Below are 56,415 nucleotides of genomic sequence, written 5' to 3'. Positions count from 1 at the left end.
GTCGTGGAGCGCCGGGCTGCCGCGGAGGAGGAGATCCGCGCCGTCGACGGCCCCGGGGCCACCGCCGACGGCCACGCCCTGCCGCTGCTCGCGAACGTCGGCACGCCCGCCGACGCCCGCGACGCCGCGCCCCGCAGCGAGGGCGTCGGCCTGTTCCGCACCGAGGTGCTGTTCCTCGACGCGCGCACCGAGCCGACCGTCGCCGCGCAGCAGTCCGCGTACGCGGAGGTCGTCGAGGCCTACGCCGGCCGCAAGGTCGTCATCCGCACCCTCGACGCGGGCGCCGACAAGCCGCTGGCCTTCGCCACCCAGCCCGACGAGGAGAACCCCGCGCTCGGCGTGCGCGGCTACCGCCTGGTGCGCAGCGTGCCGGGCGTCGTCGAGCGGCAGCTCGAGGCCCTGGGAGCGGTCGTCCGGTCCCTGCCCGCCGAGCGGCGCGCGGACGTCTGGGTGATGGCGCCGATGATCGCCACCCCCGCGGAGGCCCGCGCGTTCGCGACCGCCGCCCGCGCCGCCGGCGTCGAGAAGGTCGGCGTCATGGTCGAGGTCCCGGCCGCCGCCCTGCGCGCCGAGGCGATCCTCGCGGAGGTCGACTTCGTGTCCCTCGGCACCAACGACCTCGCGCAGTACACGATGGCGGCGGACCGGCTGCGCGGCGAGCTCGCCGACCTGCTGGACCCGTGGCAGCCCGCGGTGCTCGACCTCGTGGCGGCGACCGCCCGCGCGGGCTCGGCGCTCGGCAAGCCGGTCGGCGTGTGCGGCGAGTCGGCCTCCGACCCGCTCATGGCCCTCGTGCTCGCGGGGCTCGGCATCACGTCGCTGTCGATGGCCGCCGGCCGGGTGCCCGCCGCGCGGTACGCGCTGCGCGCCCACACCCTCGACCGGTGCCGGGCGATGGCGGACGCCGCGCTGGCCGCCCCGGACGCCGCCGCGGGCCGGGCGGCCGTGCGGGAGCTGCTCGACGCCGACGCGGCGCGGGTGCTGCTCGGGGAGTGACGGACCGCCGGGTCGGGCGCCGACGTGCGCCCGGCCCGGCGTGCCCGGGCCGGGCGTACGCTCGCCCCGGGGTCGCGGCCCGTGCGCGCCCACGAAGGAGCCGCCATGGGACACCCCGTCCCGAAGTGCCCGATCCGGCCGGGTGACGCCTGCACCCTGTGCTTCCCCGGGGCGGACGGCCCGCAGAACTGCGGGCTCGTCTGGCTGGTGATGGACGACGAGGAGCAGCGCGAGGAGCTGCACGAGCGGACCGTCGCCCGGCGCGCCGCGCCGCACTGACCCCGGACGGGCTGGGTTGGTCTGGGCCGGGCTCCGCCCCCAGGATTCGAACCCGGACCGCAAGGCTCCAAAGGCCTGCGTGCTGCCGTTACACCAGGGCGGACCGCGGGCGGCCCGGCGGGCACCCGCGTCGGCCGCCAGTCTGCCAGGCGCCGACGTCGCGCGACGCAGCACCCGCGGGCGGGCGCCGGGCCTGACAGGATGGCCGGATGACCGCCGAGCCACGCCGCAGCCCGAAGGCGACGCGCGCCCGCATGACCGCGACGCAGCGGCGCGAGCAGCTGCTGGCCGTCAGCCGCCGCCTGTTCGCCGAGAAGGGGTTCGAGGGGACCTCGATCGAGGAGATCGCCGCGCGCGCCGAGGTGTCGAAGCCGGTGGTGTACGAGCACTTCGGCGGCAAGGAGGGGATCTACGCGGTCGTCGTCGACCGGGAGATCCAGGCGCTGACCAGCGCGCTGTCCGGGGCGCTGGACGAGGGCGGGCACCCGAAGGTCATGGTCGAGCGCTCGGCGCTGGCGCTGCTGGGCTACATCGAGGACTCCGAGGACGGGTTCCGGATCCTCGTGCGGGACTCGCCGGTCGCGCAGGCCACGGGGACGTTCTCCAGCCTGATCGGGGACGTCGCGACGCAGGTCGAGCACCTGCTGGCGGACCAGTTCCGCAAGCAGCACCTGGACCCGCGCACGGCACCGATCTACGCGCAGATGCTGGTCGGCATGGTCGCGCTGACCGGGCAGCACTGGCTCGACGCGCGCAGCCCCAAGAAGGCGGACGTCGCGGCGGCGCTCGTGAACCTGGCGTGGAACGGCCTGTCCGGCATGGAGCGGCGCCCGACGCTGACGAGCGAGGCGGCGAAGCGCCCCGCGACGAAGCGGACCCGCGCTGCTGAGACGCCCGCGGACTGACCGCTGGGCCCAGCGTGGCGGCGTGCCCTGCGCGGGTCCGTCCGCGCGCAGCGGGTAGCCTCGCCCGCATGTCGGCTGCCGCCCCTCCCTCCCCGCGCGGGGACGACCCGGCGGACGAGGTCGACCGGATCGTCGCGGCGTGGGCGCGCGAGCGGCCGGACCTGGACGTCGCGCCGCTGACGGTGCTGTCCCGGGTGACCCGGCTGTCGCGGCACCTGGACCTGGCGCGGCGGCAGGCGTTCGCCCGGCACGGCCTGGAGCCGTGGGAGTTCGACGTGCTGTCCGCCCTGCGCCGCGCGGGGGCGCCGTACCGGATGTCGCCGGGCGCCCTGCTGACGCAGACGCTGGTGACGAGCGGCACGATGACGAACCGCATCGACCGGCTGGCGTCACGGGCGCTGGTGGAGCGGCTGCCGTCGCCCGACGACCGCCGGGGCGTCCTGGTGAGCCTCACGGCCGAGGGACGCTCCCGGGTGGACGCGGCGATGTCGACGCTGCTGGAGGTCGAGGCGGGGCTGCTCGCCGGCCTGCCGGACGCGGACCGGGAGCGGCTCGCGGACCTGCTGCGCACGCTCGTCGCGCCGTTCGACACACCCTGATCCCGCAGCCCCGGGTCCGGGGACGCAGACGCAGACGCGCGCGGCACCCCCCTCCCGGGTGCCGCGCGCGCCGGTACGGGTCGGTCAGGCCGCCTTGGCGAGCGCCTCCGACAGCTTCACGCGCCGCCCGGTGCGCAGCACGGACCGCTCGTAGATGCGGGCACCGATCGCCGTGACGACGGCCGCGGACACCACGAGCACCGCCAGCGACAGCAGCGGCTCCCACCACGCCGCCTGTCCGAGGAACAGCCGGACGGGCATCCCCACGGCCGCGCTGAAGGGCACGTACGACATGACGGTCAGCACGGTGTCGTTGTCGTTGAAGAAGATGACGCCGAAGTACGGGATCATCACCAGCATGATCACCGGGGTCAGCACGGAGCCGGTGTCCTCGATGCGCGACACGAGCGAGGCCGCGGACGCGAACATCGCCGCGAGCAGCACGAACCCGACGAGGAAGAACAGCACGAACCAGGCGACGGGCGCCCCGACGAGGCTCAGCACGTCGTCCTGACCGGTGACGACCAGGCCGACGACGGCCACGGCGGCGATCGCCGCGATCTGCCCGACGGCCAGCACGGTGTTGCCGAGGATCTTGCCGGCGAGCAGCGCGCGGGGCGGGACCGTCGACAGCAGGATCTCGACGATGCGGGACTGCTTCTCCTGCACGGTGTTCTGCGCGATGGTGCCGCCGAACGACGACGCGGCCATGAGGAACACCAGGCCGAACAGCAGCGACACGAGGTACCGCAGCCCGGCGGGCGTCGCGGAGTCGTCCAGCAGCTCCACGGGCGGGGTCACCGCCAGCGCGCCCACCACGTCGTCCGGGGCGGAGTCCAGGCCGACGACGACGATGCCGAGCGGGTTGCCGGCGTCCTCGTCGGGGAGGATCGCGGCCGAGACCTCCTCGGACTCGACGAGCGCGCGGGCCTCGTCGGCGTCGGCGGCGTCGACCGGTTCCAGCCCGTCCACGTCGGCGATCACCGACGCCGTCGCGGGCACGACCGCGACCTTGGTGTCGCCGCCGCCGAGCTTGTCGCCCAGCAGCGAGGTCAGCACGATGCCGCCGAGCACGAGCAGCAGCAGGATGCCCGTCGAGATGAGGAACGACTTGGTGCGGACCTGCGTGACGATCTCCCGCTCGGCGACCATGAGGGTGCTCTGCACGGCGCTCGGCGTCGCGGGGCGGGGGCGCGGGGTGGTGGGGGAAGTCATCGGACCGTCTCCTTCACCCGCGCACCGGCGGGCTGCTCGTCGTGGCGCTGCTCGTCGGTGACGATGTCGCGGAAGATCTCCGCGAGCCGCGGGCGCACCGGGGCGAACTGGCTGACCGGGGCGGCGTCGAGCGCGGTGCGCAGCACCCGCTGGGCCGTCGCGTCGTCGGCGTCGAACAGCGCGTAGCCGCCGTCGAACTCGACGACGCGCACCCCGGGCTCCGAGCGCAGCCAGCCCATGTCGCCCCCGGAGGTGATCTCGTAGCGCGGCTCGGAGTACCGGGCGCGCAGCGCCTCCTTCTCCCCCGCCGCGCGGATCCTGCCGCCGGCGATGACCACGACGTCGTCGCAGAGCCGCTCGACCACGTCGAGCTGGTGCGAGGAGAACAGCACCGGCACGCCCCGGGCCGCGTGCTCGGACAGCACGCCGAGCACGACGTCGACCGCCATCGGGTCGAGGCCCGAGAACGGCTCGTCGAGGATGAGGACCTCGGGCTCGTGGACCAGCGCGGCGGCGATCTGCGCGCGCTGCTGGTTGCCCAGCGACAGGTCGTCGACCGGGTCGTCCAGCCGCTCGGCCAGGCCGAGCTTCTCGAGCAGCCCGCGCGCCCGCTCGGTGGCGTCCCGGCGGTCGTACCCGTGCAGCCGCGCCAGGTAGGCGATCTGCTCGAGCACCTTCATCTTCGGGTACAGCCCGCGCTCCTCCGGCATGTAGCCGAAGCCGCGGCGCTGGTCGTCCCCGAGGGGCGCGCCGTCGAGCGTCACCGTGCCCGAGTCGGCCGACAGCACGCCGAGCACGATCCGCATGGTCGTGGTCTTGCCCGCGCCGTTGCCGCCGACGAAGCCCGTGAGCTTGCCGCGCTGCACCTCGAAGCCCACGTCGTCCAGCACCAGGCGGTCCCCGAAGGACCGGTGGATGCCGTCGAGTCGCAACATGTCCGTCTCCCGTTCTCCTGCGTCGTCCGGGGTCAACGCTAGGGAGCGGGTGGCCCGGGCGCCTCAGCCCGGCGGCGGAACCTGCGCCCTCCGCCCCGCGGGGGAGAGCGCGGGGCGCGTCAGTCCGTGAACCCGTTCTGGTACGCGAACACGACGGCCTGCACGCGGTCGCGCAGGCCCAGCTTCATCAGCAGGTTCGAGACGTGGGTCTTGACCGTCGCGCGGCCCAGCACGAGCTCCGCGGCGATCTCGTCGTTGCTCATCCCCCGGGCGACGAGCCGCAGCACCTCGGTCTCGCGCTCGGTCAGCCCCGCGGCCGAGGGGCACCCGCCCTCCTGCGCGCCCCCGGGCACGCTCCGTCCCGGGGCGGAGGCGGTGCCCGCCCCGACCGCCCGGGCGATGACCGCCCGCGTGACCTCCGGCGACAGCAGGGCGTCCCCGGCGGCGACGGCACGCACCGCGTCGGCGAGCTGCTCGGGGCGGGAGTTCTTCAGCAGGAACCCCGCGGCGCCGGCCTGGAGCGACTCGAGCAGGTAGTCGTCGCGGTTGAACGTGGTGAGCACGAGCACGGCCGCGGCGACGTCCGGGTCCGCCACGATCCGGCGGGTGGCCTCGAGGCCGTCCATCTCCGGCATCTGCACGTCCATGCAGACCACGTCGGGGCGCAGCGCACGGGCCAGCTCGACGGCCTCCCGGCCGGTGCCCGCCTCGCCGACGACCTCCAGGTCCGGCGCGGCGCCGAGGATCGTCGCGAGGCCGGCGCGCAGCAGGGCCTGGTCGTCGGCGAGCAGCACCCGCACGGGCCCCGCCGGGCCGGGTGTCCCCGCGACCACCTGCTCGGTCATCGTGCTCCTCCCGTCCGCGGCGCGAGCGGCACCCGCGCCCGCACCAGGTACCCGCCGCGGCCCCGCGCGCCGGTCTCCAGCGTGCCGCCGTCCGCGGCGACCCGCTCCCGCATCCCGACCAGCCCGAGCCCGCCGGACGTCCCGCGGCCGACCCGCCGGCCCCCGGTGCCGTCGTCCGCCACCTCGAGCTCCACGGCGGCGCCGTCGTAGCGCAGCCGGACGTCCACGCGCGCACCGGACCCGGCGTGCTTGCGGACGTTCGTGAGCGCCTCCTGGCAGATCCGGTACAGGTTGAGCGACGTCAGCGGCGGTACGCGCACCGGCTCGCCGACCACCTGGTACTGCGCCTCGAGGCCGTTGTCGGTGGCCTGGCGGACCAGCTCGGGCAGCCGGTCGACGCCGAGGGAGCCCACCGCCGTCTCGCCGGTGTCCGGGGTGTCGCGCAGGGTCGTCAGCAGCCCGTGCAGCTCGTCCACCGCCTCCCGGGCGGAGTCCTCGACCTGCTCGAGGGCCTCCGCGGCGCGCCCCGGGTCCACGCCGAGCAGGGTGCGGGCGGCGGCCGCCTGCACGCCCATCATCGACACGTGGTGCGCGACGGCGTCGTGCAGCTCGCGGGCCAGCCGCAGCCGCTCGATCGCGACCGCCTGCTCCTCGACGCGGCGCTGCTCGCCCACCAGCAGGCGCCCCCGCCAGTCCGTGCGGGCGCGTTCGCGCGCGGCGTTCCACGCGTGGTCGCCGAACCACCACGCGCCGGCGAAGTACAGCACGTTGGTGAGCAGCTGGATCAGCAGGAACGCGACGAGCGGCGAGAACGCGCCGGCGTTGGAGAAGCCCTCGATGCCCTCGGGGTCGGTGACCGCCTGGAACATCGCGATGAGCAGCCAGACGAACATCGCGACGACCACGACGCCGCGCACGACGACGGCCCGGGTCCGCCGCGGGTCCCACGCGCCGACCGTGTACAGGGCCATGAACAGCGCGATGTTCGCGAACAGGGTCTCGGGGACGCGCAGCTCGCCGACCACCACGAACGCCGCGGCGACCACCCCGGCGACGGCGGCGGGCCACCGGCGGCGCACCGCGAGCGGGGCCGTCACCGCGAGCACGCACAGCACCGCGACCCAGCCCTCCGCCGGGTCGTCGTACATCCCGGCGGTGCCGCCGAGCGCGAGGCTCAGCACCCCGCCCACCAGCAGCCCGACGGCGAGCAGCGCGTCGTAGCGGCGCTGGTCGGCGGTCAGCGGCGGCCGGCGCCAGCCGGGGGCGTCGGGGTCGGCGTCGAGGTCGGCGTCGAGGTCGGGGCGCGGCACGCACCCACGGTAGCCGCAGCCCGCGGCGGGCCGCGGTCGCGCGGCCCTACGCTTGGCGGAATGGCCCACCTGCTCGGCGGCGAAGCGCTGCACCTGTCCTTCCCGACCAAGCGCGTCTTCGACGGCGTCACGGTCGGGCTGAACGAGGGCGACCGCGTCGGGGTCGTCGGGCGCAACGGGGACGGCAAGTCCTCGCTGCTGGCGCTCCTGGCGGGCCGCCTGTCCCCGGACGGCGGCCGCGTCACCGTGCGCGGCGGGGTGCGCGTGGGGGTGCTCGACCAGACCGACACGCTCGACCCGGAGCTGACCGTCGGGACGGCCGTCGTCGGGGACCGCGTCGAGCACGAGTGGGCCGGCGACGCGCGCGTCCGCGACGTCGTGCAGGGGCTCGTCGGCGACCTGCCCTGGGACAAGCGCGTCGGCGACCTGTCCGGCGGCCAGCGGCGGCGCGTCGCCCTCGCGGCGCTGCTCGCCGGCGACGACGACGTCCTCATGCTGGACGAGCCGACGAACCACCTGGACGTCGAGGCCGTCACGTGGCTCGCCCGGCACCTGAACCGCCGCTGGTCCGCGAACGCCGGCGGCCTGCTGGTCGTCACCCACGACCGCTGGTTCCTCGACGAGGTGTGCACCGCGACGTGGGAGGTGCACGACGGCGTCGTCGAGCCGTTCGAGGGCGGCTACGCGGCCTACGTGCTGCAGCGCGTCGAGCGCGACCGCATGGCGGCGGCCACCGAGGCCAAGCGGCAGAACCTCATGCGCAAGGAGCTCGCGTGGCTGCGCCGCGGCGCGCCCGCCCGCACGTCCAAGCCGCGCTTCCGGATCGAGGCCGCGAACGCGCTCATCGCCGACGTGCCGCCGCCCCGCGACACCGTCGCGCTGTCCCGCATGGCCACCGCACGGCTCGGCAAGGACGTCGTCGACATCGAGGACGTGTCGGTCTCCTACGGCGACCACGAGGTGCTGCGGCACGTGACCTGGCGGATCGCGCCCGGTGAGCGCACCGGCGTGCTCGGGGTCAACGGTGCCGGCAAGTCGACGCTGCTCGGGCTCGTCACCGGCGCCGTCGCGCCGAGCGCCGGCCGGGTCAAGCGCGGCAAGACGGTGCAGGTCGCGACGCTCACGCAGGAGCTCGCGGAGCTCGCCGACGTGGCCGACGACCGGGTCAGCGACGTCATCGGCCGGTACCGCACCACCTACGTCGCCGGCGGCAAGGAGATGACCCCGGGGCAGCTCCTGGAGCGGCTCGGGTTCACCAGCGCCCAGCTGTCGACCCCGGTCAGGGACCTGTCCGGCGGCCAGCGGCGGCGGCTCCAGCTGCTGCTGATCCTGCTGGACGAGCCGAACGTGCTGGTGCTGGACGAGCCGTCGAACGACCTCGACACCGACATGCTCGCCGCGATGGAGGACCTGCTGGACACCTGGCCCGGCACGCTGCTGGTCGTCTCCCACGACCGGTACCTGCTGGAGCGCGTCACCGACCAGCAGTACGCGGTGCTCGACGGGCGGTTCCGGCACGTGCCCGGCGGCGTGGACGAGTACCTGCGGCTGCTCGAGCACCACCGCGGCGGGAACCCGGTGCAGACGGGCGCCCCGACCGAGGCGACCGGGGGCGCCCCGGCGGCGGGCGGCACCGGACTGGACGGGGCGGAGCTGCGCGCCGCGAAGAAGGAGCTCGGGGCGCTGGAGCGGCGGATCTCGAAGCTGACCGGCCAGATCGAGGCGCTCGACCGGACGATGGCGGAGCACGACCCCGCGGACTACGTCGGCCTCACCGCGCTCGGGACGGACAAGGCGGCGCTCGAGGCCGAGGTGGCCGACGTCGAGGAGCGGTGGATGGCGCTCGCGGAGGCCGTCGAGGGCTGAGCCCGCGCCGGGCGCCGGGAGGGCCACGCGGCTCACTAGGATCGACGGCATGTCCCGCATCCTCAGCGCTGTCGCCTGGCCCTACGCCAACGGCCCGCGCCACATCGGCCACGTCGCCGGCTTCGGCGTCCCCTCCGACGTGTTCAGCCGCTACATGCGCATGGCGGGCCACGACGTCCTCATGGTCTCCGGCACCGACGAGCACGGCACCCCGATCCTCGTGCAGGCCGAGCAGGAGGGCGTCACACCCCAGGAGCTCGCCGACCGGTACAACCGCGTCATCGTCGAGGACCTCACCCAGCTCGGCCTGTCGTACGACCTGTTCACCCGGACCACCACGCGCAACCACTACGCCGTCGTGCAGGAGATGTTCCGCACGGTCCACAAGAACGGGTACATGGTCGAGCAGACCACCATGGGCGCCATCAGCCCGTCGACGGGCCGCACCCTGCCCGACCGCTACATCGAGGGCACCTGCCCGATCTGCGGCTACGACGGCGCGCGCGGCGACCAGTGCGACAACTGCGGCAACCAGCTCGACGCGATCGACCTCAAGAACCCGCGCTCGCGCATCAACGGCGAGACGCCGAAGTTCGTCGAGTCGAACCACTTCTTCCTCGACCTGCCGGCGTTCGTCGACGCGCTCGGGGACTGGCTGCGCACCCGCACCGAGTGGCGGCCGAACGTCCTGAAGTTCTCGCTCAACCTGCTCGACGACGTCCGGCCCCGCGCCATGACGCGCGACATCGACTGGGGCATCCCCATCCCGCTCGAGGGATGGGAGGACAACCCGTCCAAGCGGCTGTACGTGTGGTTCGACGCCGTCATCGGCTACCTGTCCGCGTCGATCGAGTGGGCGCGCCGGTCCGGCGACCCGGAGGCGTGGCGGCAGTTCTGGAGCGATCCCGAGTCCCTGTCGTACTACTTCATGGGCAAGGACAACATCACCTTCCACTCGCAGATCTGGCCGGCCGAGCTGCTCGGCTACGCCGGCGGCGGGTCCAAGGGCGGCGAGCCGGGCGCGTACGGCCGGCTGAACCTGCCGACCGAGGTCGTGTCGAGCGAGTTCCTCACCATGGAGGGCAAGCAGTTCTCGTCCTCGCGCGGCGTCGTCATCTACGTCCGTGACATGCTGAGCCGGTACCAGCCGGACGCGCTGCGGTACTACATCTCGACCGCCGGCCCGGAGAGCCAGGACGCCGACTTCACGTGGGCGGACTTCAAGCGCCGCACCAACGACGAGCTCGTCGCCGGCTGGGGCAACCTGGTCAACCGCACCGCCAGCATGATCCACAAGAACGTCGGAGCCATCCCGCAGCCCGGGCCGCGCACGACGGTCGACGAGGACCTGCTCGCGACGACGACCACCGCGTTCGGCCGCGTCGGCGAGCTCATCGGCACGCACCGCCACCGCGCCGCCATCGGCGAGGCCATGCGGGTGGTCCAGGAGGCCAACCGGTACATCTCCGAGACCGAGCCGTGGAAGCTGAAGAACGACCCGGAGCGCCTCGGCACCGTGCTGCACACCGCCGCGCAGGCCGTGAGCGACTGCAACACCCTGCTGTCGCCGTTCCTGCCGCACTCGGCCCAGAAGGTGCACGAGGCCCTCGGCGGCACCGGGGCGTTCTCGCCGCTGCCCCGCATCGACGAGGTGACCGACCTCGACGACCCGTCCCGGCAGTACCCGGTCATCACCGGCGACTACCGCCGCGGCGTCACGCTGCCCGCGTGGCAGCCGGCCGCGGTCGTGCCGGGGACGCCCGTCGGCAAGCCGGAGCCGGTGTTCACCAAGCTCGACGACGCGATCGTCGAGGAGGAGCTCGACCGGCTGCGGCAGGGCTGAGTGGGCCGCTCGCGCGCCGGGCGGGACCGCGGCTGGCCGGCGCTGCCGGACGCGCTCCCGGCCCCGGTCGTCGACGACCACACCCACCTGGAGTCGGTGCACGGCTTCGAGGCGCCCCCGGGGGCCGAGCCGGCACCCGCCGGGCTCGACGACCACCTCGACCGGGCCGCCGCCGTCGGGGTCACCCGCATGGTGCAGGTGGGCTGCGACCTGGACGCCGTCGCGTGGACCGACGCGGTGCTGGCCGTGGACGCCGGGGCGGCGGCCTCCGGGCCCGTGCCGCAGCGGGCCGGCCGGCGGGCGCTGCTCGGTGCGGTCGCGATCCACCCCAACGAGGCGGTGCTGCACGCCGGCGTCCACGAGGTCGCACCCGACGGCCTCGAGCCCGACCCGCAGCCCCGCCACGACGTCGGCCTCGACGACGCCCTCGCCCGCGTGGCGGACGTCGCGCGCGGCAACGACCGGGTGCGCGCCGTCGGCGAGACCGGCCTCGACTACTTCCGCGCCGGATCGCGGGGGCGGGAGGTGCAGCGCGAGGCGTTCCGCGCGCACGTCGCGCTGGCCAAGGAGCTCGACCTCGCCCTGCAGATCCACGACCGCGACGCGCACGACGACGTCGTCGACGTCCTGCTGCGCGACGGGGCCCCCGAGCGCACCGTCTTCCACTGCTTCTCCGGGGGGCCGGCGCTCGCCGAGGTCTGCGCGCGCGAAGGCTGGTACTGCTCGTTCGCCGGCCCGCTGACCTACCCCGCGAACGAGGACCTGCGCGCCGCCCTGCGCCTGCTGCCGCTGGACCTGGTGCTCGTCGAGACCGACGCGCCCTACCTCACGCCGCACCCCCTGCGCGGCCGCCCCAACGCGCCGTACGTGATCCCGCACACCGTCCGCCGCCTCGCCGAGGAGCGCGACCTCGACCTGGCGACCACCTGCGCCACCCTCGCCACCACGGCCACCCGCGTCTACGGCACCTGGTGAGCTGACCGCCCCCTCTCTCGCCCTCCCCTCGGAGGCTCCGAACGGCATCGGAGGGGTCCGCGCACCATCGGAGGGCTCCGCGGACACCTCCAACCCCGCGCCCGACCCTCCGAGCCCGCGCCCACACCATCCGGCACCCTCGGAGGCTCCCAACGGCATCGGAGGCAGGCGCGCGGCATCGGAGGGCTCCGCGGGCACCTCCGAGCCCGCGCCCACACCACCCGGCACCCTCGGAGGCTCCCAACGGCATCGGAGAGACGCACGCGCCATCGGAGGGCTCCGCGGGCACCTCCGAGCCCGCGCGGACGCCTCCGAGCACTGTGGGAGCCTCCGAACGCGCGGGAGGCGGTGCGGGTGCCGGGGCGGCCGTGACGGGGCCGTCGACGCAGGCGGGGCCGCCGAGCGGGCGGGGCGGCCGGGTGGGTGGTGGCGGGGCGGCCGGGTGGGTGGTGGCGCGGCGGGTGGCTTCCGCTGCGGGTCACGAATCGGTTACGGTCGGGGTTGCTGTACCCGGCGTGAGTCCCTCCCTCCCGCCGTCCCGACCTGCTGGAGCCGTCCGCGTGCTTGCGCCCGACCCGTCCGTGCCCTCCCGGCCGCTGCCGGCGGGGCGCACCGAGCCCTCCGCCGACGCCGTCGCGACCGGGTCCGCCGCGACGGGACCGACCCCGCACCCCGCACCGCGCGACGCGCACCCGCACCGCGCACACGCCCACCGCGCGCACCGCTCCCGGAGGGGCCGGCTGCTGCGGATCGGGGCGCAGGGAGCCGCCCTGCTGCTGGTCGCGGGCGCGACGACGGCGTTCGCCGGGCTGCACAAGACGATCACGGTCGAGGTCGACGGCACGCCGGTCGAGGTGAGCGCGTTCGGCCGGACCGTCGCGCAGGTGCTCGCGGCGGGCGACATCGAGGTCGGCGAGCGCGACATGGTCGCCCCGGCGCTCGGCGAGCCCGTGCGCGACGGGTCCCAGGTGGTCGTCCGCCACGGCCGGCAGCTCGACGTCGAGGTGGACGGCGAGCAGCGCACCGTGTGGACCACCGCGCTGACGGTCGGCGAGGCCGTCGAGGGACTGGGCCTGCGGGAGAACGAGACCCTGCTGTCCGCGTCGCGGTCGTCGTCGCTGAGCCGCGGCGACGTGCTGCGGGTCTCGACGCAGAAGACGATCCACCTCGCGGTGGACGGCCAGGTGATCGACGGGGTGACCAGCGCCGGGACGGTGCGCGACGCCCTGCGGGAGATCGGCCTGGTGCTGAACGAGGGCGACCGCGTGTCGGTGCCGCTGGACGCCACCGCGACCGACGGCCTGGTGGTGCTGGTGACCCGCGCGGCGACCGGCGGCGAGCGCGTCGAGGAGGCCGTCCCGTTCGAGGAGCAGGAGGTCGAGGACCCGACGCTCGTGAAGGGCACCCGGGTCGTCGAGACCAAGGGCCGCGCGGGCGTGCGGACCACCACGTACTCGACGTCCACGGTCGGCGGCGCGGTCGTGGACCGGCAGGTCGTGGCGTCGGCGGTGACCGTCGAGCCCGTGACCCAGGTCGTCAAGGTCGGCACGATGGAGCTCGCGTCCGGGGTGGACATCACCGTCACGCCGGGCAGCGCGCAGGAGGTCGGCAAGCAGCTGGCCGCGGAGCGCGGGTGGGGCGACGACCAGTTCGCCTGCCTGCTGGAGCTGTGGAACAAGGAGAGCGGCTGGCGGGTCGACGCCGAGAACCGCTCGTCGGGCGCGTACGGGATCCCGCAGGCGCTGCCCGGCTCGAAGATGGCCAGCATCGCCGCCGACTGGCGCACCAACCCGTCCACGCAGATCACGTGGGGTCTGAACTACATCGCCGGCCGGTACTCGACGCCGTGCGGCGCCTGGTCGTCGTTCCAGGCCAAGGGCTGGTACTGACCCCCGCGCCCTGTCCCCCACTTGGCAGCAGATCACGAATGGGTTACGGTCGCGTGTCGCCCGTGACAGCCCGCAACCCTGGGCTCCCGGGCAGCACCGCCCCTCCGGGTCTCGGAGGGCCGACCGCCGGATCGAGGATCCGGGACCGTCGGGTGCGGCTCCTCCCTCCAGGTGCCGCCGTCGCCGCGGGCTCCTGAGCCCGGGGCACCGCCGGGCGTCGCGGACCGCGACGCACCCCGCCCCTCGTGCCCGGGACCGCCGTCGTCTGGACACACGTGACCTCCCTCCTCCGTCGCGCCCGCACGCGCCTCGCAGCCACGCCCGCCACCCTCCGCACCCGCGTCGTGTCCAACACGACGGACCCCGGGACCACGGACCAGGAGCCGACCGCCGAGCGCCGGACGCGCCGGGGTCGTGTGCGCCTCATCGGTGCCGCGACCGCCGTGGTCGTGCTGGCCACCGGCGGCATCGCCGTCGCCGACGCCCACAAGACCGTCACCCTCGACGTGGACGGCGTGAGCACCACCGTCTCCACGTTCGCGGGCAGCGTCGACGGCCTCCTCGCCGAGCAGGACCTCGAGCTCGGCGCCCGTGACACCGTCAGCCCTGCCGGGGCCCTGAGCGACGGCGTCGACGTCGTCGTCCGGCACGCCCGCCAGGTGACCGTGCAGGCGGACGGCGAGCAGGCGACGGTCTGGACGACCGCGCTGACCGCCGACGAGGCGCTCGAGATGCTCGCCACCCGCGGCGACGACGTGCGCCTCGTGGCGTCGCGCTCCACCGCGGGCGGCCGCCCCGACCTGTCGCTGGACCTCACGCTGGACGGCCCGGCCGACGTGGTCGTGGACGGCACGACCCTCACGGTCCCCGACGGCAGCACCACGGTCGCCGACGCGCTCGACCGCCTGGACGTCGAGCTCCAGCCGCTCGACCGCGTGAGCGTGCGCCACCGGGACGACCGCGTGACGGTCGTCGTGAACCGCGTGGTCGTCGAGGACGTCACCACCACGAGCGAGGTGCCGTTCGACGCCGTCGAGCAGGACGACCCGGCGCTGTACGTCGGCCAGTCGAAGGTCACCACCGCGGGCGTGCCCGGCGTGCGGACCGTCATCGAGCGGGTCACGACCGTGGACGGCAAGGAGACGGGGCGCGACCTGCTCTCCGACGAGGTCACGCAGGCGCCCGTCGCGCAGGTGACGAACGTCGGGACCACGAAGCGCCCGGTCGTCGCGGCGCCGAGCACCCCGAGCACCCCCGCTGTCGGCGGCGGCGACGCGGCCGGCCTGAACTGGGGCGCCCTCGCGGCGTGCGAGTCGGGCGGCAACCCCACCGCGGTCTCCGCGAGCGGGACGTACCACGGCCTGTACCAGTTCTCGGTCGCCACCTGGCAGGCCGTCGGTGGCGCGGGCCTGCCCTCGGAGGCCTCGGCCGACGAGCAGACCGCGCGGGCGCAGATGCTGTACAACCGCTCCGGCGCCGGCCAGTGGCCGCACTGCGGGCCGCGGCTGTTCTCCTGACGCCGCGGCGGACGGCCGCACGCCGGCCGCACGCGCGCGGCCGGTAGGCTCGCTCGCATGTCCTCCAGCAACGGCCCCGTCGCTCCTGCGGCGGGGCCGTTGCTCGGTCCCGCGGAGATCCGCGCCCTCGCCGAGCGGGCGGGGATCCGGCCGACGAAGACGCTCGGGCAGAACTTCGTGCTCGACGGCGGCACGGTGCGCAAGATCGTGCGGCAGGCCGACGTGGTCGCGGGCGAGCGGGTCGTCGAGGTCGGCCCGGGGCTCGGCTCGCTGACGCTGGGCCTGCTGGAGGCCGGCGCGGACGTCGTCGCCGTGGAGATCGACCCGGTGCTCGCGGGCCTGCTGCCGGAGACGGTCCGGCGGCACGTCCCCGGCGCGGACGTGGACGTCGTGGACCTCTCGGACATCGGCCCGGACGTCACCCCGGACGCCGGCGCGGACGTCCGCCCCGACGAGCACCCGGCGCCCCCCGCCGGTCCCGCCCCCGCCCCCGCCCCCTCGCTGACGGTCGTCCGCGGTGACGCCCTCGACGTCCGGGCGCTGCCGGGCCGCCCGCCCACCGCGCTGGTCGCCAACCTGCCGTACAACGTGTCCGTGCCGGTGCTGCTGACGTTCCTCGAGCGGTTCCCGACCCTGGAGCGCGTCCTGGTGATGGTGCAGGCCGAGGTCGCGGACCGGCTCGCCGCCCCGCCGGGCAGCCGCACCTACGGGGTGCCGTCGGCCAAGGCCGCCTGGTACGCCTCCGCGCGCCGCACCGCGACCGTGGGGCGCACGGTGTTCTGGCCGGTGCCCAACGTCGACTCCGCGCTGGTGCGCCTGGACCGGCGCGAGCCCCCGCCGACGTCCGCCACCCGCGAGCAGGTCTTCGCCGTCGTGGACGCGGCGTTCGCGCAGCGGCGCAAGATGCTGCGTTCCGCGCTCGCACCGCTCGCCGGGGGGTCGGGGCCCGCGGTCGCGGCCCTCGCGGCGGCGGGGGTCGACCCGCAGGCGCGCGGCGAGGCCCTGGACGTGGCCGCCCTCGCGCGCGTCGCCGAGCACCTGCCCGGCGTCTGAGCGCGACGGAGGGCGCCCGGCCCGGGTCCGACGACCCCGCGCCACCAGCGCCCGGACCTGGCACAGTGGTCCCGTGACCGACCTGCGCCTCGCCCCCCGCACCGGCCGTGAGGTCCGCGTGCGGGCGCCGGGCAAGGTCAACCTCTCGCTCCGAGTCGGCCCGCGCCGGCCTGACGGGTACCACCCGCTGTCGACCGTGTTCCAGGCCGTCTCGGTCTACGAGGACGTGGTCGCGAGCGCCGCCGACGAGCTGCGCGTCACGGTCTCCGGGCCGCAGTCGGAGCTGGTGCCCACGGACGGCAGCAACCTGGCGCTGCGGGCCGCGCGTGCCCTGGCCGACCGCACCGGCGTCTCCGACGGGGTGCACCTGCACCTGCACAAGGGCGTCCCGGTCGCCGGCGGCATGGCCGGGGGTTCCGCCGACGCGGCTGCCGCGCTGCTGGCGTGCGACGCGTTCTGGGGCACGGGCCTCGGACGGGAGGAGCTGCACGAGATCGCCGCCGACCTCGGCTCCGACGTGCCGTTCCTGCTCATGGGCCAGACCGCCGTCGGGGCGGGCCGGGGCGACCTGCTGACCGCCGCCCTCAGCCGCGGGGAGTACCACTGGGCGTTCGGCGTCCGGGACGAGGGGCTCGCGACGCCGCGCGTGTTCGAGGAGTTCGACGCGCTCGGCGGCGGCCACCCGGGGCCGGAGCCCGACGCCGACGTCGCGCTGCTGCAGGCGCTGCGGGCGGGGGACGCGCCGGCGGTCGGCGCCCTGCTGCACAACGACCTGCAGGACGCGGCCGTGGAGCTCGCGCCCGGCCTCGTGGAGACGCTCGCCGTCGCCGAGGACGCCGGGGCGCTCGGCGTGGTCGTCTCCGGGTCCGGCCCGACGGTCGCGGCGCTGGCCCGCAGCCGGCAGCACGCGCTCGTGATCGCCGCGGCGATGACCGCCGCAGGGGTCGCCGACTCGGTGCTCACCGCCTCCGGCCCCGTGCCCGGGGCGCGGGTGGTCGCCGGGTCCGACGTGCTCTGACCGGCCGTCAGCCGCGCTCGACCGAGCCGGACCCCGAGACGTCCTGCTCGACCCGCGGGTCGCCGGTGTAGCTCACGGTCCCGGAGCCGCTGATCGACACGGCGAGCCGGTCCCGCACGCTGACCTCGACGTCGCCGGAGCCCTCGACCGACACGTTCGCCTCCTCCAGCCGGAGGTCCTCCAGGTCCAGGTCGCCGGAGCCCTCGATGCTCAGGTTGGCCGCACCCGCCCGGCCGGACAGCTCGACACCGCCGGAGCCCTCGATCGTCACGTCCACCCGGTCGGCGTCCACGCCGGACGCGGACACGCTGCCCGAGCCCTCGACCAGCACCCGGAGCCGCTCACCCGTGACGTCGACCAGCTCGACGTCGCCCGAGCCGGACACCGCCACCTCGTCGACCCGGGGCAGGACGAGCTCGTACTCGACGTCCCCGAGGCCGCCGAACGGCCGGCTGTCCGCCTCCAGGAGCAGCACGCCGTCGCGCTCGCGGACGACCAGCCGGTCCTGCGTGCGCGCGCCGGCCGTGATGGTGAGGCCGGCCCGGTCGCCGCGCCGCACGGTCAGCTCGCCGCCCGTGCCGAGGTCCACGGCGTGGACGTCCCCGACCTCGACCTCCCGGGTCTCGCTCGGTCCGGCGGACGCCACGCACCCGCCGAGCGCGACCGCGGCGACCGCCCCGAGCGCCACCGCGCCGGCCGTCCGGCGCCGCACCGCGGTGCGCCCTGCCGCCGTACGCCCTGCCGCCGTGCGCCCTGCTGCGCTGCGCCGTGCCGTCGTGCGCGGTGCCATCGTGCGTCTCCTCGTCCCGGGCGCGGGCCGTCCCCGCGTCGTGCTCCCGAGCCTCCCAGCCGGCCGGCCCGCCCCGCATCGGGGACCACCCGGAGCGCACCCTGAGCCGACCCCGGACGGTGAGCGCCCGCGGGTCCGGGCGGCCGTGCGTCAGAGCCGGGTGAGCCCCCGGCGCAGCCCGCGCACCGCCTGGGCGATCCGCTGCTCGTTCTCGATGAGCGCGAACCGCACGTGCCCGTCGCCGCCCGGGCCGAACCCGACGCCCGGCGAGACGGCGACGTCGCACTCGCGCACGAGCAGCTCGGCGAACTCGATCGACCCGAGGTCCCGGTACGGCTCGGGGATCCGCGCCCAGGCGAACATGGTCCCGCGCGGCCGCAGGATGTCCCACCCGATCCGCGACAGGCCGTCGACGAGGGCGTTGCGGCGGCTCTCGTAGACGGCGGACAGCTCCGCCGGGTACTCCGTCGCCTCGTTGAGCGTGACGGTCGCGGCGATCTGGATGGGCTGGAACGTGCCGTAGTCCAGGTACGACTTGAGCTTCGCGAGCGCGCCCACCACGTCGCGCCGCCCGACGAGGAACGCCACCCGCCACCCGGCCATGGAGTAGGACTTGGTCATCGAGTACAGCTCGACCGCGACCTCCGTGGCGCCGACGCACTGCATGATCGACGGCGGCGTCCAGCCGTCGAAGCTCATGTCGGCGTACGCGAGGTCGTGCACGAGGACGACGTCCCGCTCCCGCGCCCAGTCGACGAGCCGCTGCAGGTCGTGCAGCTCGACGGTGGTGGTGGTCGGGTTGTGCGGGAAGGACAGCACGACGACGCGCGGCTTCGGCCAGCCGAGGTCCCACGCCTCCATCACGCGGTCCACGTAGCCGGCGCCGTCCGTGCCGTCACCGATCGGCACCTGGCGGGCGTCGGCGCCGGCGAAGTACGGGCCCCAGATGTGGATGGGGTACGACGGGGTCGGCACCAGCGCCGCGTCGCCGGGCTGCAGCAGCACCCACATGAGGTGGCTGAACCCCTCCTTGGCCCCGATGGTCGAGATCACCTCGGTCTCCGGGTCGAGGGTCACGCCGAACCGGCGCAGGTAGTGGTCGGCGACCGCCTGGCGGAGCTTGGGGATGCCGCGGGACGCGGAGTACCGGTGGTTGCGGGTGTTCTGCGCCGCCTCGGCGAGCTTGTCGACCGCGAGCTGCGGGCTCGGCAGGTCGGGGTTGCCGAAGCCCAGGTCCACCACGTCCCGGTCGGCGCGCCGCGCCTCGACCTTGAGCGTGTCGATGATCGTGAACACGTACGGCGGCAGGCCCGGGATGCGTCGGAACTCCATGGCCCGACGCTAGCCCCCGACCGCCGCGGCGCTAGTGACGCTCGCCGGAGTGCGGGCCGTGCTTGGCGTGCCCGGCGTGCTCGGCGCGCTCCCGGGCGGCGACGCGCAGCCGGCGCTCGATCTCCTTGGCGACCTCGGCGGCCGTCATGCCGTCGGTGAGCGTGCGGAGGGTCGAGACGGACTCGTAGACCTCCCGGCGCTCGCGCATGATGTCGATCCACCGCTGCCGGGGGTTGCCCATCAGCAGCGGCCGGGAGTCGTCGAGCCCGACGCGGGGCGCCGCGTACTCGATGCTGACGTCGAGGAACACCACGATGCCGCCGCCCGCGACGTACGCGGCTAGCTCCTCCTGGGTGTCCTGGCGCAGCGGTGCGCCGCCGCCGAGGGCGAGGACGCCCCGGTGCTCGGCGAGGGCGGCCTCGACGGCCTCGTGCTCGCGCTGGCGGAACGCGTCCTCGCCCTCGGCGAGGAAGATGTCGGCGATGGTGACGCCGGCCCGCTGCTCGACGTCGTCGTCGGTGTCGCGCAGCTCGACCGACCAGCGCCGGGCGAGCGCCTGCCCGACGGAGGTCTTGCCGGACCCCATCGGGCCGCAGAGCACCAGGAGCGGGCCGTGCTCGGGCAGCGGGGGCTGTGCGGCGGCGTGCGGGGCGGGGCGGGGCTGCATGACGCGGTCCTCCAGGGGTACGGCGACGCGGCGGTCGGTGCCGCGGTGCGTCGCGGATCGTACCAAGTGGTTCATACTGCACCTCGCGGCTCTCCGACCTGCGGACGGCCGCGCGTGCTCGCAGGGGGCACGCGGGACGACGACCGGAGATCCGCCATGCCCGAGACGACCGCGACCACCGCGCCCACCGACGGCCCCGACGGCCACGGCGGCGCCCGCCGCGGCACGGCGCGCACCGCCGTGGCACGCCGCGACCCCGAGGGCACCCGTCGCGAGATCCTCGAGGCGGCCATCGAGGAGTTCTCGACGCACGGCCTGATGGGCGGGCGGGTGGACGCCATCGCGGAGCGCACCCGCTCCACGAAGCGGATGATCTACTACTACTTCCGCAGCAAGGAGCAGCTCTACGCCGAGGCGCTCCTCGAGTCCTACCGGCGCATCCGGGCCACGGAGGTCGGGCTGCACCTCGACGAGCGGGACCCGGCCGAGGCGCTGCGGCTGCTGGTCCGGTCGAACGTGCAGCACCACGAGCAGAACCCGGCGTTCGTGCGGCTGGTGGTGTTCGAGAACCTGCTCGAGGCCGGGGCGATCCACCTGATGTCCGACGAGGTGCGTGCCGCGAACCGCTCGGCGGTGACGATCATCGAGGACATCCTGCGGCGCGGGCGCGAGCAGGGCGTGTTCCGGGCGGGACCGGACGCCCCGACGGCGCTCGACGTGCAGGAGGTCATCTCGGGCCTGGCGTTCCAGCGCGTGTCGAACCGCTCGACGTTCCGGGAGCTGTTCGGCCGGGACATGCTGGGCGAGCAGGAGTCGGCGCACGTCCGGGCGATGATCGAGGACGTGGTGCTGCGCTTCGTGCTGGCGGACCCGGCGGACGCCGCCTGACCCGGGGACGGCCCGGGCCCGGTCCGCGACGACCGGGCCCGGACCGCGCTCAGGCCGCGGCCGGCTGCCGGACCGCGAACGCCGCGACCGCGGCGGAGACGAGCGACCCGACGAGCAGGTAGGTCGCCACCGGCCACCACCGCCCGTGCGCCGCCTCGAGCATGGCCGTGGCCAGGAACGGCGTGAAGCCGCCGGCGATGGCCGAGGCCACCTGGTACCCGACCCCGGCCCCGGTGTTCTGGTGCGCGGCGCCGAACATCTGGGTGATGAGCGGCTGCTGCACCGAGACCGCCATGTCGTGGGCGACGTTGATGAGCAGGATCGCCACGATCGCGATCGCGACGATCGACCGGGACTCCAGGGCGAAGAAGAACGGGAACGCGCACACCGCGGCGACCAGCGAGCCGACCACGTAGTTGCGCCGCCAGCCGCCCCGGTCGGACAGGTACGCGAACGCCGGGATCGACACGATGCCGAGCGCGCCCACCAGCGCCGCGACGTTGACGAGCTGCTCGCGCGGCATCCCCAGGTGCGTGTCGGCGTACGCCACCGCGAACGTCGTGACGATGTACATCGTGAGCAGCTCGACGAGCCGCAGGCCGATGATCTCGAGGAACGCCCGGGGGTTCTGCCGGATCGCCGCCCGCACGCCGCCCGCCGCCGCGGAGCTCGCAGCCTGCGGCTCCTTGGGGCGCTCGACGACGCCCGACCGGATCCACAGCCCGACCGCGATCAGCACGATCGAGGACCAGAACGGCACCCGCCAGCCCCACACCTCGAACTGGTCGCCGGTGAGGTAGCTCATCCCGGAGACGGCGGTCGAGGCCGTCACCAGGCCGACGGCGTAGCCGATCTGCACGCCCGAGGAGTAGAACGCCCGCCGGCCCGCGGGGGCGTGCCGGACGGCGAGCAGGGCGGCCCCGCCCCACTCGCCGCCGACCGCGAACCCCTGCACGGACCGCAGCAGGGTGAGCAGCACCGGCGACCACCAGCCGATCTGGTCGAACGTCGGCAGGAACCCGACGAGCCCGGTGCACGCGCCCATGACGGTCATCGTCACGATCAGCACGCGCTTCTGGCCGACCCGGTCGCCCATGCGCCCGAAGAACAGCCCGCCCAGCGGCCGGAACAGGAACCCGATGCCGAGCGTCGCGAACGACGCCAGCAGGTTCATGGTCGGGCTGTCGAAGGCGTAGAAGTGCTTGTTGAAGACCGTGGCGGCGACCAGCCCGAAGATCAGGAAGTCGTACCACTCGATGACGGCTCCGACGAACGCGCTGACGGCGGCGCGACGGGCCTGGCGGGGGGTGACGTCGGCCGGCAGGCCCGTCGTTCCGAGCGCGGTCATGGTGGGGATCTCCTGGTCGGGTGCGGCCGCCCTCAGGCGGCGACGACCGCGGGACGGGACTCGGCGGCCACGGACCGGGGGAACACCCGGCGGTGCCGCATCAGCACCAGGACGCCGAGCAGGACCGAGGCTACCGAGACGACGAGGCCGACCCACACGACGTTCGTGTAGCCGGACGCCTTGGTGGCGGCGCCGTCGACGAGCCAGCCGGACAGGTACGGCAGCACGAAGGCGGCGAGGCCGGACGCGAGGCCGATCATCGAGGTGACGACGCCCTTGCGGACCGGGAAGAACTCGGCCAGCACGACGACGGTCAGCTGGAACAGGCCGCCGGCGGCGAAGTAGCCGATGGCGAACGCGAGGAACGGGTACAGCGTGGCGTTCTGCACCGTGACCATCAGCAGGTACGCGAGCGCCGCCGCCACCGGGTTGACGATGAGGAACGTCACCGGGCGGAACTTCTTGGCGACCAGGCTCGCGGTGATGAACACGCCCGCGAACGACCCGATGGCGTACCAGGAGATGAGGCCGCGGGCGGAGCCCTCGCTCATGCCGGCCATGTACTGCCCGGCGGACGGCAGCGAGTTCTGCGCGAGCCAGAACATCGACGTCGCGGTGAAGCCGAACAGGACGAGCGCGATGCCCTCGACGCCGAGCTTGGCCCCGGTGTCGCCGGCGCTCTCGGCGTTGGCCTCGATGCGGGCCTTCTGCTCGGCGGCCAGCGCCTTGTAGTCCGGGAACGGCACGCGCAGCATGACGACGAACACCACGACGAGCACGACGGCCGCCCCGATGAACGGCAGGCCCCAGAAGTGCCCGGAGGCGGCGAGCCACGTGATGATGAGCGGCAGCACGAGCTGACCGGCGGCGATGGCGGCCTTGACGAGCATGTTCGCGGAGCCGGCCTTGTCCGGGTAGGACTCCATGAGCGTCGGGTAGGTGCCGACGTCCATGATCGCGTTGGCGAGGCCGAACCAGACGGCGAGCGCGAAGCCGACCTGCCACGTCGGGCTGACGAGCATGCCCACCATGAACAGCGTGTACATGCCGAGCGACGTCAGCACCATGAAGCGGCGGCCGACGCGGTCGGACAGGAACCCGGCGAACGACGGGCCGATGATCTTGCCGATGCCGATGCCGGAGATGGCCATCAGCACGTTGCCCTCGGTCGAGCCCCACTGCTCCTGCAGGTGCGCGGAGTTCTGGGACATGATGATGACGGCCATGCCGTAGAGGAAGAAGTACAGGTACACGGACCCCGCGGTGGGGGCGTAGCGGTTCTTCATGTCGAGCCTTTCGAGCGACGCTGCTGCAGAAGGGCACGCGCCGGGGGGGTCGGCGCCCCGAGGGGGCGGTCGGCTGAGGAGCTCAGTCGTAGGTACTCACTCGGTAGTACATAATCGGTCCTCCCCCGGCCCGCGGCAGGGCCCTAGGTCCCGAGTTTGAGCGCGGCGTCACAAAGTCACCCGCGACGGGTGTCAACCCCATCCGCAGCGCCCTGACCTGCGACATCGCCCATCGGGCACGCGTGCGGGGACGTTGGTCCCTGGCACCTCACGGCCAGGGTGCGAGGCTGTCCACGAGTTTGTACGAACTAGTGAGTACGACGACGCCGTCGTTCCGCGCCGTCGGCCCACGCCATCGAGGAGGATGCCCGTGCTCGACCACAAGCCCGCCACCGACGAGGAGTTCCAGCAGTACCTGCGCGAGATCCGCGAGCTGGCCGAGGGCCCGTTCGACGAGATGCAGAAGGAGATCGAGCACACCAACGTCTTCCCGGACGAGTTCTTCGAGCTCGGCAAGAAGCACAACCTCTACCGGTTCTACCTGCCGGAGCAGTACGGCGGCTGGGGCCTGACGACCAAGCAGATCTTCCAGGTCCAGGAGGAGTTCTCCCGCGGGCCCGGCGGCATGCGGATGCACCTGCACCACGCGGCCGGCCTCAACTGGCGGATCATGGACGACTTCGGCCAGGAGGAGCTCAAGACCTGGGCGATGCCGCGGTTCGCGGACAAGACGCTGTACATCAACTTCGCGCTCACCGAGGCCGAGGCCGGCTCCGGCGCCGACATCAAGACCTCCGCGGTGCGCGACGGCGACGACTGGGTCATCAACGGCGAGAAGACCCTCATCTCCCACACCGACTGCTCCGACGGCACCTACCTCATCACGCTCACGAACCCCGAGGCCGACAAGGACCACCGCCTCACCGCGTTCTTCGTCCCGACCGACACCCCCGGGTACGAGATCGTCGAGATGGAGCACATGATGGGCTGCCGCGGCGCCGGTCACGCCGGCCTGCGGTTCACCGACTGCCGCGTGCCCGACAGGTACCGCCTCGGCGAGGTCGGCGAGGGCTACCACGTCGCGATGTTCTCGCTCGGCCTGTCCCGCGCCCACATCGCCGACTCCAACCTCGGCATGGCCCAGCGGATGCTCGAGATCTCCGTCGCCCGCGCCAAGGACCGCGTCACGTTCGGCAAGGTGCTGGCCAGCCGCCAGGAGATCCAGCACATGATCGCCGAGTCCGGCACGCACATCTACGCGCTGCGCCAGATGGTCCACGACACCGCCGACCGCTACGACCGCGGCGAGGAGGCCGACACCCACGCGGCCATGTGCAAGCTGTTCTCGATCCGCACCGTCAAGCTCGTCTCGGACAACATGCTCGAGATCCTCGGCGGCATCGGCTACTTCGAGAACTGCGAGTACGGCCCCGTCGAGCGCCTGTACCGCGACTGCCGCGCCATGTGGCTCGAGGAGGGCCCTCCCACGGTCCAGCGCATCACCGCGGCGCGCGGGCTGATCGCCACCGGCGGCGACACCTTCTGACGGGCGGGGGGGAACCGGACGATGAAGCCGCTCGCAGGTCTGCGCGTCGTCGACATGACGGCGTTCCTGGCCGCCCCCACCACCCAGCGCGTGCTGGGCGAGTGGGGGGCGGACGTGATCAAGGTCGAGCCGCCGCGGGGCGACCCCGGCCGCACCCAGGGCACCGTCTTCGGCACGCCGTGCACGGACGACGAGAACCCCGGGTTCGACATGGCGAACATGAACAAGCGGTTCGTCACGGTCGACCTGCGCACGCCCGGCGGGCGCGAGGTCATGGACCGGCTGCTGGCGGACGCCGACGTGTTCGTCACCAGCACGCGGGTCCGCTCCCTGGCGAAGCTGGGGTACGACTTCGACACGCTGCACGCCCGGTTCCCCCGCCTCGTCATGGCCCAGGTGCTCGGCTTCGGCGCCGAGGGGCCGCTCAAGGACGCCGCCGGCTTCGACATGACCACCTACATGTCGCGCGGCGGGGTCCTCGCCACCACCCGGGACCGCGAGGGCACCGCGATGCTGCCGCCGTCGGGGTACGGGGACTTCCAGGTCTCGTTCGTGCTCGCCGCCGGCATCCTGGCCGCGCTGCTGCAGCGGGACCGCACCGGCCAGGGCGACTACGTCACGGCCAGCCTGCTGCACTCCGGGGTGTTCATGCTCAACCAGGCGATGATCGCGGCGCAGTACGGCGCCGAGTACCCCAAGGCGCGGCGGGCCGTCACCAACCCGTTCAACAACACCTACCTCGGCTCGGACGGCGGCCTCATGGCCCTGTGCGTCGCGGAGTACGACCGGGATTACGACGCCGTCATGCGCGTGGTCGGCCGCGAGGACCTGGTCGGCGACCCGGTGCTCGGGGTGTGCGCGGACATGAACGCCGCCGGGCGCAACGCCGAGGTCGTCGACGCGCTCGACGCCGCGTTCGCCCGCCGGCCCGCGGCCGACTGGCTGGCCGCCTTCGGCGCGCTGGACCTCCCGATCGCCCCCTGCCAGCTGCCCCGGGACGTCTACGACGACCCGCAGGCGCAGGCCAACGACGTGCTGCGGACCGTGACCTACCCCAACGGCGCGCAGCGGATGCTGCCGACCAACCCGGTGCGGTTCGCCAGCCAGGGCCACCCCGAGCTCACGCTGTCGCGGCCGCAGGGCGCGGACACGCAGGCCGTGCTCGCCGAGCTCGGCTACACCCCCGCGCAGGTCGCCGACCTGCTGGCCGCCGGCGCCGTGCACGGTCCGGCCGTGCCGTCCGCACCCGCGGCACCGGTGGCGCCCGCGGCACCCGCCGCGCCGGCGTCCGCCGCCCCCTGACCGTCCCCGTCCCCCGCGCCCCTGCGTCCCCTCGTCCCCCACCCCGCCGTGCCGGCGGGCAGCAAAGGAGCACACCCGTGGCCCTCATCCTCACCGAGGAGCAGTCCGAGCTCGTCGCGATGGTCCGTGAGTTCGTCCAGAAGGAGGTCGCGCCGCACATCGGCGCCGCCGACAAGGCCGGCGAGCTGCCGCCCGGGTTCTTCGGGCCCGCCTTCGAGATGGGCCTGCACATGCTCGAGATCCCCGAGGAGTTCGGGGGCGGCGGCCTGGACTTCGCGACCACCGCGATGGTGTTCGAGGAGCTCGGCAAGGTCGACGCCGGCTACGCGATCACCCTGGTGTCGACGTTCGTCGCGCTGCGCAACGTCATCCTCGCCGGCACGCCGGAGCAGGCCCAGCTCTTCGCCGACCTGGTGGCCCCGGGCGGCCTCGGCGCGTTCGTGCTGTCCGAGCCCGGCGCCGGGTCGGACGCCGCCGCGATCCGCACCACCGCGGTGCGGGACGGCGACGAGTACGTGCTCAACGGCACCAAGACCTGGATCACCAACGGCGGCATCGCGAAGGTCTACGCCGTGCTCGCCAAGACGGACCCGGCCGCCGGCCACCGCGGCATCTCGTGCTTCATCGTCGAGACCGACCGGCCCGGCGTCTCCTGGGGCACCCACGAGGACAAGTGCGGCCTGCGCACGTCCAACACCTGCGACGTCGTCTTCGACGAGGTGCGCGTCCCGGCCGACCACCGCGTCGGCGCCGAGGGCGAGGGCTTCCGGATCGCCATGCGCGGCCTGGACTTCTCGCGCGCGTTCATGGCGACGATCTGCGTCGGCATGATGCAGCGCGCCCTGGACGAGGCCGTCGCCTACGCGAGGCAGCGCGAGCAGTTCGGGCAGCCGATCATCGAGTTCCAGCTCGTCCAGAAGCTGCTCGCCGACATGGCCGCGCAGACCGAGGCTGCCCGCTGCCTCGTGCACAACACGATGCGCCTCATGGACGCCGGCCTCCCCGTCACCAAGGAGGGGGCCATCACCAAGATGCTCGTCTCCGACATGCTGCAGGACGTCGTCAGCAAGGCGATCCAGGTGCTCGGCGGCAACGGGTACACCAAGGAGTACCCGGTCGAGAAGATCTTCCGGGACGCCAAGGTCTTCCAGATCATGGAGGGCACCAACGAGATCCAGGCCCTGGTCATCGGCCGGGCGCTGGCGCGCGAGTCGGCCTGATGGACGAGGAGGTCTTCGACGCGATCGTCGTCGGCGGGGGCTTCGCGGGCCTCGCCGCGACCTACCGGCTGGCGCAGGCCGGCCGCTCCGTCCTGCTGGTCGAGCGCGGCGCCACGTGCGGCTCCAAGAACCTCACCGGCGGCCGCCTCTACACCTACGCACTGCAGGCGCTGCTCGGCGACGACTGGCGCGAGGCCCCCCTCCAGCGCCGGGTCACCCGCGAGATCATCTCGCTGCTGACCGAGCAGGACGCGGTGAACATCGACACCACGCTCGGCTCCGCGCCCGAGGAGTCGTACACCGTCCTCGCCACGCCGCTGCTGGAGTGGCTGGCCGCCCGGTGCGAGGAGGCCGGCGCGATGGTCGTCACCGCCACCACCGTCGAGGGCCTGCTGGTCCGCGACGGCGTGGTCCGGGGCGTGAAGGCCGGCGAGGACGAGCTCGAGGCGCGCGTCGTCATCGACTGCGAGGGCATCAACCCGCTGCTGCTGGAGCGCGCCGGCCTGATCCGGCCGCTCGACCCGCACGCCGTGGCGGTCGGCGCCAAGTACGTCTACCGGTACGGCTCCGGCGAGGAGGTCGACCGCATCTTCGGCGTCCGGCCCGGCGAGGGCGCCGCGGTGCTCGGCATGGGCGCGGTCACCCGCGGGGTGTTCGGCGGCGTGTTCTGCTACTCCAACGCCGACTCGGTGTCGCTGGGCCTGGTGCTCGACTCCGTCGCGTGGAAGGAGTCCGGGCACTCGCTGCTCGACACCGCCGAGGCGCTGCACGAGCACCCGGCGATCGGCCGCTACGTCGCCGGCGGGGAGCTCGTCGAGTACGGCGCCCACCTGGTCTACGAGGGCGGGTACGACACGCTGCCCGAGCTGTCCGGCGCCGGCTGGCTGGTCTGCGGCGACGCGGCGGGGCTGTGCCTCAACCGCGGCTTCACGATCCGCGGCATGGACTACGCCGTCATGAGCGGGATCGCGGCCGCGGACGCCGTGACCGGGGCGCTGGACGCCGCGGCCGGCACCGCGCCGCTGGGCGCCGCCGCGCTGTCCGGGTACCGCGAGCGCCTGGAGGCCGGGCTGCTGCGCGACTTCCGGGCCACGCGGGGCGCGCACGACTGGATGGCCGCGACGACCGACCTGTTCACCGTCTACCCGCAGCTCGCCGTCGACGCGATGACCGGGCTGTACCACGTGGGCCCCGAGCCGCTGACGCCCGTCGCGTCGACGCTGTGGCGCGCCGCCCGCCAGATCAAGAAGCCGGTGCGGACCGCCCGCACCCTGCTGAAGGGAGTGCGGACGCTGTGACCCGCCCCGTCGACGTGCTGCTCGCGGCCACCCGGTTCGAGACCGACGAGCACCACCCGCACATCGTCATCGACCCCGTCGCGTGCCGCACCTGCCCCTCGGACCGCGCCTGCGCGACGTCCTGCCCGGCGCAGCGCTACGTCTGGGACGACGCGGCCGACGTCATGTCGTTCGACCACGTCGGCTGCCTGGAGTGCGGCAGCTGCCGCCTGGTGTGCGACCGGCTGCGCACCGGGGCGCCGGGCTACTCCTGGGACTACCCGGCCGCCGGCGCCGGCGTCTCCTACCGGCAGGGCTGAGGCGGTGGGGCACCAGGGCGCACCGGGGCGGGCGGTCCCGCGCGGCGTGCGCGGGACGGCCGTCGTGAGCCCCGCCCGGCGGGCGGAGCTGCGGCGCGCGGGGCTGTGGGGCGACGCGTCGCTCGACGACTACTGGCGGCTGTCCGTGCTCGCCGGGCCCGAGCAGGAGGCCGTCGTCGACTCGCGCGGCGCCCGGCTCACCTACGCCGAGGTGGACGACCGCGCCGCCCGCATCGCCACCTGGCTGAGCGGGCACGGCGTCGGCCGGGGCGACGTGGTCTCGGTCCAGCTGCCGAGCTGGGCCGAGATGGTCTGCGTGAACGTGGCCTGCCTGCGCATCGGCGCGGTCGTCAACCCCGTGCTCACCGCGTACCGCGAGACCGAGCTGCGCGAGGTGCTCACCCGCAGCCGGTCGCGCGCGCTGCTCGTCCCGACCCGGTTCCGGGGGGCCGACCTCGAGCCCGTCGCGGCGCGGCTCGCCGCCGAGCTGGACCACCTGGTCGCCGTCGCCGCCGTCCCGCACAACGGCCGGCCCGCGACAGCGGTGCCCGACCTGGCCGACGTCGTCGCGACCCACGAGCCGCTGCCCGAGGACCTGCGGCGACCGGGGCGCGGCGAGGACGTGGCCGCCGTGCTGTTCACCTCGGGGTCGGAGGCCCGGCCCAAGGGCGTGCTGCTGTCCCACGACAACGTGCTGTCCGGGGAGCGGGGGTTCGCGCGCATGCTCGGCGTCGGCCACGGCGACCGGGTGCTCATGCCCGCGCCGCTCGGCCACGCGACCGGGTACCTGCACGGCCTCACGCTGCCGTACCTGGTGGGCGGCACCGCGCTGCTGCTCGACGTGCCGACCGGGCCGTCCGCGGTCGCGATGGCCCGCGCCGAGGGCGCCACGTGCGGCATGGCCGCGGCCAGCGTCGTGCGGTGCATGCTCGACTCGTGCGACCCGGGCGAGCGCGTCGCGGAGCACCTGCGCTTCCTCTGCTGCGGCGGCTCCCCCGTGCCGCGGTCGCTGGCCCGGGAGGCGCTGGATCACGGCGTGCGGCTGCTCAGCGTCTACGGGTCCACCGAGAGCGCCCCGCACACCCTCACCACCCCCGCCGACGACCTCGAGCGGGTGCTCACCACCGACGGCCGCCCCGTGCCCGGCGTCGAGGTGCGCGTCGTCGACCCGGTGACCCGCGAGCCGCTGCCGGTCGGCGAGGTCGGCGAGGCGGCGTCCCGCGGCCCGCAGGTGTTCTGCGGCTACCTGGACGACCCCGCGCTCACCGCCGCGGTGCTCGACGCCGACGGCTGGTACTACTCCGGCGACCTCGCCCGGCTCGACGCCGACGGCTACCTCCGCATCGTCGGCCGGGCCAAGGACGTCATCATCCGCGGCGGCGAGAACATCTCCGCCGCGGAGGTCGAGCAGGTGCTCCGGGAGTGCCCCGGGGTGCGCGACGCCGCGGCCGTGGCGATGCCCGACCGCCGGCTCGGCGAGTGCGTGTGCGCGTACCTCGTGCTCGAGCCCGGGGTGCCCGCCCCGGACGTCCCGGCGCTGCGCGAGCAGTTCCTGGCGCGCGGCCTGGCCAAGTACAAGATCCCCGCGCACGTCCAGGTGGTCGACGCCCTGCCGCTGTCCCCCGCCGGGAAGGTGCGCAAGGACGTGCTGCGCGAGCGCGCCGCGGCCCTCGTCCCCGCCGGCTGACACCGCCTCCGCGAACGGCAGTACCCGAGAGAAGGAAGAAGAGATGCAGATCGCAGTCCTGGTCAAGCAGGTGCCCGACGACCTCGCCGGCGCGCGCCTGACCGCGGCCGGCGTGCTCGACCGGGCCGCCGGTCCCGCGACCACCGACCCCGTGGACCGCAACGCCCTCGAGGCCGCCGTCGCGCTGGCCGAGGCCGCCGGGGACAGCACCGTGACGGTCGTCGCGATGGGTCCGGCGTCCGCCAAGGCGGTGCTCAAGGAGTGCGTGAGCGTCGGCGCGACCGCCGGCGTCCACGTCAGCGACAAGGGCCTGGCCGGCTCCGACGCGCTCGCGACCGCGCGGGTGCTCGCCGCCGCCGTGCGCCGACTCGGCCCGGTCGACCTGGTCCTCGCCGGCGCGCGGTCGTTCGACGGCGCCACCGCCGCGGTGCCCGCCATGGTCGCCGAGCTGCTGGACCTGCCGCAGGTCACGACCGTCACCGCGATCGAGGCCGAGCCCGGCGCGCTGGTCTGCACCCAGGTGCTCGAGGACGGGCACGCCCGCGTGCGGCTGCCGCTGCCCGGTGTCGTGTCGGTCGACGAGTACGTGAACACCCCGCGGTACCCGTCCGTGCGCTCCAAGCTCGCCGCCAACAAGGCGGTGTTCGAGGTGCTGACCGCCGCGGACCTCGGCGTCACCGAGGTCGGCCCCGACGCCGCCCGCGCGGTCGTCGTCGCCACCGCGGAGCCGCCCGCCCGGGAGCCCGGGCAGCGCATCCAGGGCACCGACGCCCGGGACACCGCCGAGAAGCTGGTCGCCGCGCTCGCCGGCGCCGGCGCCCTGTGAGGAGGACGAGATGAGCTGCACCCTGTGGGTCCTGGTCGAGTCGGAGCGCGGCGTCGCCGCCGACGCGAGCCTGGCCGTCGTGACCGAGGCGCGCCGCCTGGCGGACGCGTGCGGCGGCACCGTGACCGCGGTGGCCGTCGGCGAGGACCTGGACGACGTCGTCGCCCGGGCCGGTGCCGCGGGCGCGCACACCGTCCGCCGCGTCTCCGGCGGCTACGCCGACTACGCCACCGAGCCGTGGACGGCGGCGCTGCACACGCTGCTGACCACGCACGCCCCGACCGCGCTGCTGGTCGCCGCGACCACCCGCGGGGCCGACGTCGCCCCCCGGCTCGCCGCGCGCCTCGGCACCGGCCTGGTCACGGACTGCGTGGCGCTCGAGTGCGCCGGTGACGGACTGCTGGGCGTCAAGACCGTGCTCGGCGGCGCGGCCGTCACCCGCAGCCGGGTGCGGGACGCCGTCGCCGTGCTCACCGTCCGCCCGGGCGTCCTGCCGCCCGCCGCCACCGACGGGACCGCTGCCGAGGTCGTCGTCGAGGACCTCCCGGCCGCCCCGTCGCGCACCACGCTCGTGGAGCGCGTGCCCGCGGAGGACACCGGCGAGGTCGCGCTCGAGGACGCCCGCATCATCGTCTCCGGCGGCCGCGCGATGGGCGGGGCCGACGGGTTCGGCGTGCTGCGCGAGCTCGCGACGGCACTCGGCCCCACCGCCGCCGTCGGCGCCTCCCGGCCCGCAGCGGACTCCGGCTGGGTGCCCGTCTCCCTCGAGATCGGGGTCTCCGGCAAGAAGGTCGCCCCCGACCTGTACCTGGCCTGCGGGATCTCCGGCGCCAGCCAGCACCTCGCCGGCATGTCCGGCTCCCGCACCGTCGTCGCGATCAACAAGGACCCGGAGGCGCCGATCTTCGGCGTCGCGGACTTCGGCGTCGTCGGCGACCTGTTCGACATCGTGCCCGCGCTGACCGAGGCGGTGCGCGCGCACCGGGGATGACGCGTCCCGCACGCAGGACGGCCCGTCACCCGGCTGGGTGACGGGCCGTCCTGCGTCCCCCGGGCGCGGGGCGGGCGCAGGTCTCCTGCGGTCAGCGGGGCGCGAGGACGCCGCGGGCCTCGAGCGTCAGGAGCACGTCGCGGCCGCCCGCCGTGGCGTCGATGATCTTCGCGCCGCCCGACGAGTCGCCGACGTCGAGCACGTCCACGTCCGTCCCGCTGAACGCGCCGGCCAGCTCGCCGTAGCTCGTGCGGTCGCCGCGCATGCCCAGGCACACGTAGGTCGCCGCACCCTCGAGCCGGCGCCGGGACCCGTCGGGGTCCTCCACCTCGACCCAGCCGTCGCCGACCTCCGTCAGCGACGTGCGCGTCAGCACCGTCACGTCGTGCCGGTCGAGCATCTCCCGCATCTGCATCGCGGTGATGAGGTCGAGGTCGCCGGCGACCCGGTCGAGCCGCTCGACGAGCGTGACCTCGGCGCCCGCGGCGACGCAGGCCTCCACGACGTCCAGGCCCACCGCACCGGCACCGACCACGACGACCGGCTTCCCGGCGAGCGCGGGCAGGTCGTCGACGCCGGCCGTGGCGCCGAGGATCGAGAAGACCTGCGTCCCCGGGACGTCCACGCGGTCGAGCAGGCCGGGGACGGGCGGCAGCAGCGGCTGCGAGCCGGTCGCGTTCACCACGACGTCGGGCGCCAGCTCGCGCACCAGGTCGACGGTCGCCGGCGTCGCGGTGCGGATCTCCACGCCGGCGCGCGCGGCCCGCCGCACGAGGTGGTCGAGGAATGTGGCGATGCGGCGCTTCGCGGGCAGCCGGACGGCCTCCCCGACCACGCCGCCGACGACGTCCCGGGCCTCGAGCAGCACCACGTCGCACCCGACCTCCGCGGCCGTGCACGCCGCCTCGAGCCCGCCGACGCCGCCGCCGACCACGACCACGCGCGTCGGGGCGGTCACCCGGCGACGCAGGTAGTCCTCGTGCCCGACGATGTCCGGGTTCACGGTGCAGCGGATCGGGCGGTCCAGCCGGATGCGGTGGTCGGCGCAGCCGATGTTGCAGGAGATGCAGTCGAGGATGCGGTCCGCGCACCCGGTCGCGACCTTGCGCACCCACCACGGCTCGGCGATGAGCCCCCGGCCGATCGCCACCAGGTCGGTGTCGCCCTCCGCGACGACGCGCTCGGCGACCGCGGGGTCGCGGTAGTTGCCGCTGGAGATCGTCGGCCGGCCGAACTCCTCGCGGAACACGCGTGCCATGCCGGCGCGCCAGCCGTCCGGGAGGTCCATGCGGTCGATCTGGTACTGCAGGTTGCCGGCGAGCGCCGCGGACACGTCGATGACGTCGACCTCGTCGACCAGGTGGCGCATCAGCTCGACCGAGTCGGCCACGGTGTTGCCGCCCGCGACCAGCTCGTCGGCGCTGATCCGCAGCATCACGGGATACGCGGGGCCGACGGCGGCGCGGACCGCCGCGAGGGTCTCCCGGACGAGCCGGGCGCGGTTCTCGGGGGTGCCGCCGTAGGCGTCGGTGCGGTGGTTGTACAGCGGCGACAGGAACTGGCAGAGCAGGTACGAGTGCCCGGCGTGCAGCTCGACCGCGTCGAACCCGGCGCGCTTGGCCCGCAGCGCCGCGGCGGCGTACTGCGCGGGCACCTCGGCGATCTGCTCGGGCGTCATCGGCACGGGGACCGGTCCGCCGGGCTTGGACGGGACGTCGGAGGCCGACAGCGCGGGCACCCCGGTCCGTGCGGGGTTCGCGGAGGCGCCCGCGTGGTTGAGCTGGATCGCGGCCTTCGCGCCGTGCCGGTGCAGGCGCTCGGTCAGCTCCCACAGGCGCGGGACGTAGCGGTCGTGGTCGATGCGGAGCTGGGTGGTGCCGTTCGACCCGGCGGGGAAGGCCACGCAGATGTTCTCGACGATGATCAGGCCGGTGCCGCCGCGGGCGCGCTGCTCGTAGTAGTCGAGCTGGGTGTCGGAGACCGTGCCGTCGGGCATGGCCATGTTGGTGCCCATCGGGGGCATGACCACGCGGTTGCGCAGCGTCATGGACCGGACGCTCAGCGGGGACAGCAGGTGCGGGGTCGCGGGCGCGGCCGGGCGGGGGTCGACCCGCACGGTCAGGGGCGCGGGCCGGGTGCGGTCCGCGGTGGCGGACGGGGCAGGGGGCGCGACGGTCACGAGAGGTCCTCTCCGCGGCGGGCTGGTAAGTACCGATCTGGTTAGTTACTACGGTGGCGCGCGGCGGGCCCGAGGGGATGGGTAGGAGGTCCCAGACTTTGTGACAGGTTTCCCGTACGCGGACGGACGGCGGGCGGGGGGTGCCCGGAGCGGGCCGAGGTCGTCATCTGCGGCCGAGGTCGTCACGTCCACCTGACGACCTCGGCCCGACCTGACGACCTCGACGGGTCCGGCGCGGTGGGGCCAGCGGCCGAGCGGAGGGCTGCGGCGCGGCCGGGGCCGGCCGGCGGCCAGGCGGCGGCCGGGCGGCGGGCGTCAGCCCGGGGCGGCGGGCGTCAGCCCGGGGTGGCGGGGGTCAGGCCGGGGTGGCGAGGACCAGGCGCAGGACGGTGTCCTCGACGAGGGCCCGCACCTGCGGGCGCGTCTCCTCCGCGAGCATGTCGCGGCCGAACAGCTCCCGGAACGTCGAGCGGTTGGCGGTGCGGAAGAACGCGAGCGCGCTGATCACCTGGTGCACGTCGAGGGCGGACGGCGCGTCGGGGCCGTCGCGGAACACCCCGGACGCCCGGCCGCGCGCCAGCACGTCGTCGAGGATCTCGAGCGCGACCTGGTTCACCTCGCGCGTCTCGGCGTCGAGGTGGCCGATCATCCCCTCCTCGAGGAGGTTCTCGAACAGCACCAGCCGGACGAACGGCTCGTGGGTGGCGTCGTAGCAGAGCGTGGAGCGCACGAGCTCGCGCAGCGCGTCCTCGGGCGGCAGGTCCTCGAGGTGCAGCGACCGCTCCCGGTCCCGGGTGCCGCGGTACGACTCGACGAGGGCGGCGCGGTACAGCCCGTCCTTGGAGCCGAAGTAGTAGTAGATCATCCGCTTGGTGGTGTGGATGCGCTCCGCGATGGCGTCCACGCGCGCCCCGAGGAGGCCGCGGGCGGAGAACTCCTCGATCGCCGCCCCGAGGATCTCCTTGCGGGTCCGGTCCGCGTCGCGGGTGCGCGGCACCGCGGCACCGCCCGCCCCCGCGTCCCCGGAAGCCCCGGCCCCCTGCCCCGCGTCGGTCATCACCGCACCCCTCGCCTGATCGCCCTGCCTGGACCGACGCATCATCGCAGGACCATGGGCCCGGATCCGGGATCGAAGTCCCGTCAGAATGAACTAACGAGTACGTCCACGAAGCACAGGAGTCCCGATGCCCGACGGAACGATCCGCGCCATCACCGGCCACACCGAGCTGCTCGGCCTGATCGCCTACCCGATCCGGCACAGCCTGTCGCCGCGGATGCACAACCTCGCGCTCGCCGAGCTCGGCCTCGACTACGCGTACCTCGCCTTCGAGGTCGACAACGACGGCCTGGCCGACGCGGTCACCGGCCTCAAGGCCCTGCGGGTGCGCGGCTGGAACGTGTCGATGCCGAACAAGATCGCGATCGTCCCGATGCTCGACGACCTGTCCCCCGCCGCGCGCCTCGTCGGCGCGGTCAACACGGTGGTCAACGACGGCGGCCGCCTCACCGGGCACGTCACCGACGGCACCGGCTACATGACCGCCCTGCGGGAGGCCGGCGTCGACCCCGTCGGGCAGCGGATCACCCTGATCGGCGCCGGCGGCGCGGGAACCGCGATCGCCGTCCAGGCCGCCCTCGACGGCGTCGCCCGCATCGACATCTTCAACCGCCGCGACGCCGTCTGGCCGGTCGCCGAGCACACCGTGCGCACCATCGCGGAGCACACGGACGCGACCGCCGTGCTGCACGACCTGGACGACCTCGACGACTTCCGCGCGTGCGTCGACGAGTCCGTCGTGCTGGCGAACGCCACCAACGTCGGCATGGGCGCCCTGGCGGGGCTGAACCCGCTGCCGGCGGCCGACGTGCTGCGGCCGGACCTGTTCGTCTCCGACGTCGTCTACAGCCCGCCGCGCACGCCGTTCCTCGAGCAGGCGGAGACCGCCGGGTGCCGCACCATGAACGGACTCGGCATGATGCTCCACCAGGGCGCCGCAGCGTTCGAGCTGTGGACCGGCAAGCCGATGCCGGTCGAGCACGTGCGCGCCGAGCTGTTCGGCTGAGACGCCCCGAGGAGGAGCCATGACCAGCACGCCGACCCCTGCACCCACGCCCGTCACCGTGCGCGGCACCACGATCGGCGGCGGCCGTCCCGTCGTCGTCGTGCCGCTGACCGCCGCCACGGTGGAGGAGCTGCTCGCCGAGGCGCGCACCGTCGTCGCGGCGGGCCCGGACGTCGTGGAGTGGCGCGTCGACCACCTCGGGCGCGGGGTCGTCGGCCCCACAGAGGCGACCGTCGCGGGGCGCGCGCTGCGCGAGGCGCTGGGCGACCTGCCGCTGCTCGCCACCATCCGCACGACGGCGGAGGGTGGGCTCGCGGCCGTGGCGGACGACGAGTACGTCGCGATCTACCGTGCGGTCGTGGCGGCCGGCGTCGCGGACCTCGTCGACGTCGAGGTGATGCGGTCGCAGGAGGCCGTCGCCGAGCTGGTCGCGCTGGCGCACGCCGCCGGGGTGGCGGTCGTCGCGTCCAACCACGACTTCGACGCCACACCCCCGCGCGAGGAGATCGTCCGGCGGCTGCACCTCATGGCCGACCGGGGCGCGGACGTCGCGAAGATCGCCGTGATGCCCCACGACGCGGACGACGTGCTGACGCTGCTCACCGCCACGCGGGAGGCGTCCACGCAGCTCGCGGTGCCGCTCATCACCATGTCGATGGCCGCCACCGGTGTGGCGTCCCGCCTGGTCGGCGGCGTGTTCGGCTCCGCGGCGACGTTCGGCACGGTGGGGCGGGCCTCGGCGCCCGGGCAGGTCGAGGTCGGCGCCCTGCGCGCCGTGCTGGACCTCGTGCACCCCGCCTGACCGGGGCCGCCCCACCCGGGCGGCCCTCCACGACCCCGGTCGGCGCACACCCCCGTCGCCTGCCGGAGCACACGGCCCGCCGGTCGCACTGCCCGCGACCGGCGGGCCGTCCCGCGTCACCGGCCCTCGACCGCCGCGATCAGGGCGACCGCACCTCCGCCGTCAGCGCGACCGGGCCGCGAGCGCCGCCGCGTACAGGTCCCGCTTCGGCACGCCCGCGACCTGCGCCACCTCGGCGACCGCGTCCTTGAGCCGCTCCCCCGCGTCCGCGCGCGCCAGCACCTCGGCCACCAGGTCCGCCGTGGACGCGACCTCGCGCGCGGGGGCACCGGCGACGACGACGGCGATCTCGCCGCGGACCTCCCGCGACGCCGCCCAGTCGGCGAGCGCCCCGAGCCCGTCGCGGACGACCTCCTCGTACGTCTTGGTGAGCTCCCGGCACACCGCGGCCGGGCGGTCCGCCCCGAACGCCGCCGCCATGTCCGCGAGCGTCGCCGCGAGCCGGTGCGGTGCCTCGAAGAACACCAGCGTGCGGGGTTCACGCTCGAGCGCGGCGAACGCCCGGGACCGCTCGCCGGGCTTGCGGGGCGGGAAGCCCTCGAAGCAGAACCGGTCCGTCGGCAGCCCGGACAGCGCGAGCGCGGTGAGCACGGCGCTCGGCCCGGGCGCGGCGGTCACGGTCAGGCCGGCCTCCACCGCGGCTGCGACGACCCGGAAGCCCGGGTCGGACACCGCGGGCATGCCCGCGTCGGTGACCACGAGGACCGTGCCGCCGCCGGCGACGACGTCGAGCAGCTCCGGCGTGGTCGCGGCCTCGTTGTGCTCGTGGTGGCTCACCACGCGCCCCCCGACGGTCACGCCCATGCGCGCGGCGAGCGCCCGCAGCCGCCGGGTGTCCTCCGCGGCGACGACGTCGGCCTCCGCCAGCAGCCGGCGCAGCCGCGGGGAGGCGTCCTCGACGTCGCCGATGGGCGTCGCCGCGAGCACGAGCCGGCCGGCGCCGGTGGCAGAGGGGGTCACGTCGACCAGCCTGCCACCTCCTCGGTGCGCGGACTCCCAGGTGGCGCCGAGCGGCCGCCCCTACGATGGCGGACGTGCCGCAGCCCGACGAGACGCCCGCGCCGCAGGCCGTCCCGCCGGGGCCGGCAGAGGCGCGGCCCCGCGCGTCCCACCGCTGGGACCCGGTGACGGCGCCGGAGCCGGAGACCGCCCCCGTCACGGCGGACGCCCACGGCCCCGCGGTCGGGTCCGACCCGGCAGACCCGACCCGCCCGGCGGGCGCGACGGACCCGGCCGGGCCGTCCCTGCCGCGCCGGGCCCACGCCGTCGCCGACGGCGGGGACGAGGCCGCGCTCTCCACCCACGACCGCCTGCTGGTCGCCCTGCTGGGCACCCGGACGCTGCTGCTCGGGGCGACGCGCCGCGCGCGCGTGACCGGCTGGCTGTGGCCGCTCGCCGTCACGCTGCTCGGCGGCGTGCTGCGGTTCTGGCGGCTCGGGACGCCGCACGAGCTGGTCTTCGACGAGACCTACTACGTGAAGCAGGCGTACTCGCTGCTCGTGCAGGGCTACGAGGGGTCGTGGGGCGACGACGCGAACCCGCTGTTCGCCGCCGGCGACGGCTCGGCGCTGAAGGAGCAGGCCGAGTACATCGTCCACCCGATGGTCGCGAAGTGGCTGATGGCGCTCGGGATCCACGTGGGCGGCGGCATCGGCTCGTCGGCCGCGTGGCGGCTCGCGTCCGCGGTGGCGGGCACCCTCGCCGTGCTGATGGTGGCGCGCATCGGCCGGCGGCTCTTCGCGTCGACGGCGCTCGGCACGCTGGCGGGCCTGTTCCTGGCGGTGGACGGCGAGGGCATCGTCCACTCGCGCACGGGGCTGCTGGACGGGTTCCTCATGGTGTTCGCGCTCGCGGCGTTCGGCGCGCTGCTGCTGGACCGCGACCAGGCGCGCCGCCGGCTCGCCGCGCGGACGGCCGCCGTGCTCGACTCCGGCGCCGCCCTGGGGATGGGCCCGCGGCTCGGGTGGCGCTGGTGGCGGTTCGCGGCGGCCGTGCTGCTGGGCCTGGCGATCGGCACCAAGTGGTCCGGGCTGTACTTCCTGGCCGTCTTCGGGCTGCTGTCCGTCGCGTGGGACGCGTCCGCGCGCCGCACCGTCGGCGTCCGCCGCTGGCCGCTCGCCGCGCTGTGGCGCGACGCCGTCCCGGCGGGTCTCGTCATGGTGCCGACCGCGGCGCTCGTCTACGTCGCCACGTGGTGGTCCTGGTTCGCGCACCCCGGGGCGTACCTGCGGCAGTGGGCCGTCGAGCACCCCGGCGAGGGCGTGACGTGGCTGCCGCCGGCGCTGCGGTCGCTGTGGCACTTCCACACGCAGATGTGGGACTTCCACACGCACCTGACCTCCGAGCACGCCTACGCCGCCCACCCGCTGGGGTGGATCGTGCAGTGGCGTCCGACGTCGTTCTACTACCCCGACGCGGTCTCGGGGCTGACCGGCGCGGCCGCGCGGGACGCCTGCGGCGCGGACGCGTGCTCGCAGGCGATCACGTCGCTCGGGAACCCGGTGCTCTGGTGGCTCGGCGCGCTCGCGCTCGTGGTGGCCCTCGTGGTCCTGGTCGTGCGCCGCGACTGGCGCGCCGGCGCCGTGCTGTCGGGCGTCGTCGCGGGGTGGCTGCCCTGGTTCGCCTACGCGCACCGCACGATCTTCACGTTCTACTCCATCGCGTTCGCGCCGTGGGTGGTGCTCGCGCTGGTCTACGTGCTGGGGCTGCTGCTGCAGTCGCGCGACGACGTGCAGCGCCGGCGCGGGATCGCCGCGACGGTCGCCGTGACGCTGGTGGTGCTCGCGGTCAGCGCGTTCTTCTACCCCGTGTGGACGGCGTGGGTCGTGCCGTACGACTTCTGGCACCTGCACATGTGGCTGCGGTCCTGGATCTAGGGGCGGCCCGCGGGACCACCGGGCGGTGACCCCCGCGCCGGGCGCCCGGCGCGACGGGCCGCGCCCGCGTCAGCCGACGTGCCAGTCCACCTGCGGGCTCGGGTACCAGGCGAGGCCCTGCGCGTCCCACCGCGGGCCGTGCGCGGCGACGCGTGCGCGGAAGTCCTCCCAGTCGCGCTGCTCGGGACGCGTCCACGCCACCTCGGCCACGGCGGCCAGCCGGGGCAGCAGCATCGTCATGAGGTCGTCCAGGCTGCGCAGCGTCTCGGTCCACACCGTCGCCTCCACGCCGATGACCGAGCCCTCGGGCAGGCCCGGGACCAGCGCCGTCGGCTCCCAGTCGTAGGCGTCACGCAGCTCGATGTGGCCGGCCCACTCCAGGCCCAGCGGGGTGTCGGCGTCGTACTTCATGTCCAGGTACGCCTTCGACCCGGGGCTCATGAGCAGCCGGGCACCCGCACGCGCGGCCGCGACGAACGGCGCCGGGTCCATCCGGGTGTCCCAGTACTGCACGACGGTGCCGGGCTCCAGCGGGGTCGTCGCGATCTCCTGCCAGCCGACGACCTGCTTGCCCGCGGCCCGGACGGCGTCGGAGGCCATCGCGACCAGGCGCGCGTACTCGTCGTGCCCCATCGTCAGCACCTCGTCGCCGCCGATGTGCACGTACTCCCCCGGCGTCACGGCCGCGACGTCCCCGAACACGTCCCGCAGGAACGGCTCGGTGGCCGGCAGGTCCGCCGCCAGCTTGCTGAAGCCCACGTCGATCCCCGTGTACGCCTCGGTCGGCTCGCCCTCGGGCGTCAGCTCGCCGTACGCGTGCAGGGCGGCGTTCACGTGCCCCGGCACGTCGATCTCCGGCACGACGCGCACCCCGCGCGCCGCGGCGTACGCGACGAGCGCCTCGTACTCCTCGGTCGTGAAGAAGCCGCCCGGGTCGCCGTCGACGGCGGTGCCGCCCGAGCGCGCCGCGAGCGCCGGGCGGGACGGCAGGTCGAGGCGCCACCCCTGGTCGTCCGACAGGTGCAGGTGCAGCACGTTGAGCTTGTACGCGGCCATCAGGTCGACGACGACGCGCAGCTCGTCCGGCCCGAAGAAGTGGCGGGCGACGTCGACGGAGAGCCCGCGCCAGCCGTGCGCCGGCGCGTCCTCCACCACCACCGGCGGAGCCACGAAGGCGCCGTCCTCCCGGCGCAGCAGCTGCTGCAGGGTCGCCAGCCCGCGCACGAGCCCCTCGGGCGAGCCGGCGGAGACCTCCACGCGGTCCGGGTCCACCTCCACGCGGTACTCCTCCGCGCCCAGGCCCTCCGCCAGGCGCAGGGCCACGTCGCCGGGCTGCGTGGGCTCCGCGACGTCGCGGTACCGCACCTCGACGGTCGCGCCGGTGGCGCGGCTCAGGACCTCCGCCGCCAGCACGCCGAGCGAGACCTCGGCCGGGGAGACGCCCACGGTGACGGTGGTGCCGGCCGAGACGACGAACGGCGCCCCGTCACCCACGCGCACCGAGCGGGGAGCAGGGACCAGTCGCAGGCTGGTGGCGGGAGCGGGCACGGGAGTCCTTCCGGACGACGGGACGACGACGGGCGCACTCCGGCCCGGCCCCCGGGACCAGTGTGCCGCCTCGGAGCCACCGCCGGGGGCGACGCGCGGGAGGCGCGGGACGCCGCGAGCGGGCCCGCGACCAGCGCGTCCGCGACGGTCGGCCACCGGTCCGCGCCTGCTGCTGGGAGCCGGCTGGTCACGGGCCGGACGCGGCCGGGTCACGGACCGGACGCGCTCGGGGCGCCACGGCAACGATCCGGTCTCCTTCCGCCCGGAACGCCCCCGCTGCGGGCACGCGCCCCACTACCGTCCAGCCATGCGGGCACTGATCGGACGGGACGTGACAGGGCACCCGGTGGCGCGCGGCCGCCTGGGTGACGCGGTGGGACCGCGCGCCGGGCGGCCGGGCGGGTGGCGGGACCGACGTGCGGCGCGCGCCGCCCTCGGCCTCACGCTGCTCGCGGTCCTCGTCGCCGGCTGCAGCAACGGCGGGGCCGACTCCGGCGGGGCGTCGATGACGGACACCCGCGCGTTCTCCGGCGAGGACTCCGTCGCCGGCGGGGGCGACGCGGGCGCGGCAGCGGCCGATGTCGGGGACGACGCCGCGGCCGACCCCGGCGCGGACGCCGCGGGGCGCCAGGTCGTCACCACCGGCGACGTCGCGCTCACCGCGTCCGACCCGCGCGGCGCGGCCGACGGGCTCGTCGCCCTGGTGGAGGAGGCCGGCGGCCGGGTGGACGCGCGGCAGGAGTCCTCCGCGCGCGCGGAGGACGGCACCGACGCGTCCGCCGACCTCACGGTGCGGGTGCCCGCGGACGACGTGAGCGACCTGCTCGACGCGCTCGAGGACCTCGGCGACGTGCAGGACGTCGACCTCCGGTCCGAGGACGTCACCGCGGCGGCGCAGGACCTCGACGCCCGCATCCGGGCGATGCGGCTGTCGGTCGCCCGCATGGAGGACCTGCTCGCCGGTGCCGCCACGCAGGCGGACGTCATCAGCGCCGAGAACACCCTGACCGAGCGGCAGGCGGCCCTCGAGCAGCTGGAGTCCCAGCGGGCGCGCGTCGCCGAGCAGGTCGCGCTCTCCACCCTGCACGTCATGATCTGGAGCGACGGCGCGCCCGCCCCCACGACGGACGAGCGGACCGGGTTCCTCGGTGGGCTGGCGGCCGGCTGGGAGGCGCTGGTCGGGGTGCTCGGCGTCGCGCTGCTCGTGCTCGGGGCGCTCGTGCCCTGGCTCGCGGTCGCCGCCCTGGTGGTCGCCGCGGTCGTCGCGGTGCGCCGGGTGCTGCGGCGCCGGGGCGCGCGGCGGGGGCCGGACGCGGGCGGGCCGGACGCGGGCCGGCCCGACGCCGGGGAGCCCGGGGGCGGCACGGCAGGCCCGCACGAGCCGGCCGTGGTGGGCGGGGCGCGGGACTGACGGCGGCCGGCCCGACGGGTCGGGCGGGGACGCGGGTCGGCGGGCACGCGGGTCAGGCCGGCCCGAGGGGTCAGGCCGAGACGCGGGTCAGGCGGGGACGGTCGCCCGCTCGTCCTCCGGGTCGGTGGCGGCCAGCCGGCGGGCGATCACCGCGCACGTCGCGAGCTGGAGCTGGTGGAACACGATCACCGGCAGCGCGACGCCCGCGGCCGCGACCGGCCCGAACAGCACGCTCGCCATGGGCAGGCCGGTCGCGAGGCTCTTCTTGGAGCCGCACATGAGCAGCGCGATGCGGTCGCGGCGTCCGAGGCCGAGCAGCCGCCCCCCGGTCCACGTCGCCAGCAGCATGAGGGCCAGCAGCACCGCGCACACCACGAGCAGCACCGCGAGCACGCCCACGGTGAGGTCGTCCCACACGCCCGACCGCTCGGCCTCGGACACGGAGCCGTACGCGACGAGCAGGATCGTCCCGCGGTCCGTCAGCAGGGTCACCGGCCGGTGCGAGCGCACCCAGCCCCCGATCCACGGCTGCAGCACCTGCCCGGCGACGAACGGCAGCAGCAGCTGCAGCAGCGTGGCGCCCGCCGAGCCACCGACGGGCCCGCCGGCGCGCGACATCAGCAGGCCCACCAGCAGCGGGGTCAGCACGATGCCGAGCACGTTCGACACGGTCGCCCCGGTGATCGCGCCGGCGATGTTGCCGCGGGCGATCGACGTGAACACGACGGACGACTGGATGGTCGACGGCAGCAGCGACAGGTACAGCAGGCCGGTCTGCAGGTCGCCCGGCAGCACCGACTCGGGCAGCAGCTGCGCCGCGAGCCCGAGCACCGGGAACAGCACGTACGTCGAGGCGAGCATCCCGCCCTGCAGCCGCCAGTTGCGCAGCCCCGCCCAGACGTCGCTGGTCGCCATGCGCGCGCCGTAGAGGAAGAACAGCAGGACGACGGCGCCGGTGGTGACGTGGTCGAGCCCCGTCGCAAACCCGCCGGACGCCGGGGCCAGCAGCCCCAGGACGAACACGGCGACGATCATGACGACGAGGGGGTCCACCCACGTCCGGACGGCGGACCGGGCCCGGGACCACCGGCCCGGTCGGGTCGGGGTCGCGTCGGGCACCGGGACATTCTGCCACCGGCGGGTCCGCCACCCCGCCGGAGGGCGGGACCGGCCCCGTCCTGCGCCGGGCGGCCGGTCAGCCCACCGGGACGACGTCGTAGGTCAGGTGGGCGAACTGCCCGAACTGCTCGACCGTGCGCAGCCGCAGCCGGTCCGCCCCGACCGTCCGCGGCAGCACCGGGGCCCCGCCGGTGAGGGCGGCGGGTGCGACGGAGAGCTGCACCTCGTCGAGCGCCCCCGCGTCGAGGAGCTGACCGGCGAGGTCGCCACCGCCGACGAGCCACGCGTCCCCGTCACCCGCCGCCTCCCGGATGCGCGGCAGCACCTGCGCCACGGGCCCCCGCACGAACCGCACGTCGACGCCCTCGGGCACCGGCAGCTCGCGGGTGGTGAAGACGAACAGCGGCCGCCGGCCGAAGTACCCGGGCCACCGCTCCGGGTGCGCGACCAGGTCCTCGTGCTCGACCACCCACTCGTACGTCGTGGACCCCAGCACCAGCACGGTGACGCCGGCCAGGAACGCCTCCTGGTCGGGCGCCACCGAGTCGTCCACGGCGAACAGCCAGTCGAGGGAGTTCCGCTCGTCGGCGATGTAGCCGTTGAGGGTCGTGGCGGTGTTGTAGATCGTCCTCATCGCGCGACCGTAGCGCCGGGGTACGACACCCCCGGGCGGCGGTCGGCGGTCAGAACCCGACGGCGTCGGGGGTCACGGACCGGCCGCGCCGCCCCGGCCACTCCATGCCGGACGCGGCGACGGAGTCGAGGAACCCGATGACGACGGCCGGCTCCGGCAGGCCGTACTCGGAGAGGTCGACCATGGTGTGGGCCCCCGCGACCAGCGCGACGTCGTAGCCGCGCACCACCGCGCTGTGCAGGGTGCAGCGGATGCACTGCTCGCTCGACGCCCCGACGAGGACGATCTCGGCCGTCCCGAGCCCGGCGAGGGTCTGCTCCAGCGTCGTGCCGGCGAACGCGTCGCCGAACGACTTCTCCACGAGGGCCTCCCCGTCGGCCGGCCCCAGGCCGTCGACCCACTGCCAGGGCGGCGTGCCCCGGACGAGCTCGTCGTCGTGGTGCTGGACCCACACGACCGGGACCCCGGTGGCGCGGGCCCGCGCCACCAGGTCGGTGACGGTGGCGAGGACCTCCTCGCGCCGGTGGGCGCCGTCGATCACGCCGTGCTGCAGGTCGACGACCACCAGTGCGCGGCCGTCCCGTCCCTCGAGGGTGGACATGCGTCTCCGTTCCCGTGCTACGCCTGGGCGCCCCGCGGCTCCGAGGGCTCCACGACCCGGCGGACCAGCCAGGCCCACGTGCCGAGCTGCCGCACCCGCTCGAACCCGTGCTCCTCGAAGAGCTCGACGGAGGCGACGAACAGGAACCGGCCGTGCGCGACCCGCCCGGCCGTGATCTCGGGGGTGGCCTCGACGGTGCCGCCGCCCTCCCGGCCGATCATGTCGAGCGCGCCGGCGAGGGCGGCCCGGGCGATGCCCTCGCGGCGGTGGCGCGTGTCGGTGTAGAAGCAGGAGATCCGCCAGTCGGGAGGCGTCGACGGCTCCTTCTCGTACGCCCGCCGGTGCTGCGCGAGCAGCGGCAGCTCGTCGAGCCGGCCGTACTTGGCCCAGCCCTGGGCGCGACCCTCGTCGTCGAGCACGAGCGCCGCGTGCGCCCGTCCGGCGCGCACCAGCTCCTCCTTGGTCGCGCGCTTGTCGATCCCGCGGACCTCGTGGAACGACCGCCCCTCGGGCGTCGCGTGGTGGCCCAGGCACCAGCACCCGCCGAACACGCCGCCGTTGCGCTCGACCAGCTCGGCGAAGGCGTCCCAGGTCTCCCCGTCGAGCGGGCGCACCGTCCAGGAGGGCGTCGCGGCCCCGCGCCCGCTCGCGGCGGTGCCGGCCTGCGTCTCGGCGACCATGTCGCACCTCCCCCGGGGCGCCGGCCCCGCGTAGGCTCGTCCCGACTGATCCACTTCCTTGGATCAGTCAGCGTAGAGGAGTGATCCACCGATGTCGAGCAGTCAGCAGCTCCCCGGGTACCCGCTCGCCGACCGGCAGGTGGTCCGCGACCCGCGGCAGGTCCGGGCGATCTTCCACCCCCTGCGCGAGGTGCTGCTGGAGCTCCTGCTCGAGCGGGCCGCGAGCGTGCAGGAGCTCGCCGCGGCCGCCGGGAGGCCCAAGAGCACCGTGGCCCACCACGTCAAGGTGCTCGCGGACGCCGGCCTGCTGACCGTGGTCCGCACCCGGACGGTCCGCGGGCGCGAGGAGTCGTTCTACGGCCGGACCGCCCGGCTGTTCACCGTCGGGGACGTCCGGGTCGAGCCGCGCGCCGACACCCCCGGCTTCTTCGAGGCCGCCGCGCGCGACGCGGAGGCGGCCGTCCGCGACGACGACCTGCGCGGCCTCACCCGCTACGCCTGGATCGACGCCGGGCGGGCCGCCGAGTTCTGGGACCGCGTCCTGGACCTCGTCGGGGAGTACGCACAGCTGCCGCGGACCTCCGCCGGGTCACGCGCGTACGCACTGCTGACCGCGATGTACCCCACCGAGCACCCGCGGCTCGCGCCCGAGGAGGAGCCCGCCCCGCAGGAGCCGGAGGCCGGGGGGAACTGAAGCTGGGGACGGCCGGCGCCAGACGCGCGGCGCCGGACGCACTCGCCGGATGCACGAAGGGCCCGCCGTGACCGGCGGGCCCTTCGTGTGCTGCTGGTGGAGCTGAGGGGATTCGAACCCCTGACCTTCTCATTGCGAACGAGACGCGCTACCAACTGCGCCACAGCCCCTTGAGCGGTGAACAGCGTAGCACCCGGTGAGGGGTGCTCACGACACCGCGGTGCGCGGCTACTCGCCGGCCGCGCGACGCCGCGCGAGCACGGCGTCCAGGTCGATCGACCCCGTCGGGGGCTCCGGCGCGGCGAGCGGCTCGGCGGCCCGTCCGGCCTCCGCCACGGCGGGCGCGGCGCCGGTCTCCGCGGGCTGCTCGGCGGCCGGGGCCTCGGCGGGCGCGCCCGTCGCGACCGGGGCGAGGTCGCGGTCGGCGACCGGCGTGCGCGCCGGAGCGGCGTGCGTCGAACCCTCGACCTCGCCCAGCGGAGCCGGCTCGCGGCGCGGTGCGGGCGCCTTCATCGCGTAGGTCGGCCGCGGCACGGCGACCGGGGACCACGTGTCGCCCTCGCGCCCGCCGTCCCGGACGGGACGCCCGGCCGGCGCCTCGTCGACGCGGACGCGGGTGATCGCCTGGGTGTCCGCCGACGAGGGGTGCACCGCGCGACCCGCCGCGTGCGTCCGGGCCGGGCGGGACGCGCGGGAGCGGGCGACCTCGTGCGCCTCGGCGATCCGCCGCTCCCACTCCACCTCGGCGGCCTGGCCCTGCACGACGGCGCGGCGGCCGAGGCCCAGCACGGTCGCGAGCAGCACGGTCGGCACCAGCCCGGCGAGCACGCCGACGGCGGTCGCCGCGACGACGACCCACCCGGCGGCCGTCGCCACGAGCAGCGCGCCCGCGAGCACCCCGCGGCGGCGGGCGGCGGCGCCACGGCGGGCGGTCGCCGCGGCGTGGGCGGCCTGGAGCTGCGCGGCGCGGCGGGCTGCGTCGGCGCCGATCCTGTCCTGGGTCCCGTGCGGTCGGTCCACGTCCGTGGCTCCTCTGTCCGTTCCGGCGAGCCGGGTCCCCGTGCCCGGGGTGAGCAACCCGGCTCGCTTGTCCACCGGGCCGCAGTCCTGCCGGACCCCCCGTGCCGCGTCCGGACGCCGGCGCCGACCCGACCCCGCGGGGCCCGTCACCGCCAGCACCCGCAACGCGTCGGAGAACCGGTCGTCGGTCCGCGACTCGAGCAGCTGCTGCCGGTGCCGCAGCTTGTGCGGCACCAGGTACGCGATCCACAGGACGACCACCGCGAGGGCGGCCGGTCCGGCGAATTCGTACACTCCACGACGGTAGGGGCCGCGCGCGCGGTGCGACCGGACCCGTCGCGGCGTGTCCGCGGGGAAATCACACCGGTGTGATTCCCCGGTCCCGCGCCCGGCCCGTCAGGCGCGCGGCGTCCGCGCCGCGTGCCAGCGCGCGAGCAGCCCGCCGGGGACGTCCTCCGTCGTGAGGGCGAACGTCCGGTGGTCGCACCACCGGCCCTGGATGTGCAGGTAACGCTCACGCAGGCCCTCGTCGCGGAACCCCAGCTTCTCCACCACGCGCAGCGACGGGCCGTTCTCCGGGCGGATGTTCACCTCGACGCGGTGCAGCCCGAGGCCCGCGAAGCAGTGGTCCGTCGCGAGCGCCACCGCCGTCGGCGTGATGCCGCGCCCCGCCACGTGCCGCGCGATCCAGTACCCGATCGACGCCGAGTACAGCGAGCCGTACGTGATGCCCGAGACCGTGAGCTGCCCGACGAGCTCGCCCTCGTGCTCGACGGCGAACGGCAGCGACGACCCCGAGCGGGCCTGCCGGTCGAGCGTCCGCACGAACTGCGGGAACGTGGGGCGCCGCCCGCTGAGCGGCTCGGGCGAGGTCGCGTCCCACGGCTCCAGCCACGCGGCGTTCGCGGCGCGCAGCCGCATCCACACCGCCTCGTCGGTGCGGCGCAGCGGCCGGAGGGCCACGTCGCCGTCGGTCAGCACGACCGGCCAGCCGCGCGGCATCAGCCCTCCAGCACCAGGCAGTGCACGACCTGCCCGGCCACGACGGCGGTGTCCTGCTCGCCCACCACGGCCAGCGCGTTCGCGTGCGCGAGCCCGGTCACCGACGGCACACCGGGGTCGCCCACCGGCGTCACGCGGTAGCCCTCGCTCGGCGACCCCACGACGGCGGCCGGCACGAACTGGCGCACGCCGGCCGGCGACTCCCAGCCCACGTCCGCACGCGCCGCGACCGACGGCCGGAACAGGTCGGTGTGCCCCGCCATCGCGCGCAGGGCGGGGCGGACGAACACCTCGAACGCCACCTGCGCGGCGACGGGGTGGCCCGGCAGCGCGAACAGCGGGACGGCCCCCGCGCCACCGCCCACCGTCCCGAAGCCGTGCCGGTAGCCCGGCGCCATCGCGACCTGGTCGAACCGGACGGTGCCCAGCGGCGCGAGCACGTCCGCGAGCGTGTCGTGCTGCGACTCCGACAGCCCCCCGGTCGTCACCACGACGTCCGCGCGCACGAGCTGGTCCTCGAGCGCCTCGCTCAGCACGGCGCGGTCGTCCGTCACCACGCCCACCCGCACCGGTGTCGCTCCGGTGTCGCGGACGGCCGCCTCCAGCGCGTGGCCGGCGGCCTCGTAGACGCCGCCGTCGCGCCGGGGCGTGCCCGGCTCGGTCAGCTCGGACCCGGTCGAGACCAGGACCACGCGCGGGGCGGGGTGCACGCGCAGCCGCCCCCGGCCGCTGGCCGCCGCGACGGCGAGCTGCCGAGCGCCCAGGCGCGTCCCCGCGGCCAGGACGACCGACCCCCGGGCCGTGTCCGCGCCGGCAGGCCGCACGTTCACGCCGGGCACGGGCAGCCGGTGCAGCGTCACGCGCACGGCCCCGCGGTCGGTGTCCTCCGCGGCGACGACGGCGTCCGCACCCGCGGGCACCGGCCCGCCCGACGCGATCCGCACCGCCTGGCCGGGCGCGAGGCGCAGCGCGGCGGGATCCCCCGCCAGCACGTCGTGGGCGACCGGGAGCACCGGCGCGCCCGCACCGTGCAGGTCCCCGCTCGCGACCGCGTACCCGTCGCACGCGGCGACCGGCCGCGAGGGCACGTCGGCGGGGGCGACCAGGTCCTCGGCGAGGATGCAGCCCGCCGCGTCGGAGAGCACGACGTCGAGCGGGGACACCGGGCCCACCGCGGCCAGCACCGCCGCGAGCTGGTCCTGCACGGATCTCATGCCCGCATTCTGCCCGGCGGGCGCTGCGGCGGGCGCACGCACCGCGCCGGGGACGGCCCGCCCGCGGGTCCCGCCCGGGGCTCGCGCCGACGCGCTGTCCGCCGTTGGTCCTGCCGCGGCCCCCGGGCGTTTGCGACACTAGGGGCATGAGCGCCGTCGCCCAGCCGTACCCGCACGTCTCCGAGGGCAGCACGGTGACCGAGGTGAAGGACGAGTTCCGGGCCCTCCTGCGCGCGGCCCGGCAGGCACGGTCGGCCCGGAGGCGCACGGAGTCGGCGGACGCGTTCGTCGACGTCGTCGAGACGATCCCCGCCCTGGCCGACGCCCGGTGCGTCGCGGTGTACTCGGCGCGACCCACCGAGCCCGACACCGGCCCGCTGCTCGACTCCCTCGCGGGGCGGCAGATCGAGGTGCTGCTGCCCGTCCTCGGCGCGGGGCTGCAGCGCGAGTGGGCGCGGTACGCCGGCCGGCACGACCTGCTGCAGCGCGCACCCGGACGCCCGCCGGAGCCCTCGACGCCGTCCCTCGGGGCGGAGGCGCTCGCGGAGGCCGACGTGATCGTCGCCCCGGCGCTCGCCGTCGACACGTCCGGGACCCGCCTCGGCCAGGGCGGTGGCTGGTACGACCGCGCCCTCGCCCACGCACGCCCCGGCACCCCGGTCATCGCCCTGGTGTTCGCCGAGGAGCTCTACGACGCGGAGGTCCGTCCCCTGCCGCGCGAGCCCCACGACCGCAGGGTCGACATGGTCGCGACCCCCGAACGCTGGTACCACCTGGGCGCCTGATCGCGCCCGCTCCGGGGGAACATCCCGGGGGCGCGTATCATTGGCACTCGGACACGGAGAGTGCCAGGCCCGCCGCCGACCACCGCGCGGACGACCGGCCCCTCCCCCACCAGGTCACGTCATCCGCGGGAGACAGCAGTGCCCACCTACTCGTACACCTGCACCGAGTGCGGCCACGCCTTCGACATCCACCAGTCCTTCAGCGACGCGGCGCTCACCGAGTGCCCGAGCTGCGGCGGCCGGCTGCGCAAGGTCTTCTCCGCCGTCGGCGTCGTCTTCAAGGGATCGGGCTTCTACCGGACCGACTCCCGGTCCGGCCGGACCTCGGGCTCGAGCAGCTCGTCGTCGTCGAGCACCACGTCGTCGGGCAGCTCGTCGTCGGGCAGCTCGTCGTCGGGCGGGTCGTCGTCGGGCGGGTCGTCGAGCACGTCGACGTCCTCGACGTCCTCCTCCTCGTCCGCCGCGAAGCCCGCCGCCGGCTGAGCCCGAGCGGTCCCGCCCGCGACGCGGGCACCCGCTCCTCCACAGGACGCCGCACGGCGCGCCGTCCCCACCCGCGCCCGCCGCGGCCGGACGGGTCGCTCCCCCGCGCCTAGCGTCGCGGCATGCCCCTGACCGGTCGGATCTCCCCCGCCACCCGGCGGGCGCTGCGGCTGCTCGCCTGGCGGGCCCGGCGCCCCCTCGCCGCCCTGTGCGCCGCCCTCGCGGTGGTGGCCGTCGTCGAGCAGGTGCGGCCGCCCGACCCGCCCACCGTCGAGGTACCCGTCGCCGCCCGGGACCTGCCGGCCGGCGCCGTCCTGCGGCCGCGGGACGTCCACCTGCAGCAGGTCCCGCCGGCGCTCGTCCCGCACCGCGACGTCCCGCGAGCGGACGACGTCACGGGCCGCCCGCTCCTCGTCGCGGTGCCGCAGGGGCTCCCGCTGGTGCCGGAGCTGCTCGCGGACGAGGCCGCCGTCCCGCCGGAGGGCACGGTCGTGGTGCCCGTGCGGTTCGCGGACGCGGGCGTGGCCGCGCTGCTCCGCCCGGGCGTGCTCGTCGACGTGGTCGCCGCGCCCGTCCTGGACGGCGACGAGCCGGAGCGCGTGGCGCGCGGCGCCGTCGTGCTCGCCCCCGCGGGCGGCGGCGCCGGGGACGCCGCGGGCGGCGCGGCGGACGGGCCGGGAGCGGCTGCGGCTGACGGGGGCGACGGCCTGCGCGACGGGTCCGCCGCCGACGGGCCGGTGCTGCTCGCGGTGCGACCGGACGAGGCCGTGTCCCTGGGGGCGGCCGCATCCTCCCGGGTGCTCGGTGCGGTCATCGTGGGATGATGCCCGGACCACCCGGCACCGGACGTGCTCACGACGGGCACCGGAGGAGTTCACGACATGAGCGACGCACTACGCCAGGGCCTGCGCAGCACCACGGAGCGCGCGCGGGGCCTCTCCGGCGTCTTCCAGGGGTTCAAGGACTTCATCTCGCGGGGCAACGCCGTCGAGCTCGCGGTCGGCGTCGTCATCGGCGCCGCGTTCGGCGCGGTGGTCACGGCCGTGCAGAGCGGGCTGATCGGCCCGCTCATCGCCATGATCTTCGGCAAGCCGGACATCTCCGAGCTCTGGGTCATCAGCGGCCGGAACGACGCCGAGATCAACGTCGGCGTGATCCTCAACGCGCTGCTGCAGTTCCTCATCACGGCGGCGGCGGTCTACTTCGTCATCGTGCTGCCGCTGAACAAGCTGGCCGAGCGCCGCAAGCGGGGCATCGAGGCCGAGCCGGCCCGCCCGTCGGAGGACATCCTGCTGCTCCAGGAGATCCGCGACCTGCTCGCCGCCGGGCAGGGCGCCACGCCGCCCCCGGCCCCGGGCGCGCCTCCGGCCGCCTCGGGTCCCGGCGCGCACGCCGCACCGCAGCCCCCGATCTGACGCCGGCCGGCACCGGCACCACGCGGTGCCGCCTGTGCGCGACACCTGACCGCCACCCGGGTCGGTGGGACACTGGCGAGGTGACCACACCGCCGACCGAGCCCCGACCCGCCGCCACGCCCCCGACCCGCCGCGCGGTGGACGACGCCCCCGTGATCCCGGGGCGCAGCGCCGACGACTCGGACACCGGCTGGGGCGACGAGCGGTCGGACTCGAACGACGACCGCCTGCTCCGGGACGTCCCGCCGCACTGGTGACCGCGAGCGGCCGGGCCCGGGCGTCATCTCCGACGCCCGCCCCTCCGCGCTCGCAGGGGACACCCGCCGCGCGCTGGCCGTCCCATCCAGGCGCCGGCACACGGTCGCGATCGCAGCGGTCGCCCGCCGCACGCTCGCGATCGGAGCGGTCGTCCGCCGCAGCGCGCGGTCTCAGCTGCCGCTGGTCGCCCGCCGCACGGCCGCCGCGACCACCGAGTCGACCCGCGCCCCGCGCCGCGTGACGCCGAGCTCCCGGCGCAGCGCGGCGCCCAGCTCCTCCGGCGTCCGCTCGCTGCCGTCCGACACCAGCCAGGCCACGAGGTCGTCGAGCTGGTCGTCGGAGTAGGCGCTGATCGGCAGGCCCGGGCGCACGTCGGGCCGGGGCCCGCCGGGCACCGCCAGCGTCGGCTGCACGGCGCGGACCGCGCCGGTCATGGGAGCCGCGGCCTCCATGACACCGGGGATCTGCGAGGCGGTCGCGGGGATCGGGGACGTGGACGGGCGCGGCCCGGCGGAGGCACGCTCGGCGGCAGGACGGGCGGGCGAAGCGCCCGTGTCCGTCCCGCCCTGCGCCTGCGCCGTCGCACCCGGGCCCGTCGCATCCGAGCCCGTCGCAGCAGGGGCCGGCGGCGGCGTCCACGTCGCCCCGGCGGCGCCACCCGGCGCCGACGCGGTCGGGGCCGGGGACCGGACCTCCTCCGGCGCGCCGGTCGGGGTGCTCCCGGCCTCCCGGTCCGCCGCCACGGCAGGTGCGCGGACCTCCTCGGGCCCGGTGACGCCCGCGTCGGCGCCACGGCCGCCCGGAGCCGGCACGCGGACCTCCTCCGGGCGCGCACCCCCTCCGGCGGGCAGCCCGCCGGTCGGCGGCACCGCGAACCCGGTGAGCGTCGGGGCCGGTCCGCGGCCGTCGTCGTCGAGCAGCGGCGCCTCGGGGACGAGCAGTGGCGCCTCGGGCACGAGGAGCAGGCCCCGGCGGCGCTCGGCCTCGGCCTCGGCGATCCGGCGGTCGGCCACGGCGTGCAGCGCGCGGCGGATGCGGTCGACCTCGGAGGCGGGGTCGAGGAACGCGGCTGCGGACCACACGCGCAGCACGCTCCACCCGAGCCGCTCGAGGCGCTCGGCGACCTGCCGGTCGCGCACCCGCACGCTCGGCTCCCCCAGGTACGCGTCGTCGTCGGTGAGCACGGCGACCAGCAGCTCGCCCGGCAGGTCCGGGTGCCCCACGGCGAGCGGCAGGTGCAGGCCGCCGGGCAGCCCGTGGTCGAGCTCCACGACGAGCCCGTGGCGCCAGAGCCGCTCGGCGAGGTCGACCACCAGGCGGTCGGGCTCGGCGGTGGCGTCTTCCCGGGTCGCCGGGGCGGCGTCCGGCAGGGGCGTCTCCGGCACCGCCGCGTCCGCGGACGTGCCGGCGTCGTGCCCCGCGTCGTCGGTCGCACCGGCGACGACGCTGCCACCGGCGGCCTCGTCGACCACCACCGGCTCCACCGCCGTGTCCGTCTCGCCCGCCGCACGCCGCTCGGCGAACCGCAGCAGGTCGGCCAGCAGCCGGGGCCCGGGTCCGCGCAGGCGCTCGGGGTCGATGTCGGCCGTGGCGAAGCAGGACACCACGTCGAGGCGGTGTCGCGTCACGCCGAGCGCCGCGAGCAGCAGGGCGTCGCCACCGGGACCGCTGATCGGCCCGAACCGGTGCAGCACCCGGCCGTGGGGCGTCCGCCCGAACCCGAGCGACAGGATGAGCGCGTCGCGGCGCAGCCCGGCGACGTTCGTGAGGTCCGTGACCACGAAGGGCTCGGGCCGGGACCCGTCGAGGCAGGCGGCGAGCGACGGCGAGTCCCGCACCTGGGCGAGCACCGCCTCGCGCACCTGTGCGGTGTGCAGGGCGGAGGCGGTGACCACCGCGAGCGACTCCTCCGGGTGGGTGAGCGCGTGCTCGATGACGAGCTCGACCACGCGGTCGACGTCGGCGCGCGTGCTCTGCACGGCCCCGGAGCCGTCGGGCATGCCGGTGCCGTCGACGAGGTGGTGCCCGACGGCCGCCGTCGCGGTGGGCAGCGGGGTCGGCGACAGCACGTCGCCGTAGCCGTGGGCCGCGAGGAACGCCGTGAGGTACGGGTCGCGGCGGGACGCGTCGGCGCGCAGCGGGACCGTCGGCAGGACGTCCGCGAGCTCCCGCACGGCCGTGCCGGACGCGCAGCGGCGGTCGCCGACGACCACGACCTGGCGGCCGCGGGCGATGGCGGGCAGCGCGACCTCGACCGGCAGGTGCGCGGCCGCGTCGAGCACCACGAGGTCCACCGTGCGGGCCGGGGGCAGGACCTGCGGGACGAGCATCGGGGCGGCGGCGAGCACGGGGCGCAGCCGGCGCGCGACGTCCGGGTACCGCTCGAAGGTCTCCCGCAGGCCGGTGAGCCGGTCCTCGACGAGCTCGGCGAACAGCGCCTCGGTCTGGTCCGGGTGGGCCGCCATCGCGGAGCGCACGTGCGCCGCGGCGCGGGCGCGCACCGGGCCCGCGAGCGCCGCGGTGTGCGCGAGGTCGAACTCGCGGTACTCGGCGGCGAGCCTTCCCAGCGTCCGGCCGTCGTAGCCGGCGAGCGCAGGGTCGGCGGCGAGGACCTGCTCGAACACGGTGCTCCACCACGCGAGCTCGAGCTCGGCGGTCACCAGGTCGGCCGGGACGCGGCGGTCCGCGAGGTCGTCGAGGAGGTCCCCGAGGCCGTCCGCGACCAGCGACCGCACGAGGCGGGTGCGCCCGGGCAGGTCGGTGAGCGCGCCGGAGCCGGCCACGAGCCGGCGCATCCGGTCCAGCACGTCGGCGACGGGCCGGTGCAGCAGCTCCGCGCCCTCCGG

Annotated in this window: 51 protein-coding genes and 2 tRNA genes (2 of these 53 only partly in view); 30 read left to right on the top strand and 23 right to left on the bottom strand. The window is 75.5% G+C overall.

Annotation, left to right across the window (positions count from 1 at the left end; all coding sequences use genetic code 11):
• Positions 1-996, top strand: partial view of a phosphoenolpyruvate--protein phosphotransferase gene (locus AAHH18_RS03615; RefSeq protein WP_343300609.1) — the 3' portion only. It extends 726 nt beyond the left edge of the window; the window shows 996 of its 1,722 coding nt (coding positions 727-1,722); its start codon lies off the left edge, out of view; its stop codon occupies positions 994-996.
• Between the two features lie 105 nt (positions 997-1,101).
• Complete coding sequence (locus AAHH18_RS03610; RefSeq protein WP_343300608.1) at positions 1,102-1,275, top strand: DUF6767 domain-containing protein; 174 nt, start codon at positions 1,102-1,104, stop codon at positions 1,273-1,275.
• 31 nt (positions 1,276-1,306) lie between these two features.
• Here the strand turns inward: AAHH18_RS03610 and AAHH18_RS03605 are convergent.
• Positions 1,307-1,378, bottom strand: a tRNA-Gln gene (locus tag AAHH18_RS03605).
• A gap of 151 nt (positions 1,379-1,529) precedes the next feature.
• Between AAHH18_RS03605 and AAHH18_RS03600 the strand changes: the two genes are divergently transcribed.
• On the top strand, positions 1,530-2,180 hold the full coding sequence (locus AAHH18_RS03600; protein ID WP_283321884.1) for a TetR/AcrR family transcriptional regulator: 651 nt from the start codon (positions 1,530-1,532) through the stop codon (positions 2,178-2,180).
• Between the two features lie 68 nt (positions 2,181-2,248).
• A complete protein-coding gene (locus tag AAHH18_RS03595; RefSeq protein ID WP_283321221.1) occupies positions 2,249-2,779 on the top strand; it encodes a MarR family winged helix-turn-helix transcriptional regulator in 531 nt (176 codons plus the stop codon).
• Between the two features lie 84 nt (positions 2,780-2,863).
• Here AAHH18_RS03595 and AAHH18_RS03590 read toward each other — a convergent pair whose 3' ends face one another.
• The 4 genes from AAHH18_RS03590 to AAHH18_RS03575 all read right to left on the bottom strand — a co-directional run bounded on the left by AAHH18_RS03590 (position 2,864) and on the right by AAHH18_RS03575 (position 7,084).
• Positions 2,864-3,994 (bottom strand): ABC transporter permease, encoded by a 1,131-nt coding sequence (locus AAHH18_RS03590; RefSeq protein WP_283321222.1) that lies wholly within the window; start codon positions 3,992-3,994, stop codon positions 2,864-2,866.
• A complete protein-coding gene (locus tag AAHH18_RS03585) occupies positions 3,991-4,929 on the bottom strand; it encodes an ABC transporter ATP-binding protein (RefSeq protein WP_343300607.1) in 939 nt (312 codons plus the stop codon). The genes AAHH18_RS03590 and AAHH18_RS03585 overlap by 4 nt, the downstream gene beginning before the upstream one ends.
• Positions 4,930-5,048: 119 nt before the next feature.
• On the bottom strand, positions 5,049-5,774 hold the full coding sequence (locus AAHH18_RS03580; RefSeq protein ID WP_343300606.1) for a response regulator transcription factor: 726 nt from the start codon (positions 5,772-5,774) through the stop codon (positions 5,049-5,051).
• Positions 5,771-7,084 (bottom strand): sensor histidine kinase, encoded by a 1,314-nt coding sequence (locus AAHH18_RS03575; protein ID WP_343300605.1) that lies wholly within the window; start codon positions 7,082-7,084, stop codon positions 5,771-5,773. Before AAHH18_RS03575 ends, AAHH18_RS03580 begins: the two co-directional genes overlap by 4 nt.
• A gap of 60 nt (positions 7,085-7,144) precedes the next feature.
• Between AAHH18_RS03575 and AAHH18_RS03570 the strand changes: the two genes are divergently transcribed.
• From AAHH18_RS03570 to AAHH18_RS03540, 7 genes are all read left to right on the top strand, one after another.
• On the top strand, positions 7,145-8,950 hold the full coding sequence (locus AAHH18_RS03570) for an ABC-F family ATP-binding cassette domain-containing protein (protein ID WP_343300604.1): 1,806 nt from the start codon (positions 7,145-7,147) through the stop codon (positions 8,948-8,950).
• Between the two features lie 49 nt (positions 8,951-8,999).
• Positions 9,000-10,793 carry a methionine--tRNA ligase gene (metG, locus tag AAHH18_RS03565; RefSeq protein WP_283321227.1) on the top strand — a complete coding sequence of 598 codons (1,794 nt, stop codon included), beginning with the start codon at positions 9,000-9,002 and terminating at the stop codon, positions 10,791-10,793.
• A complete protein-coding gene (locus tag AAHH18_RS03560) occupies positions 10,794-11,768 on the top strand; it encodes a TatD family hydrolase (protein WP_343300603.1) in 975 nt (324 codons plus the stop codon).
• 560 nt (positions 11,769-12,328) lie between these two features.
• A complete protein-coding gene (locus AAHH18_RS03555) occupies positions 12,329-13,657 on the top strand; it encodes an aggregation-promoting factor C-terminal-like domain-containing protein (RefSeq protein ID WP_343300602.1) in 1,329 nt (442 codons plus the stop codon).
• A 344-nt stretch (positions 13,658-14,001) separates the two neighbouring features.
• A complete protein-coding gene (locus tag AAHH18_RS03550) occupies positions 14,002-15,174 on the top strand; it encodes a G5 domain-containing protein (RefSeq protein ID WP_343300601.1) in 1,173 nt (390 codons plus the stop codon).
• Positions 15,175-15,231: 57 nt separating this feature from the next.
• Positions 15,232-16,227, top strand: coding sequence for a ribosomal RNA small subunit methyltransferase A (locus tag AAHH18_RS03545; protein ID WP_343300600.1), 996 nt, complete (start codon positions 15,232-15,234; stop codon positions 16,225-16,227).
• A gap of 73 nt (positions 16,228-16,300) precedes the next feature.
• On the top strand, positions 16,301-17,245 hold the full coding sequence (locus tag AAHH18_RS03540; protein ID WP_343300599.1) for a 4-(cytidine 5'-diphospho)-2-C-methyl-D-erythritol kinase: 945 nt from the start codon (positions 16,301-16,303) through the stop codon (positions 17,243-17,245).
• A 7-nt stretch (positions 17,246-17,252) separates the two neighbouring features.
• Here AAHH18_RS03540 and AAHH18_RS03535 read toward each other — a convergent pair whose 3' ends face one another.
• The 3 genes from AAHH18_RS03535 to AAHH18_RS03525 all read right to left on the bottom strand — a co-directional run bounded on the left by AAHH18_RS03535 (position 17,253) and on the right by AAHH18_RS03525 (position 20,034).
• A complete protein-coding gene (locus tag AAHH18_RS03535; RefSeq protein ID WP_343300598.1) occupies positions 17,253-18,035 on the bottom strand; it encodes a head GIN domain-containing protein in 783 nt (260 codons plus the stop codon).
• Positions 18,036-18,185: 150 nt separating this feature from the next.
• The gene (locus AAHH18_RS03530) at positions 18,186-19,367 is read right to left on the bottom strand and encodes an aminotransferase class I/II-fold pyridoxal phosphate-dependent enzyme (protein WP_343300597.1); all 1,182 of its coding nucleotides are present in this window, start codon (positions 19,365-19,367) and stop codon (positions 18,186-18,188) included.
• Between the two features lie 31 nt (positions 19,368-19,398).
• A complete protein-coding gene (locus AAHH18_RS03525; protein ID WP_283321235.1) occupies positions 19,399-20,034 on the bottom strand; it encodes a shikimate kinase in 636 nt (211 codons plus the stop codon).
• Between the two features lie 156 nt (positions 20,035-20,190).
• Between AAHH18_RS03525 and AAHH18_RS03520 the strand changes: the two genes are divergently transcribed.
• Positions 20,191-20,922, top strand: coding sequence for a TetR/AcrR family transcriptional regulator (locus tag AAHH18_RS03520; RefSeq protein WP_343300596.1), 732 nt, complete (start codon positions 20,191-20,193; stop codon positions 20,920-20,922).
• Between the two features lie 49 nt (positions 20,923-20,971).
• On the opposite strand, the gene shiA is transcribed toward AAHH18_RS03520, so the two are convergent.
• Positions 20,972-22,270 carry a shikimate transporter gene (shiA, locus tag AAHH18_RS03515; protein ID WP_343300595.1) on the bottom strand — a complete coding sequence of 433 codons (1,299 nt, stop codon included), beginning with the start codon at positions 22,268-22,270 and terminating at the stop codon, positions 20,972-20,974.
• A gap of 32 nt (positions 22,271-22,302) precedes the next feature.
• The gene (locus tag AAHH18_RS03510; protein WP_283321238.1) at positions 22,303-23,556 is read right to left on the bottom strand and encodes an MFS transporter; all 1,254 of its coding nucleotides are present in this window, start codon (positions 23,554-23,556) and stop codon (positions 22,303-22,305) included.
• A gap of 364 nt (positions 23,557-23,920) precedes the next feature.
• Between AAHH18_RS03510 and AAHH18_RS03505 the strand changes: the two genes are divergently transcribed.
• The 8 genes from AAHH18_RS03505 to AAHH18_RS03470 all read left to right on the top strand — a co-directional run bounded on the left by AAHH18_RS03505 (position 23,921) and on the right by AAHH18_RS03470 (position 32,725).
• On the top strand, positions 23,921-25,102 hold the full coding sequence (locus tag AAHH18_RS03505) for an acyl-CoA dehydrogenase family protein (RefSeq protein ID WP_343300594.1): 1,182 nt from the start codon (positions 23,921-23,923) through the stop codon (positions 25,100-25,102).
• A gap of 21 nt (positions 25,103-25,123) precedes the next feature.
• On the top strand, positions 25,124-26,404 hold the full coding sequence (locus tag AAHH18_RS03500) for a CaiB/BaiF CoA transferase family protein (RefSeq protein ID WP_343300593.1): 1,281 nt from the start codon (positions 25,124-25,126) through the stop codon (positions 26,402-26,404).
• A 77-nt stretch (positions 26,405-26,481) separates the two neighbouring features.
• Positions 26,482-27,624 carry an acyl-CoA dehydrogenase family protein gene (locus AAHH18_RS03495; RefSeq protein WP_283321241.1) on the top strand — a complete coding sequence of 381 codons (1,143 nt, stop codon included), beginning with the start codon at positions 26,482-26,484 and terminating at the stop codon, positions 27,622-27,624.
• The gene (locus tag AAHH18_RS03490) at positions 27,624-28,922 is read left to right on the top strand and encodes an FAD-dependent oxidoreductase (RefSeq protein ID WP_343300592.1); all 1,299 of its coding nucleotides are present in this window, start codon (positions 27,624-27,626) and stop codon (positions 28,920-28,922) included. Before AAHH18_RS03495 ends, AAHH18_RS03490 begins: the two co-directional genes overlap by 1 nt.
• Entirely contained in the window at positions 28,919-29,221 is a 303-nt protein-coding gene (locus tag AAHH18_RS03485) for a ferredoxin family protein (RefSeq protein ID WP_343300591.1), read from the top strand. Before AAHH18_RS03490 ends, AAHH18_RS03485 begins: the two co-directional genes overlap by 4 nt.
• 64 nt (positions 29,222-29,285) lie before the next feature.
• Complete coding sequence (locus AAHH18_RS03480; protein ID WP_343300590.1) at positions 29,286-30,908, top strand: AMP-binding protein; 1,623 nt, start codon at positions 29,286-29,288, stop codon at positions 30,906-30,908.
• A gap of 43 nt (positions 30,909-30,951) precedes the next feature.
• Positions 30,952-31,734 (top strand): electron transfer flavoprotein subunit beta/FixA family protein, encoded by a 783-nt coding sequence (locus AAHH18_RS03475; RefSeq protein WP_343300589.1) that lies wholly within the window; start codon positions 30,952-30,954, stop codon positions 31,732-31,734.
• Positions 31,735-31,744: 10 nt separating this feature from the next.
• Positions 31,745-32,725, top strand: a complete 981-nt coding sequence (locus AAHH18_RS03470) for an electron transfer flavoprotein subunit alpha/FixB family protein (protein WP_343300588.1) — start codon at positions 31,745-31,747, stop codon at positions 32,723-32,725.
• Positions 32,726-32,816: 91 nt separating this feature from the next.
• Here AAHH18_RS03470 and AAHH18_RS03465 read toward each other — a convergent pair whose 3' ends face one another.
• Both AAHH18_RS03465 and AAHH18_RS03460 read right to left on the bottom strand, forming a co-directional pair.
• Positions 32,817-34,904, bottom strand: coding sequence for an oxidoreductase (locus AAHH18_RS03465; RefSeq protein ID WP_343300587.1), 2,088 nt, complete (start codon positions 34,902-34,904; stop codon positions 32,817-32,819).
• A 355-nt stretch (positions 34,905-35,259) separates the two neighbouring features.
• Complete coding sequence (locus tag AAHH18_RS03460; RefSeq protein WP_343300586.1) at positions 35,260-35,901, bottom strand: TetR/AcrR family transcriptional regulator; 642 nt, start codon at positions 35,899-35,901, stop codon at positions 35,260-35,262.
• Between the two features lie 187 nt (positions 35,902-36,088).
• Here AAHH18_RS03460 and AAHH18_RS03455 point away from each other — a divergent pair, with 187 nt between their 5' ends.
• Together AAHH18_RS03455 and aroD are read left to right on the top strand one after the other, a co-directional pair.
• Positions 36,089-36,967, top strand: coding sequence for a shikimate dehydrogenase (locus tag AAHH18_RS03455; RefSeq protein ID WP_343300585.1), 879 nt, complete (start codon positions 36,089-36,091; stop codon positions 36,965-36,967).
• A 19-nt stretch (positions 36,968-36,986) separates the two neighbouring features.
• Entirely contained in the window at positions 36,987-37,769 is a 783-nt protein-coding gene (aroD, locus tag AAHH18_RS03450; RefSeq protein ID WP_343300584.1) for a type I 3-dehydroquinate dehydratase, read from the top strand.
• Positions 37,770-37,931: 162 nt separating this feature from the next.
• Here aroD and rsmI read toward each other — a convergent pair whose 3' ends face one another.
• Entirely contained in the window at positions 37,932-38,789 is an 858-nt protein-coding gene (gene rsmI / locus AAHH18_RS03445) for a 16S rRNA (cytidine(1402)-2'-O)-methyltransferase (RefSeq protein WP_343300583.1), read from the bottom strand.
• 65 nt (positions 38,790-38,854) lie between these two features.
• Between rsmI and AAHH18_RS03440 the strand changes: the two genes are divergently transcribed.
• Positions 38,855-40,705 carry a dolichyl-phosphate-mannose--protein mannosyltransferase gene (locus AAHH18_RS03440; RefSeq protein WP_459349075.1) on the top strand — a complete coding sequence of 617 codons (1,851 nt, stop codon included), beginning with the start codon at positions 38,855-38,857 and terminating at the stop codon, positions 40,703-40,705.
• A 69-nt stretch (positions 40,706-40,774) separates the two neighbouring features.
• On the opposite strand, the gene AAHH18_RS03435 is transcribed toward AAHH18_RS03440, so the two are convergent.
• Positions 40,775-42,253 (bottom strand): family 20 glycosylhydrolase, encoded by a 1,479-nt coding sequence (locus AAHH18_RS03435; protein ID WP_343300581.1) that lies wholly within the window; start codon positions 42,251-42,253, stop codon positions 40,775-40,777.
• A gap of 307 nt (positions 42,254-42,560) precedes the next feature.
• Here AAHH18_RS03435 and AAHH18_RS03430 point away from each other — a divergent pair, with 307 nt between their 5' ends.
• Entirely contained in the window at positions 42,561-43,664 is a 1,104-nt protein-coding gene (locus AAHH18_RS03430) for a DUF4349 domain-containing protein (protein WP_343300580.1), read from the top strand.
• Positions 43,665-43,751: 87 nt separating this feature from the next.
• Here the strand turns inward: AAHH18_RS03430 and AAHH18_RS03425 are convergent, their stop codons facing one another.
• The 4 genes from AAHH18_RS03425 to AAHH18_RS03410 form a co-directional block, all read right to left on the bottom strand.
• Entirely contained in the window at positions 43,752-44,783 is a 1,032-nt protein-coding gene (locus AAHH18_RS03425) for a bile acid:sodium symporter family protein (RefSeq protein ID WP_343300579.1), read from the bottom strand.
• 76 nt (positions 44,784-44,859) lie between these two features.
• Positions 44,860-45,417, bottom strand: a complete 558-nt coding sequence (locus AAHH18_RS03420; RefSeq protein WP_283321256.1) for a dihydrofolate reductase family protein — start codon at positions 45,415-45,417, stop codon at positions 44,860-44,862.
• Positions 45,418-45,466: 49 nt separating this feature from the next.
• Positions 45,467-46,018: an isochorismatase family protein gene (locus AAHH18_RS03415; RefSeq protein WP_343300578.1), complete on the bottom strand. Its 552-nt coding sequence runs from the start codon at positions 46,016-46,018 to the stop codon at positions 45,467-45,469.
• A gap of 17 nt (positions 46,019-46,035) precedes the next feature.
• The gene (locus AAHH18_RS03410; RefSeq protein WP_343300577.1) at positions 46,036-46,698 is read right to left on the bottom strand and encodes a GNAT family N-acetyltransferase; all 663 of its coding nucleotides are present in this window, start codon (positions 46,696-46,698) and stop codon (positions 46,036-46,038) included.
• A gap of 91 nt (positions 46,699-46,789) precedes the next feature.
• Here AAHH18_RS03410 and AAHH18_RS03405 point away from each other — a divergent pair, with 91 nt between their 5' ends.
• Positions 46,790-47,392, top strand: a complete 603-nt coding sequence (locus AAHH18_RS03405; RefSeq protein WP_343300576.1) for a helix-turn-helix domain-containing protein — start codon at positions 46,790-46,792, stop codon at positions 47,390-47,392.
• Between the two features lie 94 nt (positions 47,393-47,486).
• Here AAHH18_RS03405 and AAHH18_RS03400 read toward each other — a convergent pair.
• The 4 genes from AAHH18_RS03400 to AAHH18_RS03385 form a co-directional block, all read right to left on the bottom strand.
• Positions 47,487-47,562 (bottom strand) — tRNA-Ala (locus tag AAHH18_RS03400).
• Positions 47,563-47,620: 58 nt separating this feature from the next.
• Positions 47,621-48,706: a hypothetical protein gene (locus tag AAHH18_RS03395; RefSeq protein WP_343300575.1), complete on the bottom strand. Its 1,086-nt coding sequence runs from the start codon at positions 48,704-48,706 to the stop codon at positions 47,621-47,623.
• Between the two features lie 102 nt (positions 48,707-48,808).
• Complete coding sequence (locus AAHH18_RS03390) at positions 48,809-49,414, bottom strand: GNAT family N-acetyltransferase (protein WP_283321333.1); 606 nt, start codon at positions 49,412-49,414, stop codon at positions 48,809-48,811.
• Entirely contained in the window at positions 49,414-50,628 is a 1,215-nt protein-coding gene (locus AAHH18_RS03385; RefSeq protein ID WP_283321335.1) for a molybdopterin molybdotransferase MoeA, read from the bottom strand. Before AAHH18_RS03385 ends, AAHH18_RS03390 begins: the two co-directional genes overlap by 1 nt.
• A 146-nt stretch (positions 50,629-50,774) precedes the next feature.
• On the opposite strand from AAHH18_RS03385, the gene AAHH18_RS03380 reads away from it, so the two are divergent.
• The 5 genes from AAHH18_RS03380 (at position 50,775) to AAHH18_RS03355 (ending at position 53,568) form a co-directional block, all read left to right on the top strand.
• The gene (locus AAHH18_RS03380; RefSeq protein WP_343300574.1) at positions 50,775-51,413 is read left to right on the top strand and encodes a 5-formyltetrahydrofolate cyclo-ligase; all 639 of its coding nucleotides are present in this window, start codon (positions 50,775-50,777) and stop codon (positions 51,411-51,413) included.
• Positions 51,414-51,551: 138 nt separating this feature from the next.
• The gene (locus tag AAHH18_RS18295; protein ID WP_459349074.1) at positions 51,552-51,896 is read left to right on the top strand and encodes an FmdB family zinc ribbon protein; all 345 of its coding nucleotides are present in this window, start codon (positions 51,552-51,554) and stop codon (positions 51,894-51,896) included.
• A gap of 122 nt (positions 51,897-52,018) precedes the next feature.
• Positions 52,019-52,720, top strand: coding sequence for an SAF domain-containing protein (locus tag AAHH18_RS03365; RefSeq protein ID WP_343300573.1), 702 nt, complete (start codon positions 52,019-52,021; stop codon positions 52,718-52,720).
• A gap of 57 nt (positions 52,721-52,777) precedes the next feature.
• Positions 52,778-53,311 carry a large conductance mechanosensitive channel protein MscL gene (gene mscL / locus AAHH18_RS03360; RefSeq protein WP_343300572.1) on the top strand — a complete coding sequence of 178 codons (534 nt, stop codon included), beginning with the start codon at positions 52,778-52,780 and terminating at the stop codon, positions 53,309-53,311.
• A gap of 80 nt (positions 53,312-53,391) precedes the next feature.
• A complete protein-coding gene (locus AAHH18_RS03355) occupies positions 53,392-53,568 on the top strand; it encodes a hypothetical protein (RefSeq protein WP_343300571.1) in 177 nt (58 codons plus the stop codon).
• Between the two features lie 171 nt (positions 53,569-53,739).
• On the opposite strand, the gene AAHH18_RS03350 is transcribed toward AAHH18_RS03355, so the two are convergent.
• Positions 53,740-56,415, bottom strand: the 3' portion of a protein-coding gene (locus AAHH18_RS03350; RefSeq protein WP_343300570.1) for a hypothetical protein. It continues 2,211 nt past the right edge of the window; 2,676 of the gene's 4,887 nt are visible here — the last part of the coding sequence; its start codon lies off the right edge, out of view; it ends in the stop codon at positions 53,740-53,742.

The organism is Cellulomonas olei (assembly GCF_039548315.1).
In the GTDB taxonomy this organism is placed as follows: Bacteria; Actinomycetota; Actinomycetes; order Actinomycetales; family Cellulomonadaceae; genus Cellulomonas.
This window is presented reverse-complemented; position numbering and strand designations above follow the sequence as displayed.

Bases quoted from the DNA above. Each gene is read 5' to 3' on its own strand.
- AAHH18_RS03490 (WP_343300592.1), top strand. From the start codon at position 27,624: ATGGACGAGGAGGTCTTCGACGCGATCGTCGTCGGCGGGGGCTTCGCG.
- AAHH18_RS03580 (WP_343300606.1), bottom strand. From the start codon at position 5,774: ATGACCGAGCAGGTGGTCGCGGGGACACCCGGCCCGGCGGGGCCCGTG.
- AAHH18_RS03530 (WP_343300597.1), bottom strand. From the start codon at position 19,367: ATGGAGTTCCGACGCATCCCGGGCCTGCCGCCGTACGTGTTCACGATC.
- AAHH18_RS03600 (WP_283321884.1), top strand. From the start codon at position 1,530: ATGACCGCGACGCAGCGGCGCGAGCAGCTGCTGGCCGTCAGCCGCCGC.
- AAHH18_RS03570 (WP_343300604.1), top strand. From the start codon at position 7,145: ATGGCCCACCTGCTCGGCGGCGAAGCGCTGCACCTGTCCTTCCCGACC.
- AAHH18_RS03390 (WP_283321333.1), bottom strand. From the start codon at position 49,414: ATGCCGCGCGGCTGGCCGGTCGTGCTGACCGACGGCGACGTGGCCCTC.
- AAHH18_RS03510 (WP_283321238.1), bottom strand. From the start codon at position 23,556: ATGAAGAACCGCTACGCCCCCACCGCGGGGTCCGTGTACCTGTACTTC.
- AAHH18_RS03415 (WP_343300578.1), bottom strand. From the start codon at position 46,018: ATGTCCACCCTCGAGGGACGGGACGGCCGCGCACTGGTGGTCGTCGAC.
- AAHH18_RS03505 (WP_343300594.1), top strand. From the start codon at position 23,921: ATGCCCGTGCTCGACCACAAGCCCGCCACCGACGAGGAGTTCCAGCAG.
- AAHH18_RS03420 (WP_283321256.1), bottom strand. From the start codon at position 45,417: ATGAGGACGATCTACAACACCGCCACGACCCTCAACGGCTACATCGCC.
- AAHH18_RS03430 (WP_343300580.1), top strand. From the start codon at position 42,561: ATGCGGGCACTGATCGGACGGGACGTGACAGGGCACCCGGTGGCGCGC.
- AAHH18_RS03380 (WP_343300574.1), top strand. From the start codon at position 50,775: ATGAGCGCCGTCGCCCAGCCGTACCCGCACGTCTCCGAGGGCAGCACG.
- AAHH18_RS03410 (WP_343300577.1), bottom strand. From the start codon at position 46,698: ATGGTCGCCGAGACGCAGGCCGGCACCGCCGCGAGCGGGCGCGGGGCC.
- aroD (WP_343300584.1), top strand. From the start codon at position 36,987: ATGACCAGCACGCCGACCCCTGCACCCACGCCCGTCACCGTGCGCGGC.
- AAHH18_RS03385 (WP_283321335.1), bottom strand. From the start codon at position 50,628: ATGAGATCCGTGCAGGACCAGCTCGCGGCGGTGCTGGCCGCGGTGGGC.
- AAHH18_RS03595 (WP_283321221.1), top strand. From the start codon at position 2,249: ATGTCGGCTGCCGCCCCTCCCTCCCCGCGCGGGGACGACCCGGCGGAC.
- AAHH18_RS03520 (WP_343300596.1), top strand. From the start codon at position 20,191: ATGCCCGAGACGACCGCGACCACCGCGCCCACCGACGGCCCCGACGGC.
- AAHH18_RS03525 (WP_283321235.1), bottom strand. From the start codon at position 20,034: ATGCAGCCCCGCCCCGCCCCGCACGCCGCCGCACAGCCCCCGCTGCCC.
- AAHH18_RS03585 (WP_343300607.1), bottom strand. From the start codon at position 4,929: ATGTTGCGACTCGACGGCATCCACCGGTCCTTCGGGGACCGCCTGGTG.
- AAHH18_RS03475 (WP_343300589.1), top strand. From the start codon at position 30,952: ATGCAGATCGCAGTCCTGGTCAAGCAGGTGCCCGACGACCTCGCCGGC.
- AAHH18_RS03590 (WP_283321222.1), bottom strand. From the start codon at position 3,994: ATGACTTCCCCCACCACCCCGCGCCCCCGCCCCGCGACGCCGAGCGCC.
- AAHH18_RS03440 (WP_459349075.1), top strand. From the start codon at position 38,855: ATGGCGGACGTGCCGCAGCCCGACGAGACGCCCGCGCCGCAGGCCGTC.
- AAHH18_RS03545 (WP_343300600.1), top strand. From the start codon at position 15,232: ATGTCCTCCAGCAACGGCCCCGTCGCTCCTGCGGCGGGGCCGTTGCTC.
- AAHH18_RS03535 (WP_343300598.1), bottom strand. From the start codon at position 18,035: ATGGCACCGCGCACGACGGCACGGCGCAGCGCAGCAGGGCGCACGGCG.
- metG (WP_283321227.1), top strand. From the start codon at position 9,000: ATGTCCCGCATCCTCAGCGCTGTCGCCTGGCCCTACGCCAACGGCCCG.
- AAHH18_RS03610 (WP_343300608.1), top strand. From the start codon at position 1,102: ATGGGACACCCCGTCCCGAAGTGCCCGATCCGGCCGGGTGACGCCTGC.
- mscL (WP_343300572.1), top strand. From the start codon at position 52,778: ATGAGCGACGCACTACGCCAGGGCCTGCGCAGCACCACGGAGCGCGCG.
- AAHH18_RS03470 (WP_343300588.1), top strand. From the start codon at position 31,745: ATGAGCTGCACCCTGTGGGTCCTGGTCGAGTCGGAGCGCGGCGTCGCC.
- AAHH18_RS03405 (WP_343300576.1), top strand. From the start codon at position 46,790: ATGTCGAGCAGTCAGCAGCTCCCCGGGTACCCGCTCGCCGACCGGCAG.
- AAHH18_RS03365 (WP_343300573.1), top strand. From the start codon at position 52,019: ATGCCCCTGACCGGTCGGATCTCCCCCGCCACCCGGCGGGCGCTGCGG.
- shiA (WP_343300595.1), bottom strand. From the start codon at position 22,270: ATGACCGCGCTCGGAACGACGGGCCTGCCGGCCGACGTCACCCCCCGC.
- AAHH18_RS03455 (WP_343300585.1), top strand. From the start codon at position 36,089: ATGCCCGACGGAACGATCCGCGCCATCACCGGCCACACCGAGCTGCTC.
- AAHH18_RS03500 (WP_343300593.1), top strand. From the start codon at position 25,124: ATGAAGCCGCTCGCAGGTCTGCGCGTCGTCGACATGACGGCGTTCCTG.